We start from the raw sequence: 57,269 nt of genomic DNA on the forward strand, positions 1-57,269 counted from the left end.
CGATGTGTGCCTGCGGAAGCAGCTTCTGCACCGTCTGAAGGCCGCTTCGGTTGAACACGCGGTCGCTGTCGCCCCACAGGAACAGGGTGGGGTGCTGCTGCAGGCGGGCCAGGTGTTGTTCCAGCAGATAGCGGTCTTTCAGTTGCGCGTCCCACAGGCGGGTGTTGGATGCAGCGTTGCGCAGCGCGTCCTGCTCGGAGGCATGCAGGATGGGGTAGGGCAGGAAGGGGCGCTTTTCAAACACCAACTCCATCATCGCTTTGAAGGCGGTGGCATCGTGGGCCACCAGCGGGCGTTGCCCGGCGTCGATGAGGCGGTCCATGGTGCTGGGCTGGGGCGAGCGTATGCCGTGGGGCGCGCCGATGAAGGCCACGCTGGCTACGCGCTCGGGGTACCGCAGGGCAAAGAGCGCTGCGATCGTGCCACCCATCGAGTTGCCAGCCAGATGCACTTGCGCCAAGCCGAGTACATCCAGAAACGCGGCGAGGCGCGTCACGTGGGCGGCATAGTCGTAGGCTTGGTCATCGCGCCGCGTGCTTTCGCCAAAGCCCGCGATATCTGGGGCAATCACCCGGTACTGGCCGGTGAGGGGGCGCGCAAAATCGACCCAATGGTCCTTCTCCGCAAAAATGCCGTGCAGCAGAACAATGGGCGTTCCAGCATCTGCTCCACTGCCGACGGCCAGCGCGGGGTTTGGGGGCGTGCCGTTGTCTAGGTAGTGGATGGTGTGCATCGCCGCGTTGGTGGTTTTTTCTTCCAGGCCAGACAGATGGCGATTGGCCCTGAGCAGGGGCTCTTTGAACAGTGAAGGGGCCCCGTAGTAGAGGCCGGCTGTGCCCAGTACCAGTGCCGTTGCAACAGAAATAGCGATGCGTTTCAAGAAGCGTTCTCCAGGGATATGGCTGCGTACACGTCAGGGGCTCTGCTTGCACACCGGCAGGCCCCCCGGCGGGAGAGGCAAGGCTACGGAGATCTCGGTAAAAAAACTTGTAGGTTTGGGCTATGCCGGCACGCAACACACTGACCCTGGGCACTGACCGCGCGCTCTACGTCGGAGAGATCCCGGCCACGGGCTGGCACTGCCATGCATCGCCGGTGCTGCTGATGGGGCTCTCGGGCCGGTTTGCGGTGCACTGGGGGGCAGGGCGTGTGGAGACCTGCCACAGCGCGTTGGTCGATGCCGGGGTGGAGCACCTGTTCGACCCCTGTGGTGAAGTGGTGGCGCTGGTGTATCTGGAGCCGGATTCGGCGCAGGCGCGCGGCCTGCGGGGGCTGTTCGGGCAAGAGGGGGGTGTGGTGGTGGACGTTGCAGTCCCTGTGGGTGCGCGCAGTGCCATGGAGGGTTATCTGCATCACTTCGACCTGCCCGCCTTGCTGCGGTGCCCGCTCGATAGCGAGGTGGCGCCGCTCGACCCACGTGTCGTCCGCAGCCTGCATGTGCTGCGCCATCCGCAGGCGGGGCGGGTGGCACGGGGTGACTTGGCCTCGGGCGTACAGCTTTCGGCATCGCGTTTCAACCACCTGTTTCGCGCCGAGATGGGCGTGAGCTTGCGCAGCTACCGCGTCTGGTCCCAGGTGCGGTTGGCGATGGCGGGGCTGGCGGTCAGCCCGCGCCTGACCGACGCGGCGCTACATGGCGAGTTTTCTGATTCGGCCCACTTCAGCCGCATGTTCCGGCAGACCTTTGGCATGACACCGTCGAGCGTGCTCAAGCCGCTCAAGAAGGTGACCTTGCTGGCCTGAGGCTCAGCTTCCGCCCACGCGCCGCGCCAGCGCGCTGGCCGTCAGCGCCTGGCGCGCCGGCCAATCATCAGCCGCCTGGCCATGCTGGTACACCGCTTCACTCGCAGCGCGCAAGGCGCTGGCACCGGCGGCCAGGTGGGCGCCCACCATGCCTGCCAGCACATCGCCCGTACCCGCCGTGGCCAGCCGCGCATTGCCCGTGGGGTTGATGGCCGGGACGCGGTCGGGTGCAGCGATCACGGTGCCCGAGCCCTTGAGCACGGCCACGCAGTTGAACTGGTTGGCCAGTTGCTGCGCGGCATCCAGCCGGTGGGCCTGGACCTCGGCCGTGGTCAGGCCCAGCAGGCGAGCAGCCTCCAGCGGGTGCGGTGTGAGCACCGTGGGTTGCCCGTGCTGTCCGCGTGCCACCACCAGCGCGTGCAGTGCGGCCTGGGTGGCGATGGTGTTGAGCGCGTCGGCATCCAGCACCAGCCGGGCCGCGCGGGTGATGACTTCGGGCAGCACGCGTGTGATGGCCTGCCCGCCACCACAGCCGCATACCACGGTGAGCTGTTCGAGCGCGAGGGCGTCAAAGCGGCGGAACATCAACTCGGGCTGCTGCAGGTCCAGTTGCAGATGCCCATCGTCCAGCAGGGCCACCAGCACCCGGCCCGCGCCGCTGTGCAGGGCCGCCGAGGCCGCGAGCAGGGCGGCGCCCGCCATGCCCATGCCCCGCGCTGCCAGTCCTTCGCCACCCACCACGGCCACGTCGCCATAGCTGCCCTTGTGGCTGGCATGGGTGCGGAGGGCGGGCAGGGCGGGGCCGGAGAGCCAGGCGTTGGGCGGCTCATGCTCGGGTTCTACGCCCAGATCATCCAGCCAGACCTGGCCTGCTGCGTCCCGCCCGGCAGCGGTGAACAGGCCGGGCTTGAGGGTGAGCAGACTCAGCGTGTGGCGTGGCGGGGGCGCTTGGTGGTGCGGGTGGGGTGGGGTGTCGGGCGCCAGGCCCGCGGCAAACTGGCCGGTGTCCGCGTCCAGCCCGCTGGGCAGGTCCACGGCCAGCACGGGGGCCGGGCTGCGGTGCAGGGTTTGCAGGCAGGCCTGGAGCCTTGCGTCGGGCGCGCGTGCGGGGCTGTGGGGTGACGAAGAGACGCCAATGCCCAGCAGCGCATCAATGCACAGATCGTTGGCCCCCAGATCGTCGGGGGCAGTGTCTGCCCAGGATACGCCCGCATCCCGTGCGCGCTGCCAGGAGGCCCTGGCATCCGCCGGGGCCGTATCGGGCTGGCCCAGCCAGGTCACGACCACTCTGCGGCCATTGCGCTGCAGGTGCATGGCAGCCTCCAACCCGTCACCCCCGTTGTTACCGGGGCCGCAGGCAATCCACACGGTGCCTGCGTGGGGTGCCAGCGCCTGGGCCAGTTGCGCGACGGCCAGGCCGGCGCGCTGCATGAGCGTGTGCGGGGGCAGGGCGGCTGCCGCCGCTTTTTCCAGGCGGCGAGTGGCGGCCGTGTTGAACAGGGGATAAGGCTGGTGGGCGGTGATGCGGTGCATGGGCTGCAGGGGGCAAGGGCTGCTGCCAGCGGCAGCGCGCCTGCCATTGTGCGCCGACGCCCCGTGCGGGCAAAGCGCAGGCGGGCCTGTGAACAGGCTCTTAGAACCGCCGCATGCCCAGCCCGTCCAGCGACACCTCGGGTTCCCGCTGCGCGATCAGGTCGGCCAGTGCCCGCGCGCTGCCGCAGGCCAGGGCCCAGCCGCCAGCGCCATGGCCAGTGTTGAGCCACAGGCCCGGCACGCCGCTGGCGCCCACCACCGGGGCACCGTCGGGCAGCATGGTGCGGGCACCGCGCCAGATCTGCAGGTTGGATGAAAGCTGCGCGCCCCCGGGGAACCAGTCGTTCAGCGTGCGGTACAGGCGCTGCAGTGTGGGGGTGTGGTGCTCGGCATCGGCCCCGGCCAGTTCAGCGCCACCGGCAATGCGCACGCGCTGGCCCAGGCGGGTGATGGAGATTTGCTGGCCCGCATCCACCACGCTGGCGCGGGGGGCGTGGGTGGATTCGCGCAGTGGGGCGCTCACGGAGTAGCCGTACACCGCCGCCATGGACAGCCCCAGGCCCAGTGCGGGCAGCAGCGTGGCCGATGCCATGCCGGCGCACAGCACCACGGCATCAAAGCGGCGCAGGTCCGTTTCGCCCTGCAGCACCACGCCCGTGGGGCTGGTGCCGACGCGGTCTACGCGGGTGTTGAACACAAACTGCACCCCCGCACCCTGGATGCCCTGGCGCAGCAACTGTGCAAACAGACGGCAGTTGCCGGCGCGTGCATCGGGCAGGTGGATCGCGCCGGCCAGCGGGGCTTCGGGCGAGAGGCCAGGCTCGATCTGGCGCGCCACATCGGCGTCGATCTCACGCAGGGCCACGCCGCTGTCGCGCAGCACTTGCAGCGCGGGCTGCAGGCGGGCGCGGTCTTCTTCAGTGCGCAGCAGCACCAGGCGGCCGTCGCTGGCTTCAAAGTCCAGCTCATGCTGGTTCGCAATAGCCTGTAGTCGAGCTTGGCTGTATTGCGCCAGGCGTTCGACCGCGGCGGCCGGGGCGCTGTGGCTGCGCGCCATGCTGCGCCAGCGCCGCAGCCAGGCCCAGTTGGCGCGGGTCAGGCCGCCAGCCAGCCGCAGGGTGGCCTGTGTCCCCATCAGTCGCAGCGGCTGGCCGAATCCCGGCAGCGCCCAGGGGCTGAGCAGGTGGGGCGCCAGCAGCCCGGCGGTGGCAAAGCTGGCCTCTTCGGCGGCCGCACTGCGTTGTTCAAACACCGTGACTTCGTGGCCGTCGCTGGCCAGTTCGTACGCGGTGGTGACGCCGACAATGCCGGCGCCCACGATGGCAATCTTCATGAATTTGGGTGTTTTTGGCTTGTAGCGCTAGTGAATAATGCGCTGGTAGCTATTATTTTTGTAGTGTTTGCTCGATCTGCAGGCTGATGTTGAGCACCGTGTCATCCCTGAGCGCCCCGTGCCAGACCATCAGCCCGACCGGGAGTTCCCCTTGCACGTGGCAGGGGAGCGACAGCGCACAGCCGTCCAGCAGATTGACCACACTGGTGTTGCGCAGCAGCAGGTTGTTGACGCGGAAGAACTCGGCATCGCGGGCGGAGTCCCGGGCCTTGTCCGCACCATCTGCAGGAGCGACATCGGACAGCAGTGGCGCCAGGATGGGCACGGTGGGGGACAGCAGGGCGTCGTACGGCTCCATGTCGGCGATCATGCGTGCAATCCATTGCTGGCGCGCCTGCAGCAGGTCGATGTATTCCCAGGCCATCAGCGTGGCCCCTTTTTCGATGCGCATGCGCACTCGGGGGTCGTAGCGGTCGCCTGCGCGCTGCAGCAGCTCGCGGTGCCAGGCGTAGGCTTCGGGGGCGGCAAAGCCGTAGGCGGGCTGCTCCAGCACGGCGGGCAATGCGATGGTGTAGATCTGTGCGCCCGCCTGGCGCAAAGCTTCCACACTACGCTCAAAGGCGCGCGCCACGGGGGCGTCGAGCCCTTCCAGGAAGAGGGTGGTCGGCACCGCCAGCCGGTACTGGGACAGCGGCGCCAGGCTGCGCGTCACGCGCCGGGCGGCCAGCACCTCGTGCGCCACGATGGCGTCGCGCACGGTGCGCGTCATGGCGCAGGCGGTGTCCAGGGTGGTGGACAGCGGCACGGCGCCGGCGGTAGGCACCAGCCGGGCGGTGTTCTTGAAGCCCACGATGCCGTTGAGCGCTGCGGGAATGCGGATAGACCCACCGGTGTCCGATCCCAGCCCGATGAACGCCGCGCCAGTGGCCACCGATACCCCGGCGCCGGACGAAGACCCGCCGGGCACGCGGGGCGCGCTGGGCAGGGCGCCAAAGCGGGCATCCCAGGCAGCAGGCGTGCCGTAGTGGGGGTTGACGCCCACGCCAGAGAACGCGAACTCCACCATGTTGGTGCGGCCGATCAGGCTGGCGCCCGCTGCGCGCAGGCGGGCCACGGCCGGGCAGTCCTCGGCTACTGCGGGAGCGTCTGCGAGCGCGGTAGAGCCCGCCGGGGTGGGTTGGCCGGCCACGTCAAACAAGTCCTTCACCGACACCGCCAGCCCGGCCAGGGGCAGCTGGGCCACACCCGGCTGCACCGCCGTGGTGCGTGCCTCGTCAAACAGCGTGCGCACAAAGCTGTGGGTGTTGGGTGTGGCCTGGGCGGCGTCGATGCAGCGCTCGAGCTCGGCGGGCGCGGTGTTGGCGCCGTCCCGCAGTTGCTCACGGGTGGCGATCAGGTCAGGGAGCATGGGTGTGCTAGAATCTTTGGGTTTTGCTGGGAGCAGTAGCGCAGTGGTGCAAGGTTTGCACAACCGGCGTGGCCGCTGCGGCAAGACCAATCGCAAAGCAGCCCTGTCAAGGTGTTGCAGTGTTCGTGAGGATCACGGCACTGCAAATATTGGGGCTGATTTTAGACCTAACCTTTGGAGTATTTTTATGTCCGTTACCATGCGCGAAATGCTGGAAGCCGGTGTCCACTTCGGTCACCAAACCCGCTTCTGGAACCCCAAGATGGCCCCCTACATCTTCGGCCATCGCAACAAGATTCACATCATCAACCTGGAAAAGTCGCTGCCACTGTTCCAGGAAGCCCAAAAGTTCGCCAAGCAACTGGCTGCCAACCGCGGCACGATCCTGATGGTCGGCACGAAGCGCCAAGCCCGTGAAATCCTGGCCACCGAAGCGCAACGCGCTGGTGTGCCTTTCGTGGACCAGCGCTGGCTGGGCGGCATGCTGACGAACTTCAAGACCGTGAAGACCTCGATCAAGCGCCTCAAGGACATGAAGGCTCAGCAAGAAGCTGGCCTCGAGAACCTGAGCAAGAAGGAGCAACTGACGTTCTCCCGCGAAATCGAAAAGCTCGAAAAGGACATCGGCGGCATCCAGGACATGGCTGCTCTGCCCGACGCCATCTTCATCATCGACGTGGGTTTCCACAAGATCGCCGTGGCCGAAGCCAAGAAGCTGGGCATCCCGCTGATCGGTGTGGTTGATACCAACCACTCGCCCGAAGGCATTGACTACGTGATCCCTGGTAACGACGACTCGGCCAAGGCTGTGACGCTGTACGCCCGTGGCATCGCTGACGCGATCATCGAAGGCCGTGCCAACGCCGTGAATGAAGTCGTGAAGGCTGCAACCGCCGAGAGCACCGACGAATTCGTGGAAGTGCAAGAAGCCGCTGCCTGATAGCCCGGCTGCGCGATCCGTCGCGAACAAAAGCGGGGCCCCTGGTGAGCCCCCTTTTTTTTAGCCCGAATCTGAACTGACTGAACTGAATACTGAAGGAATAAAGATGGCTGCAATTACCGCAAGCATGGTGGCTGAACTGCGTGGCAAGACCGACGCCCCCATGATGGAATGCAAGAAGGCGCTGACCGAAGCCGACGGCGACATGGCCAAGGCGGAAGAGCTGCTGCGCGTCAAGCTGGGCACCAAGGCAGGCAAGGCCGCATCGCGCGTGACTGCTGAAGGCGTGGTCGCCAACTACATCGACGGCACCACGGGTGCTCTGGTCGAAGTCAACAGCGAAACCGACTTCGTTTCCAAGAACGACAGCTTCATTGCCATGGCCAACGCCGCTGCCAAGCTGGTGGCACTGCACAACCCCGCCACGGTGGAAGCCCTGGGTGCCCTGCCCTACGAGCAAGACAGCTTCGGCCCCACGCTGGAAGATGTGCGCAAGGGTCTGATCGGCAAGATCGGCGAAAACATGTCGTTCCGCCGCTTCAAGCGCTTCAGCGGCTCCAACCTGGCAGCCTACCTGCACGGCTCGCGCATCGGCGTGGTCGTCGAGTTCGACGGTGACGCCACCGCCGCCAAGGACGTTGCCATGCACGTGGCCGCCATGAAGCCCGTGGCCCTGACCAGCGCCGACGTGCCTGCCGACCTGATCGCCAAGGAGCGCTCGGTCGCCGAAGGCAAGGCTGACGAAGCCAACAAGGAGCTTGTGGCTGCCGGCAAGCCTGCACAAAGCGCTGAAATCACGGCCAAGCGCATCGACGGCGCGGTGCAGAAGTACCTCAAGGAAGTCTCTCTGGCCGACCAGGTCTTCGTGAAGGCTGCCGACGGCAAGCAAACCGTGGCCCAGATGCTCAAGGCTGCCAACACCAACGTGAAGGGCTTCACCCTGTACGTGGTGGGCGAAGGCATCGAGAAGAAGGTGGACGACTTTGCTGCCGAAGTGGCTGCCCAGGTGGCTGCTGCCAAGGCTGCTGCCTGATCGTTCCCTGTAACCACCCCACCAAAGCCTCGTACCACTTACTGGAGAAATTTCCCATGTCCAACGCTGCACCAGCCCACAAGCGCATTTTGCTCAAGCTGTCTGGTGAGGCGTTGATGGGGGATGACGCCTTCGGTATCAACCGCGCCACCATCGTGCGCATGGTCGAGGAGATCGCCGAAGTGACCCGCCTGGGTGTCCAGGTGGCCGTGGTGATCGGTGGGGGCAATATTTTCCGTGGTGTCGCCGGGGGCTCGGTCGGGATGGACCGTGCCACCGCCGACTACATGGGCATGCTGGCCACCGTGATGAACGCCCTGGCCCTGGCCGACGCCATGGACAAGCAGGGCCTGGTGGCCCGTGTGATGTCCGCCATTGCCATTGAGCAGGTGGTCGAGCCCTATGTGCGCCCCAAGGCGCTGCAGTATCTTGAAGAGGGCAAGGTCGTGGTCTTCGCGGCCGGTACGGGCAACCCGTTTTTCACCACCGACACAGCAGCTGCCCTGCGTGGCGCGGAAATTGGCGCCGAACTGGTGCTCAAGGCTACCAAAGTGGACGGCGTTTATACTGCCGACCCCCAGAAGGATCCCACGGCGACGCGCTACACCAAGCTCAGCTTTGACGAGGCCATGTCCCGCAATCTGGGCATCATGGACGCGACTGCCTTCGCCCTGTGCCGTGACCAGAAGCTGCCCGTGAAGGTGTTCTCCATCATCAAACACGGCGCCTTGAAGCGCGTGGTGATGGGCGAAGACGAAGGTACGCTGGTTTACGCTTGATCACGATGGAAAGGCCTGCATTGCATGCAGGTCGGCCCGAGGAGAAAACATGACGATTGCCGACATCAAGAAGACTGCTGAAACCAAGATGGACCAGTCCATCACCGCGTTCAAGAACAACCTGCAGAAGATTCGCACCGGTCGTGCCAATCCGGCCCTGCTCGATACGGTGCAGGTCGAGTATTACGGCTCCCTGGTTCCACTGAGCCAGGTGGCCAACGTGGCGCTGATCGATTCGCGCACCATCAGCGTGCAGCCCTGGGAAAAGGGCATGGGCGCCAAGATTGAAAAGGCTATTCGCGAAAGCGACCTGGGCTTGAACCCGGCTTCCATGGGCGACCTGATCCGCGTGCCCATGCCCCCCATGAGCGAAGAGCGCCGCAAGGAAATGACGAAGCTCGCGCGCAACGAGGGCGAGAGCGCCAAGATCGCCGTGCGCAACCTGCGCCGCGATGCCAACGAATCCGTCAAAAAACTGGTCAAGGACAAGCTGGCGTCCGAAGACGACCAGAAGCGCGCCGAAACGGAAGTGCAAAAATTCACCGACAAGCACATCGCCGAGATCGACGCGCTGGTGGCCGCCAAAGAGCAGGAAATCATGGCGGTTTGAGCCCCCAGGGCTTGAACATTCCCATGTCTGTATCTCCGGTGGTGCCACACCACATTGCCATCGTCATGGATGGCAACGGCCGCTGGGCTACGCGTCGCTTTCTGCCGCGTCTGGCCGGCCACAAGCAAGGGGTTGACTCACTTCGCCGCTGCGCACGCGCTTGCGTGCAGCGCGGCGTTGGTGTGCTCACGGTGTTTGCGTTCTCTTCCGAAAACTGGAACCGCCCCGCCGACGAGGTCTCCGGCCTCATGGAGCTGCTGGCGATGGCCCTGGCGCGCGAGGTGCCCCAGCTCAAGAAAGACGGCGTGCGTCTTCATTTTGTGGGCGAACGTGGCAGCCTTTCGCCCAAGGTGCGAGACGGCCTGGGTCAGGCAGAAGCCGCCACGGCGGACAACACCCGCCTGGTGCTCAACGTCTGCTTCAACTACGGAGGCCGCTGGGACATCGCGCAGGCGGCTGCATCGCTGGCTGCCCGTGGCGAGCCCATCACCGAGGCCAGTCTGCACAATGCGATGGGATTGGCCCACGTGCCCGACCCCGACCTCGTGATCCGCACCGGGGGAGAAATGCGGATCAGCAACTTTTTGCTCTGGCAATCGGCATACTCCGAGTTCTTCTTCAGCGACCGACTGTGGCCCGATTTCGATGAGTCCGCCCTGGACGAGGCCATCGACGCCTTCAGCCGCCGCGAGCGCCGTTTTGGCAAAACCTCTGAACAGATTCTGTCCGCGCATCCTGATCCGATGCCGGGTTGAGAACCTGAACAGGTTCTGAAAGCCCCCATGCTTCAACAGCGCGTCATCACAGCCCTTGTTCTGCTGGCCATCTTGTTGCCCGCGCTTTTCTACGCCAACACCATACCGTTCACGCTGGTCGTGTTGGTTCTGATGGCTGCCGGGGCTTGGGAATGGGGTCGTCTGAGCGGCTTTGGCCAAGCAGGTTCCGTGGCGGTGGGTGTGGCCTGTGTGGCCTTGTGCGCCGGGTCGTGGGCGCTGGGCTGGGTCGATCGCCCGTTGACTGCCCTATGGGTGGTGGGCGGCGGGCTGTGGGTCCTGGCGGCTGCCTGGCTGCTCAAGGCCGGAGTGCCCGGCTGGCCCCGCATACCAGCCGGTGTGCGTCTCGTGGCTGGCGTGCTTGCCTTGTGGCTCGCATGGCTGGCCGTGGTGCAGGCCCGCAATGTGGGCATCAATTTTTTGCTGTCGGTGCTGCTGCTGGTGTGGGTGGCCGACATCTTTGCCTACTTTGCGGGGCGCGCATTCGGATTGCGGTTTACCAAGGGCAAGCTGGCGCCCTCGATCAGTCCCGGCAAGAGCTGGGAAGGTGTGTGGGGCGGCCTGGCAGGGGTGATGGTGATGGCTTTTGTTTGGGCGGCAGCGGATGCCCACTGGCAGGCGTCGGTGCCCAGTTTTTACAGCCGCATGGCGCAGCAGGGCTGGTGGTTGCTGGTGATTGCGGCGTTGTTCATGGTGGCCATGAGCGTGTCGGGTGACCTGGTGGAGTCGCTCATCAAGCGCAGCGCCGGAGTCAAGGACAGCAGTGGCCTTTTGCCCGGACACGGCGGCGTGCTTGACCGCGTGGATGCCTTGCTGCCCACACTGCCCCTGGCCATGATGCTCACGAGCCTGACGACCCCATGATGAAACAACGACTCACCGTTCTCGGCTCCACCGGCTCCATTGGGACCAGCACGCTGGATGTGGTGGCACGCCACCCGGAGCGCTTCGAGGTGTTTGCCCTCAGCGCTGCGACGCAAGTGGATCTGCTGCTGCAACAATGCGCGCAGTTTCGCCCTCGCTACGCGGTGATGGCCAGCGCATCCCATGCGGCGGAGCTGGCAGAAAAATTGCAGGCCAATAGCCTCCCGACAGAAGTGATACAAGCGCAAGATGCTCTTGAAATCATAGCGTCCCATGATGAGGTCGACGCCGTAATGGCGGCTATCGTGGGGGCTGCCGGTCTGGCTCCGTGTCTGGCTGCGGCGCGCGCGGGCAAACGATTGCTGTTGGCCAACAAGGAGGCCCTGGTGGTGGGTGGCGGGCTGTTCATGCAGACCGTGCGCGACGGCGGTGCCACACTGCTGCCTATCGACAGCGAACACTCTGCGATCTTCCAGTGCCTGCCAGAAGACCCTGCCACTTGGTCTGACCGGGTGGACAGCATCCTGCTCACAGCCTCGGGCGGTCCCTTCCGCCAGCGGGATCCGGCCACGTTGGCGCAGATCACCCCTGACCAGGCCTGTGCGCATCCCAACTTCTCGATGGGACGCAAGATTTCCGTGGATTCGGCCACGATGATGAACAAGGCCTTGGAGGTCATTGAGGCGCGTTGGCTGTTTGATCTGCACCCAGACCAGATCAAGGTGGTCATCCACCCGCAGCAGATCATCCATTCGATGGTTCAGTTCAAGGACGCCTCCATCCTTGCACAGCTGGGTACGCCCGACATGCGAGTGCCCATTGCCTGCGGCCTGTCCTGGCCCGAGCGCATTACCAGCGGGGCCAGCAAGCTGGATTTCTCGACCCTGAGCGCCCTCGCGTTTGAAGACGCGGACGCCATTCGCTTCCCGGGCCTGCACCTGTCCTGGCAGGCGCTGAAGGCGGCCGAGGGGACCACTGCCGTGCTGAATGCGGCCAACGAGGTGGCGGTGGGCGCCTTTTTGTCGGGTCGGCTGCGTTTTGACCATATTCATGCGGTCAACCTTGCAACTTTGGATGCAGTTTCGCCCTCCAAGCCCGATTCGCTCGCCGCGTTGCTGGATCTGGACACCCAGGCCCGCCATGCGGCTGAACATGTGGCGGGCCGTCTGGCTGCCTGACTGCCGGCCCACTCAGGAACCATCCATCCATGCTGCTTACTATCGCTGCCTTCATCGTTGCCCTCGGTCTTTTGATCGCAGTGCACGAATACGGGCACTACCGCGTGGCGGTGGCCTGTGGGGTCAAGGTATTGCGGTTCTCTGTGGGTTTCGGCAAGCCGCTATTGCGCTGGCAGCCCCAGGGGTCTCCCACGGAGTTTGTGTTGGGAGCCTTCCCATTGGGGGGCTATGTGCGCATGCTGGACGAGCGCGAGGCACCCGTTGCCGCAGAGGAGCGGCATCTGGCCTTCAACACCCAGCCCCTGCGCTCGCGAGCAGCCATCGTTGCGGCTGGGCCCATCGCCAATTTGTTGTTGGCAGTGCTGCTGTATTCGGTGGTGAACTGGAACGGTGTCGAGGAGCCCCGGGCCATTCTGGCAAGCCCGGTCGCAGGCTCTGTCGCACACAGTGCCGGGTTGCGGGGCGGTGAACTGGTAGAGCGCGCCGCATTGGGTGCAGAAGATCTGGAGCCAGTTCGTTCGTTTGAAGACCTGCGGTGGCTGCTGACCCGTGGTGCGCTTGAGGGGCTGAACGTGCGTCTTGACGTCCAGTCCGCCCATGGTGCGGGCCATCGTGAGGTCGTGCTCGACATGTCCCGGATCGACAGCCGTGAGGCTGATGCCCAGCTGTTTCGCAAGGTCGGCATCCTGGGACCTTGGACCCGCCCTGTGTTGGGCGAGGTCATGGCGCAAAGCGCGGCTGAGCGCTCTGGCCTGCGCCAAGGTGATGTGGTGCTCAAGGTGGGGCAGACCGATGTGGTGGATGGGCAGCAACTGCGCGAGTTGATCCGGCAGTCTGTGCGGGGGAACGAGCCATTGGCGCAGCCTTGGCGCGTTGAGCGCGGTGGTCAGGTGATGACACTGGACGTGTTGCCCGAGGCTGTAACCGAACCGGCTAATACGGTGGGGCGCATTGGCGCCTACGTGGGAGCTGCACCAGAATTTGTCACGGTGGACTACGGGCTGGTCGATGGTCTGTGGGGTGGTGTGGTGAAGACCTGGGATGTGTCGCTGCTGACCCTGCGCATGATGGGTCGCATGGTGATCGGCGAGGCGTCGCTCAAGAACCTCAGTGGCCCCTTGACCATTGCCGACTACGCAGGCCGCTCAGCCAGCATGGGGCTGACGCAGTACCTCATCTTTCTTGCTCTGATCAGTGTGAGCCTGGGGGTGCTGAACCTGCTTCCGCTGCCAGTCTTGGACGGTGGGCACCTGATGTATTATCTTTGGGAGGGTGTCACGGGCAGGGGTGTGTCGGACGCATGGATGGAGCGATTGCAGCGTGGAGGCGTTGCTGTCCTGCTTGTCATGATGTCCATAGCTCTGTTCAACGATATCACCCGGCTCTTTGGCTAACACTTTTGCCGCGCTTGCCCTGCAATTGCGGCTCCCGCTTCATTCATGAAAAAACACATCAATCGCCTGGGCGTGCGTACCGCATCGGCCGTTGCAGCCATGATTTTTGCCGCCAATGCGGCATGGGCTCTGGAGCCATTCAAGGTGCAGGACATTCGCGTGGAGGGCTTGCAGCGTGTGGAGCCGGGTACCGTGTTTGCATCCATGCCCCTGCGGGTGGGTGACGACTACAACGACGAAAAAGGCGCCGCAGCAATTCGTGCGCTGTTCGGTCTGGGACTCTTCAAGGATGTGCGCCTGGAGGCCAGCGGCAACGTTCTGGTGGTGGTGGTCGAAGAGCGCCCCACTGTCGCCGACGTGGACTTTGCCGGTGCCCGTGAATTCGACAAAGATGCGCTCAAAAAAGCCATGCGCGAAGTGGGCCTGACGGAAGGGCGTCCTTATGACAAGGCGCTCACCGACCGTGCCGAACAAGAGCTCAAGCGCCAGTACATCAACAAGAGCCTGTACGGCGCGGAGGTGGTGACCACGGTCACACCCATCGAGCGCAACCGCGTGAACCTGACCTTCACGATCACGGAAGGTGAGCCCGCACGCATCAAGGAAGTGCGCATCGTGGGCAACAAGGCGTTCAGTGAATCGACGCTCAAGGGCCTGTTCGACCAGGACACGGGGGGCTGGCTGAGCTGGTACACCAAGTCCGATCGCTACTCGCGCACCAAGCTCAACGCCGACCTTGAAACCCTGCGCTCGTATTACCTGCAGCGCGGCTACCTGGAGTTCCGTGTGGACTCGACGCAGGTCGCCATCTCGCCGGACAAGCAGGACATCTCCATCACTGTCAATGTGACGGAAGGCGAACGGTATGTGGTGTCGGGCGTGAAACTCGAAGGCAACTATCTGGACCGCGAGGACGAGTTCAAGTCGCTGGTGACCATCCGCCCCGGTGAGCCCTACAACGCGGACCAGGTGACCGAAACCACCAAGGCGTTTTCCGAGTACTTTGCCCGCTTTGGTTTTGCGTTTGCCCGCGTGGAGGCTGTGCCCGAAATTGATCGTGAGAACAATCGCGTCAATTTTGTGCTGCAAGCCGAACCAGCACGCCGCGCCTACGTGCGCCGTATCAACGTCAGTGGCAACAACCGCACGCGTGACGAAGTCATTCGCCGTGAGTTCCGCCAGTACGAAGCCTCCTGGTACGACGGCGACAAGATCCGCCTGTCCCGCGACCGCGTGGACCGTCTGGGCTTCTTCACGGAAGTGAACGTGGAAACCCAGGAAGTGCCCGGCTCGCCCGACCAGGTCGATCTGGTGATCAACGTGGCAGAAAAGCCAACCGGCTCGTTGCAACTGGGTGTGGGTTTTTCCAGCGCCGAAAAAGCGTCTCTCTCGTTCGGTATCAAGCAGGAAAACATCTTTGGCTCGGGCAACTACCTGGGCATCGACGTCAACACGAGCAAGTACCGGCGCACACTGGTGTTCAGCACCACCAACCCGTACTTCACGCCCGAAGGCATCTCGCGCACGCTCGATGTGTACTACCGCACCGACAAGCCCTATGAAGACCAGGGGGGCAATTACCAGCTGGTAACCACCGGGACCTCCGTGCGTTTTGGCGTGCCTTTCAGTGAGACCGACACGGTGTTCTTTGGCGGTGGGCTGGAGCAGACCCGCATCAAGCCCGGCACGAACATCCCGGCCACCTACCTGTTTTACGCAGACAAGTTCGGCTACAGCAGCACCTCGATTCCATTGACCGTGGGCTGGTCCCGTGACGACCGGGACAGCGCCTTGGCGCCCAACTCCGGCCGGTACCAGCGCCTCAATTCCGAATGGTCTGTGGCAGGCGATGCACGCTACGTGCGGGCCAACTATCAGTACCAGCAGTACATCCCGCTCAACAAGCGCTTCACCATTGCCTTCAATGGCGAGGCCGGTTACGGCAAGGGCTTGAACGGCCGCCCATTCCCTGTCTTCAAGAACTTCTACTCGGGCGGTCTGGGCTCTGTGCGTGGTTTCGACCAGGGTACCCTCGGCCCGCGTGATGTGACCGGTGCTTCTTTGGGAGGCCCCAAGAAGATCACGCTCAATACCGAGCTGATTGCTCCGTTCCCGGGCGCTGGCAATGACCGGACCCTGCGTGTGTTCACGTTCCTGGACGTGGGCAATGTGTACGGCGAGAACGACAAAGTTACCTTCAGTGACATGCGTGCCTCCGTGGGCCTGGGGCTGAGCTGGATTTCGCCGCTCGGTCCCTTGCGTTTGGCGTTTGCGCAGCCAGTGCGCAAGTTCGCCGGCGATAGAATCCAGAAACTGCAATTCCAGATTGGAACGTCTTTCTAATGAAATCCTTTTCTCGCCATCTCTCCGTGGCCTTGCTGCTCGGCACCGTTGCCATCGCAGCCCCTGCACAAGCGCAAGAGTTCAAAGCCGGTTTCGTCAACACTGATCGCATCTTCCGAGAAGCCACCACAGCCAAGGCTGCGCAGGCCAAGCTGGAGCAGGAGTTCTCCCGTCGCGAGAAAGAACTGGTGGATCTGGGCAACACCCTGAAGACTGCCAGCGACAAGTTTGAGCGTGAAGCACCCACCATGGCGGAGAGCCAACGCACCGCGCGCCAGCGCCAGCTGGTGGACCAGGACCGCGACTTCCAGCGCAAGCGCCGTGAATTCCAGGAAGACCTGAGCGCCCGCAAGAACGAAGAGCTGTCGCAAGTGCTGGAACGCGCCAACAAGGTGGTCAAGCAGGTGGCCGAGGCCGAAAAATATGACGTGATCCTGCAAGAGGCCGTCTACATCAACCCCAAGCACGACATCACCGACAAGGTGATCAAGGCCCTGAATGCCGCTGCTGCTGCCAAGTAAGCCGCTGCGCAAGACAGGTGGCGCGTGAGCAGCTTGCTTCTCGGGCACATTGTTGATGCGCTCGGTGGTTCGCTGGAAGGGGGCGCGCGGGAAACCGTCATCGCCCGCATTGCGCCACTGGAGGTTGCGGGCCCGGGAGACCTCAGTTTCCTGAGCAATCCCCGCTACCAACAGCAACTGGCCGCCTCCCGGGCGGCCTGTGTCATTGTGGCGCCTGCCATGCGCGACGCCGCATTGGCACGGGGCGCCTGCATCGTGGCCGACAACCCCTACGTGTACTTCGCCCGAGCTACCCAGTTGTGGCGGCAGCGCAATACGCCCGCGCGGTCGTCCGGTGTGCACCCCAGCGCAGTGGTTGATCCCTCGGCGCAGGTCCACCCCTCGGCCACCATCGGTCCGCTGTGCGTGATTGAGCGGGGCGCCTCGGTGGGCGCAGATACCGTGCTCAAGTCGCGCGTCACCGTGGGCGAGGGCTGCAGCATCGGCGCGCGTTGCATCGTCCATGCGGGCGTGGTCATTGGCGCTGATGGTTTCGGTTTTGCGCCGGAGAACGGGCAGTGGGTCAAGATCGAGCAACTGGGTGCCGTGCGCATTGGAGATGGCGTCGAGATTGGCGCCAACACCTGCATCGACCGGGGTGCGCTGCAGGACACGGTGATCGAAGACGGCGTTAAGCTCGACAACCTGATCCAGATCGGGCACAACGTGCGCATCGGCAAGCACTCGGCCATGGCTGGGTGTGTAGGCGTGGCGGGCAGTGCCACCATCGGGGCGCATTGCACGGTAGGCGGTGGTGCCATCGTGTTGGGGCACCTGGAGCTGGCTGACAACGTACACATCTCGGCCGCGACGGTGGTCACCCGCTCTCTCACCCGGCCTGGTCAGTACACCGGCATGTTCCCCATCGACGACAATGCGCGCTGGGAAAAAAACGCTGCCACACTCAAACAATTGCACAGCCTGCGCGAGCGCATCAAGGCGCTGGAGCTGGCCCTCAAGGCAGTATGAACGGAAGAACAACTCGATGATGGATATTCACGCAATTCTCAAACAACTGCCCCACCGCTACCCGTTTTTGCTGGTGGACAAGGTGATCGAGTTAGAGAGCAACACCCGCATCAAGGCCATCAAGAACGTCACGTTCAACGAGCCCTATTTCATGGGGCATTTCCCTGGCCGTCCGGTGATGCCGGGTGTGTTGATCCTGGAAGCACTGGCCCAAGCTGCGGGCTTGCTGGCGTTCGATGCCATGGGCAAGGTGCCCGATGAGAACAACATTTACTACTTTGTCGGTATCGATGGCGCGCGGTTCAAGCGCCCTGTGGAGCCCGGCGACCAGTTGATCCTGACCATCACCATCGACCGCGTGCGCGGTGGCATCTGGAAGTTCAAGGGCGTGGCGAGCGTGGGCGAAGAGGTGGCCTGCGAGGCCGAACTCATGTGCACCATGCGCAACGTCGGTTGACCGGTTCAGGCCTGTTGGATCGTGAGCAATATCCACCCCACAGCCATTGTTGCGGACGGCGCCCGCCTGGACCCTACGGTCACGGTGGGGCCCTACGCGGTCATTGGCGAGCATGTGTCCATCGGCGCGGGCACCACAGTTGGCGCGCACTGCGTGATCGATGGGCGCACCACGATTGGTGCTGACAACCGCATTTTCCAGTTCAACTCCATCGGCGCCATCCCGCAGGACAAGAAGTACGCAGGCGAGCCGACCGAGCTGGTCATTGGTGACCGCAACACCATCCGCGAGTTCTGCACGCTGAACCTGGGCGTGCCCCAGGCCGGCGGCATCACCACTGTGGGCCATGACAACTGGATCATGGCGTATACCCACATCGCGCACGATTGCCATGTGGGCAACCACACCACGCTGGCGAACAACACCACGCTGGCAGGGCATGTGCACCTGGGCGACTGGGTGACGGTGGGCGGACTCACGGGCATCCACCAGTTCGTCAAGATTGGTGCGCACGCGATGGTGGGCTTTGCCAGCGCGGTGTCGCAGGACGTGCCGCCTTTCATGCTGGTGGATGGCAATCCCCTGGCGGTGCGCGGCTACAACGTGGTGGGGCTGCGCCGCCGTGGCTTTTCGGCCGAGCGCATTGCGGCGGTCAAGCAGATGCACAAGCTGATTTATCGGCAGGGCCTGACGCTGGAGGCTGCGCGTGCCGCTATTGCAGAGTTGGCGCAGTCCGCACCGCAGGCCGGTGACGATGCGGCGATGATGGAGCGGTTCCTGGCCGACGCCACGCGCGGCATTGCGCGCTGAGGGCTGGGCGATGGCAGATTCCCCCCGCGTCGCCATGGTGGCGGGCGAGACGTCGGGCGACTTGCTGGCGGGCTTGCTGATCGATGGCATGCAGGCGCATTGGTCCGGGCTGCAATCCTGCGGCATTGGCGGGCCGCAGATGGCGCGCCGCGGTTTTACTGCCTGGTGGCCCAGCGACAAGCTGGCAGTGCACGGCTACAGCATGGAGGTGCTGCGCCGGCTGCGCGAGCTGCTGGGCATTCGCAAACAACTGCGCGAGCGCCTGCTCAAGGACCGCCCCGACGTGTTCATCGGTGTGGATGCGCCCGATTTCAACCTGGGCCTGGAGGCCGATTTACGCGCGGCCGGCATCAAGACCGTGCATTTTGTGTGCCCGTCCATCTGGGCCTGGCGTGCGGATCGCGTCGACAAGATTCGCCGCAGCGCGGACCATGTGCTGTGCATCTTCCCGTTTGAGCCAGAGCTGCTCGCGCAGCACGGCATTGCCGCCACCTACGTAGGTCACCCGCTGGCGGGCGTGATTCCCATGGTGCCGGACCGTGCAGCCGCGCGTGCGCAATTGGGTCTGAAGGATGAGGACGAAGTCCTGGCCATCCTTCCTGGGAGCCGCTCCTCCGAGATCCAGTACATTGCCCAGCCATTCTTTGAGGCTGCAGCGCTAGTGTTTAAAGCACGACCAGCTATTAAATTGATAGTGCCTGCAGTGCCCGCACTGCGTGATCGCATCGAGCAGTTGGCGCGCGCGTGCGGTCTGGGCAATGCCTTGCAAATCACCACGGGCCAGTCGCACACGGTGCTCGCAGCGTGTGATGCCACGTTGATTGCCAGCGGCACCGCGACGCTGGAGGCCGCGCTCTTCAAGCGGCCCATGGTCATCGGCTACCACATGCACCCGCTCAGCTGGTGGCTCATGCGCCGCAAGCAGTTGCAACCCTGGGTGGGCCTGCCCAACATCCTGTGCCGCGAGTTTGTGGTGCCCGAGCTGATCCAGGACGCCGCTACGCCCCAGGCGCTTTGCGCAGCCACGCTGGACTGGCTGGACGCAAAGCGCCAAGATCCCCGAAAAATTGCAGCCCTGGAGCAGCGCTTTACGGCGCTGCACGAGAGCCTGCTGCGCAACACCCCCCAACTGGCTGCCGATGCGATCCAGAAAATCCTCGCTCCCGCAGCCTGAGCAGGCCTGCCTGCCCTGGCACCCGCCCGGCCTCGTGGCTGGCGTGGATGAGGCTGGCCGTGGCCCCCTGGCCGGGCCCGTGGTGGCAGCGGCTGTGATCCTGGACGACCTGCACCCGATTGCAGGCTTGGCCGACTCCAAGAAACTCACGGCCGCGCGGCGTGAAAAGCTTTACGACGAGATCCGCGCCAAGGCCCTGTGCTGCAGCATCGCCGAGGCCAGCGTCGAAGAGATCGACCAGCTCAACATCCTGCAGGCCACGCTGCTGGCCATGCGCCGTGCCGTCATGGGGCTGCGGCTCAAACCGGCGATGGTGCTGGTGGATGGCAACCGGCTGCCCGTGCTGGATGTTCCGGCGGAAGCCATCGTCAAGGGCGATGCGCTGGTGCCTGCCATCTCGGCGGCCTCCATCCTTGCCAAGGTGCACCGCGACCGCTGGTGCGCGCAGGTGCATGACGAGTTTCCGCAGTACGGCTTTGCCGGCCACAAGGGGTACGGCACGGCCGTGCACATGGCCGCCTTGCGCGAGCACGGTGCCTGCATTTACCACCGGCGCTCGTTTGCGCCGGTGGCCCAGAACCTGCGCGCCGGATCCTGACCGCGCGCTGAAAATTTGCCATGACCTCCTCGTCCGTGACCGCCATCCATTCCCGCGATAACACCTTCGTCAAGGACTTGCGCCGTTTGGCTCAGGATACGACGGCGTACCGCAAGCAGGGCCGTGTCTGGCTCGAAGGAGACCATCTGTGCCGCGCCGCGCTCGCACGGGGGCTGCGGGCATCGGTGGCGGTGTTTTCGGAGTCTTTTTGGCCGCAAGCGCAGGTGCAATATGCTGGTGCAGCTACAAAATTCATAGTCCTTGCCGATGCACTGTTTGCGGACGTGAGCGGGCTGGAGTCGCCCGCCTCGATGGGCTTTGTCCTGGACTTGCCCGCACCGGCTTCACTCCAGCCCAATGCGCCCACCGTGGTGCTGGACAGGGTGCAGGACGCGGGCAATGTGGGTTCCATCCTGCGCAGCGCCTCGGCGTTCGGATTCCGCCAGGTGGCCGCCATCAAGGGAAGTGCCGCGCTGTGGTCGCCCAAGGTCTTGCGGGCTGGCATGGGGGCGCATTTCGCGCTGGACCTGATCGAGGGGCTGGCGCTGGACGACCTCGTTGCCCTGCAGGTGCCGCTGCTGGTCACCAGCTCGCATGCGGGTGACTTCCTGCACCGCGCCGCCTTGCCCTGGCCCTGCGCCTGGGTGATGGGCCACGAAGGGCAGGGCGTCAGCCCGGCTCTGGAAGATAGGGCTTCGTTGCGCATCCGCATCGCCCAGCCCGGCGGCGAGGAGTCGCTGAACGTGGCGGCGGCTGCGGCCATCTGCCTGCACGCGAGCGGAGCAGGGCGCTGATCCTGTCCGCGCCCGCCGCGGTGCCATGGGCGCTCGGGGTGAGCCTTGGCCCTGCAGCTCATAGACGTTGGTACCAGGGTTATGCAAGGCGTGCATTGCGGAGGTGTCAGCGACGGAGGGTATAATCGGGAGCTTTTCTCGCAACAGCGTCGCCCGACCGCACCCAAAGCAACAACCCATCTGAGAGCAGCCATTGGCACCATCGCGCTTCGAGTGTGCGAGTGGTCTGCAGGCGCCGGGCGACCGTAACCATCCGGAGAACCCAGTGCTTTTGTCTCTCAAGGGAAACTTCCCGCCCGCCATCCTGGCGCTCGCAGACGGCACGGTCTTTATCGGTAACTCGATCGGTGCCACCGGCACCACGGTCGGTGAAGTGGTGTTCAACACCGCCATCACCGGCTACCAGGAAATCCTCACCGACCCCAGCTACTGCCAGCAGATCGTCACCCTGACGTATCCGCACATCGGCAATTACGGCGTCAATGCGGAAGACATCGAAGCCGACAAGGTCCATGCTGCAGGCCTGATCATCAAAGACCTGCCCCTTCTGGCCAGCAACTTCCGATCCACCGAAACGCTTTCGCAGTACCTCGTGCGCGAAAAGACGGTGGCCATTGCCAATATCGACACCCGCAAACTCACCCGCCTGCTACGCGACAAGGGTGCGCAGAACGGCGCCATCCTGGGCCTGGCGGCTGGTGAGGCTGTGACGCAGGCGCGCATCGACGAAGCCCTGGCGGCTGCCAAGGCCGCGCCCAGCATGAAGGGCCTGGACCTCGCCCAGGTGGTGACCACCCCGTCGACCTACACCTGGGACCAGACCGAGTGGAAGCTGGGCGAAGGCTATGGCACACAGGCTGCCCCGCGCTTCCACGTGGTGGCATACGACTTCGGCGTCAAGAAGAACATCCTGCGCATGCTGGCCGAACGTGGCTGCAAGCTCACCGTGGTGCCCGCCAAGACGCCCGCGGCCGACGTGCTGGCCATGAAGCCGGACGGTGTGTTCCTGTCCAACGGCCCTGGTGACCCAGAGCCCTGCGACTACGCCATCGAAGCCACCCGCCAGATCGTTGACGCAGGTGTGCCCACCTTCGGCATCTGTCTGGGCCACCAGATCATGGCACTGGCCAGCGGCGCCAAGACCTTCAAGATGGACAACAGCCACCATGGTGCCAACCACCCAGTGAAGGACCTGGACAACGGCCGCGTGAGCATCACCAGCCAGAACCACGGCTTTGCCGTGGACATGGCCTCGCTGCCCGCCACGCTGCGCCCCACGCACATCAGCCTGTTCGACGGCACGCTGCAAGGGCTGGAGCGCACCGACAAGCCTGCGTTCTGCTTCCAGGGCCACCCCGAGGCATCGCCCGGCCCGCACGACATCGCCTACCTGTTTGACCGCTTCACCGCGCTGATGGAGAAGAAATAATGCCAAAGCGCACAGACCTCAAATCGATCCTCATCATTGGCGCCGGCCCGATCATCATCGGCCAGGCCTGCGAGTTCGACTACTCCGGCGTGCAGGCCTGCAAGGCCCTGCGTGAAGAAGGCTACAAGGTCATCCTGATCAACAGCAACCCTGCGACGATCATGACCGACCCGGCCACCGCCGACGTCACCTACATCGAGCCCATCACCTGGCAGACGGTCGAGAAGATCATTGCCAAGGAACGCCCCGACGCCATCCTGCCCACCATGGGCGGCCAGACTGCGCTGAACTGCGCGCTGGACCTGTGGCGCAACGGCGTGCTCGACAAGTACCAGGTCGAGTTGATCGGTGCTACACCCGAAGCCATCGACAAGGCCGAAGACCGCCTGAAGTTCAAGGACGCCATGACCAAGATCGGTCTGGGCTCCGCTCGCTCCGGCATCGCCCACAGCATGGACGAAGCCTGGGCCGTGCAAAAGACCGTGGGTTTCCCCACCGTGATCCGCCCCAGTTTCACGCTGGGCGGTACCGGCGGCGGCATTGCCTACAACCCCGAAGAGTTCGAGACCATCTGCAAGCGCGGCCTGGAAGCCTCGCCCACCAACGAGTTGCTAATTGAAGAGTCGCTGCTCGGCTGGAAGGAGTACGAGATGGAAGTGGTCCGCGACAAGGCGGACAACTGCATCATCATCTGCTCCATCGAGAACCTGGACCCGATGGGCGTGCACACGGGCGACTCGATCACGGTGGCCCCCGCGCAGACGCTGACCGACAAGGAATACCAGATCATGCGCAACGCGTCGCTCGCGGTGCTGCGCGAGATCGGCGTGGACACGGGCGGCTCCAACGTGCAGTTCTCGGTCAACCCGAAGGACGGCCGCATGATCGTCATCGAGATGAACCCGCGCGTGTCGCGTTCGTCGGCGCTGGCCTCCAAGGCCACGGGCTTCCCGATTGCCAAGGTCGCGGCCAAGCTGGCCGTGGGCTATACGCTCGATGAGCTCAAGAACGAAATCACGGGCGGCGCCACGCCCGCTTCGTTCGAGCCTTCGATCGACTACGTGGTCACCAAGATCCCACGTTTTGCGTTCGAGAAATTCCCGACGGCCGACAGCCGCCTGACCACCCAGATGAAGTCTGTGGGCGAGGTCATGGCCATGGGCCGCACCTTCCAGGAGTCCTTCCAGAAAGCCTTGCGTGGCCTGGAAGTGGGCGTGGACGGCATGAACGAAAAGACCCAGGACCGCGAAGTGCTTGAAAAGGAACTGGGCGAGCCCGGTCCCGAGCGCATCTGGTACGTGGGCGACGCGTTTGCCATGGGCCTGTCGGTGGACGAGGTGTACGACCTCACCAAGATCGACAAGTGGTTCCTGGTGCAGATCGAAGAGATCGTGAAAATCGAACTCGAACTCGACCAGCTCGCCGCCGACAAGGGTGATGCGGCATTGGCTACGCTGGATGCCGACACGCTGCGCACGCTCAAGAAGAAGGGCTTCTCCGACCGCCGCCTGGCCAAGCTGCTCAAGACCACCGAGAAATCGGTGCGCGAAGCACGCCGCGCGCTGAACGTTCGCCCCGTGTACAAGCGCGTGGACACCTGCGCTGCCGAGTTCGCCACCAACACGGCCTACATGTATTCGACCTACGAGGAAGAGTGCGAAGCTGCGCCGACGGACAAGAAAAAGATCATGGTGCTGGGCGGTGGCCCGAACCGCATCGGCCAGGGCATCGAGTTCGACTACTGCTGCGTGCATGCCGCACTGGCCATGCGCGAGGATGGCTACGAAACCATCATGGTCAACTGCAACCCTGAAACGGTTTCGACCGACTACGACACCTCCGACCGCCTGTACTTCGAGCCGCTGACGCTGGAAGACGTGCTCGAGATCGTGGACAAGGAAAAGCCACACGGTGTGATCGTGCAGTACGGCGGCCAGACGCCGCTCAAGCTGGCATTGGGCCTGGAAGCCGAAGGCGTACCCATCATCGGCACCAGCCCCGACATGATCGACGCGGCCGAAGACCGCGAGCGTTTCCAGAAGCTGCTGGGGGACCTGGGCCTGCGCCAGCCGCCCAATGCCACGGCGCGTACCGAAGCCGAGGCGTTGGAAAAGGCCGCCACGCTGGGTTACCCCCTGGTGGTGCGCCCCAGCTACGTGCTGGGCGGCCGCGCGATGGAAATCGTGCACGAGCAGCGCGACCTGGAGCGCTACATGCGCGAGGCCGTCAAGGTGAGCAACGACTCGCCCGTGCTGCTGGACCGCTTCCTGAACGACGCCATCGAGTGCGATGTGGATTGCCTGCGCGACCCCGAAGGCAAGACCTTCATCGGTGGCGTGATGGAGCACATCGAACAAGCCGGCGTGCACTCGGGTGACTCGGCCTGCTCGCTGCCGCCGTACTACCTCAAGCAAGCCACCGTGGACGAGCTCAAGCGCCAGTCGGCTGCCATGGCCGAAGGCCTGAATGTGGTGGGCCTGATGAACGTGCAGTTCGCCATTCAGGAAGTGGATGGCAAGGACGTGATCTACGTGCTGGAAGTGAACCCCCGCGCCTCGCGCACGGTGCCGTTTGTCTCCAAGGCCACCGGCATCCAGCTGGCCAAGGTCGCAGCGCGCTGCATGGCGGGCCAGTCGCTGGCTTCGCAGGGCATCACCAAGGAAGTGACACCGCCTTACTTCAGCGTGAAGGAAGCCGTGTTCCCCTTCGTCAAATTCCCGGGCGTGGACACCATCCTCGGCCCCGAGATGAAGTCCACAGGCGAGGTGATGGGCGTGGGCAAGACCTTTGGGGAAGCGTTCGTGAAGAGCCAGCTGGGCGCGGGCACCAAGCTGCCGACGTCGGGCAAAGTGTTCCTCACCGTGAAGAACAACGACAAGCCCCGTGCGGTGGACATTGCCCGCCAGCTGGTGGCGCTCGGCTTCGACCTGGTGGCGACCAAGGGCACCGCTGCGGCCATCGCCGAGGCGGGCGTCCCGGTGGTGGTGGTCAACAAGGTCACGGAAGGCCGTCCGCACATCGTGGACATGATCAAGAACAATGAGATTGTCATGGTCATCAACACGGTGGAAGAGCGCCGCAATGCGATTGCAGACTCGCGCGCGATCCGCACCTCGTCGCTGCTGGCCCGCGTGACCACCTTCACCACCATCTTTGGTGCCGAGGCGGCCGTCGAGGGCATGAAGTACCTGGACAAACTCGACGTGTATTCCGTGCAGGAACTGCACGCTCAACTGGCGGCCTGACCGGGTTTTTGCGGTGGCTTTTGCCGCCGCAAACACGGCATAATTGCAGCCGAACTAACACCGCCGCGCGGCAACGTGCGGCGGTTTCCTTTTGTAGATGTGCCATGTGCACCCGCCAGTGTTTTGCGGGGCGCAGCGTGGCGACAGATCGGTGGAAGTGCATTGCACTTTCACCGTTTTGACTTGTGGAGACTCAATCTCATGGCCACCATTCCAATTACCAAACGCGGCGCCGAAATGCTCAAGGAAGAGCTGCACCGACTCAAGACCGTGGAGCGTCCCGCTGTGATCTCGGCCATTGCCGAAGCGCGTGCGCAGGGCGACCTGAGTGAAAACGCCGATTACGACGCCGCCAAGGACCGCCAGGGCTTTATCGAAGGCCGCATTCAGGAGATCGAGGGCAAGCTCTCGGTGGCCCAGGTCATCGACCCCAGTGCGGTCGATGGCGGCGGCAAGGTGGTGTTTGGTGCCACGGTCGAGCTGGAGGACGAAGAGTCGGGCGACACGGTGAAATACCAGATCGTCGGGGAAGACGAGGCGGACCTCAAGCGAGGCCTGATCAATATTTCCAGCCCCATCGCGCGTGCCCTCATTGGCAAGGAGGAAGGCGACACCGCTGAGGTGCAGGCCCCCGGTGGCATCCGCCGCTATGAAGTGGTGGCGGTCAGCTACCAGTGATGGTGTGATGGCTGCCATGTGGCTGGGCATGCGCCCGCGACTTCCCGCTCTGGTGGCGGCCTTGTGGTGGGGCAGTCTCACCACCATCGGCTTTCTGGTGGTGCCGCTGTTGTTCGCCTCTCTGCCATCCCCTTCCCTGGCGGGACAGATGGCGGCCCGGCTGTTTGCGGCGCAAACCTGGGTGGCTGTGGTGTGCTGTGTGGTGCTGCTGCTGCTGTCCAGACCTCGGCATGGGGTGACCCAATATCCGTGGGCACGCGCTGCCATGCTGTTCGTTCTGGGCGGCCTGCTGCTGGCGTTGCTCAACCAGTTTGGTGTGGCGCCCCGCATTGTGGCCCGGCAGGACTTGCGTCTGTGGCACAGCGTGGGGACAGTGATGTACGCGGTGCAATGGGGCTGCGCCTTGGCAGTGTTCTGGCAAACGCTTCGGCCAGGAGCGCACACGGCAGTGGAAGAGCGGTCCGCCAGCGATTGACGGTCAGGCAAGCGACTCGCTGACAGACCTACTGCGGCGTGGACTTTTCTTTTGAGGACAAGCCTGCCCGCCGCCGCGCCTATTCGTGCCAGTGTTCCGCCACCCAGGTAGCTGGACGGATGTAGCGGAAGCGGCGGTTGCGCCTCCCCGCCAGCGCATCCGGGGGATTGCATTCCCCGTGAAAAATCACGATGCGTGCGCCTTCGGGCACAAACGGAGCGCGCCAGTAATTGGTGGGCCACGGCGGTATCCCGTGGTACTTGAAACTGGGGCACCATGCAGCGGGCCAGTATTGCAGCTTGCCCTGCTTGTGCAAGAAGTCGGACAGGTAGGCCTGTTCGTTGCGAAACTGTGCGCGTATCTCCGCGAAGTGTTCGCGAAAATACGCCAGCACATCAGGATGGGCGCCAAGCTCGAAGCGATAGACCGACGAGTTTCCCGTGATGCGCCATGGGCGTTTGTAGTCGTGAATGATCAGGAATTCGCCGGGCTGGGTGAAAAAATCATCCAGGCTGCCGGTGACGACCACATCCACGTCCAGAAACAGGGCGGTGCCCCGCAGGCCATGCAAGTCTGCGCTGAAGGTGGCCAGCTTGGTCCAGCCCCGCTCGGGAATGCCGGGCGGTAGATCCAGTGCAGGAATGGGCAGGCATTGCACTTCGCTACGGATTCCGGTGCTGTCATCGGTGAGGCAGACAAAACGGAAGTCTCCGCTCAGATGCCGGCGCACCATGGCGTACAGCCGGTTGACGTATTCGGGGCCGTATTTCGTGCCCCATTTCATGCAGAGGATGTGGCGCGTCGGCGCCATGCCGGCAGGTGCTGCAATGGTTGCAGATGCTGCTTCAGCGGTCATCAGTCAGCCTGGCGCTTCTTGATGGATTTTTGCTTGGGCTTGGCGCGCTTGATTTGGCCGCCTGACGTGAGGCGCTGGTTGCCGAGCACACGCAACTGCTTGATCTCGGGGCGCTGACCACCCCGTTTGCTGTACTTCAGCACCTTGACATCGCGTGGGCCGGGCATCCGGTCTTCGTCGATGGTTCGCTCTTTGACAGGCTGGGGCCGCCACAGCACCAGCAGTTTGCCGATGTGCTGAATGGGTGCAGCGTTGAGTTCGGCGGTCAGCTCCTGGTACATCAGCTCGCGCGCCACGCGGTCGTCGTTGAAAACACGCACCTTGATCAGGCCATGGGCGTTGAGGGCGGCGTCGATTTCCTTCTTCACGGCAGGGGTGAGGCCATCGCCGCCGATCAGGACCACGGGGTCCAGGTGGTGGGCATTGGCGCGTTGTTCCCGGCGCTCGGCAGGAGTCAGTTGAATTTGGGGCATACCCGTATTATGTCTGCGGCCCGTGGTGGGGTGACTCCACCTCCCAAGTGCGGCAAGGCTTTCAAGTCACCAGCTACAGCGATTGTCGAGAGACAATACCGCCATATGAAAGTCAAAACCCAGAGCAAGAAGGTGAACAAGGCGTGGCTCAACGACCACGTGAACGACACCTATGTCAAATTGGCACAGAAGGAGGGTTACCGCGCCCGTGCCGCCTACAAGCTCAAGGAGATTGACGAGCAACTGGGCCTCATCAAGCCTGGTTATACGGTGGTCGACCTAGGCTCCACACCGGGGGCGTGGAGCCAGTATCTGCGCAGGCGCATGTCGCCCGCGGGCGCCGCAGCGGGGCAGCTCAACGGGGTGATCATTGCGCTGGACATTCTGCCCATGGACCCCATTGAAGGCGTCACCTACTTGAACGGAGACTTTCGCGAGCCCGAGGTGCTGGAGCGCCTGGAGCGGGCGCTCGACGGCCGGGTGGTGGACGTGGTGGTGTCTGACATGGCGCCCAACCTGTCGGGCATCGAGTCGGCCGATGCAGCACGGATTGCGCATTTGGTGGAGTTGGCTGTGGATTTTGCGTGCAACCATTTGAAACCGGAAGGCGCCCTGGTGGTCAAGCTGTTCCATGGCAGCGGATACAGCGATCTGGCCACCCTGTTCAAGCAGACCTTCAAGGTCGTCAAACCCTTGAAACCCAAGGCGTCGCGCGACAAGTCGTCAGAAACCTTCCTGGTGGGCATGGGGCTGAAAAAGCAGCCTGTCTAGGCTTGCCTCAGGTCAAGAATCCGTGAACTTTGGCTGCAAAGCCCGTGCTGATTCCATGGGCGTGAGGGGGAATAGAGCTGGTCCCGTGGCTTGAAAGACCTAAAATGGGCCGCACATGCGTGCCATGACGGCAGTGTGTCCGTTTTCTGTTCCCTGCAACTGGAGCCCCGCTTGAACAATCAGTGGTTTTCAAAAATTGCCGTATGGCTGGTCATTGCCATGGTGCTGTTCACGGTGTTCAAGCAGTTTGACACTCGCAGCGGCGCCAGTGCAGGCCACGTCGGGTATTCCGAGTTTCTGGACGAAGTCCGCAACAACCGCATTAAAAGCGCCACCATTCCCGAAGGGCTGAGCGGTGGCGAGATTGTTGCGGTCACCACCGATGATCGCAAGATCCGCACAAACGCTTCGGTGCTGGACCGTGGTCTGGTGGGTGACCTGCTGAATCACAACGTCAAGTTCGACGTGAAGCCTCGTGAGGAAGGCTCCTTGCTCATGACCCTCCTGGTCAGCTGGGGGCCCATGTTGCTGTTGATTGGCGTGTGGGTGTACTTCATGCGCCAGATGCAAGGTGGTGGCAAGGGCGGCGCCTTCAGCTTTGGTAAGAGCAAGGCGCGCATGCTGGACGAGAACAACAACCAAGTGACGTTCGCTGACGTGGCCGGTTGCGACGAGGCCAAGGAAGAAGTCAAGGAAGTGGTGGACTTCCTCAAAGACCCACAAAAGTTCCAGAAGCTCGGCGGTCGTATTCCCCGTGGCCTGCTGCTGGTGGGGCCTCCCGGTACTGGCAAGACCCTGCTGGCCAAGTCCATCGCTGGCGAAGCCAAGGTGCCGTTCTTCAGCATCTCCGGCTCCGACTTCGTGGAAATGTTCGTTGGCGTGGGCGCGGCGCGCGTGCGCGACATGTTCGACAACGCCAAGAAGAATGCCCCCTGCATCATCTTCATCGATGAAATCGACGCGGTGGGCCGCCAGCGTGGCGCGGGCCTGGGCGGGGGTAACGACGAGCGCGAGCAGACCCTGAACCAGATGCTGGTCGAGATGGACGGCTTTGAAACCAACCTGGGCGTCATCGTGGTGGCTGCCACCAACCGCCCTGACATTCTGGACGCCGCCCTGCTGCGTCCAGGCCGGTTTGACCGCCAGGTGTATGTGACGCTGCCCGACATCCGTGGCCGCGAGCAGATCCTGAACGTGCACATGCGCAAGATCCCGATTGGTCAGGATGTGGCACCTGGCATCATCGCCCGTGGTACCCCCGGCATGAGCGGTGCCGACTTGGCCAACCTGTGTAATGAAGCCGCCCTGATGGCTGCCCGCCGCAATGCGCGCACCGTGGAGATGCAGGACTTCGAGAAGGCCAAGGACAAGATCCTCATGGGTCCCGAGCGCAAGAGCATGGTCATGCCCGAGGAAGAACGCCGCAACACGGCTTACCACGAGTCAGGCCATGCGCTGATCGGCAAGTTGCTGCCCAAGTGCGACCCCGTGCACAAGGTCACCATCATTCCCCGCGGCCGTGCTCTGGGCGTGACGATGAGTCTGCCCGCGCAGGACCGTTACAGCTATGACCGCGAATACATGCTCAACCAGATCAGCATGCTGTTCGGTGGCCGCATTGCCGAAGAAGTGTTCATGAACCAGATGACCACCGGCGCCAGCAACGACTTCGAGCGCGCGACCCACATCGCCCGCGACATGGTCACGCGCTACGGCATGACCGATGCCCTGGGGCCGATGGTTTACGCCGAGAACGAAGGCGAAGTGTTCCTGGGCCGCTCGGTCACCAAGACCACCACCATGAGCGAACAGACCATGGAAAAGGTGGACATGGAAGTGCGCCGCATCATCGACGAGCAGTACAACCTCGCCCGCCGCCTGATCGAAGAGAACAGTGACAAGATGCACGCCATGGCCAAGGCCTTGCTCGAATGGGAAACCATCGATACCGAACAGTTGGACGACATCATGGCGGGCAAGGAGCCTCGTCCTCCCAAGGACTGGACGCCACGCACCCCTCCCTCTGGTGGTGATAACTCCAGTGGCGGCACTCCAGCTGTAGCCACGGATACTGCACCGACGGCAGCCTGACCGGGCTCGCGGTCCAGCCGTTTGAACGGGGCCTTGTGCCCCGTTTTTCATGGGGACCATCGTTTTTTCTTGCGGAATGCTTTGTCGAGCCGCTATTTCGAAATCTGCACGGGTGTGATCGGCATGATCTGGCAAACCTCTCGCTTCGCAATTGACTTGGTCCGTCCCCAGGTCATGGGCATCGTCAACGTCACTCCTGATTCTTTCTCCGATGGTGGGCGCCATGGCTCCACGGCTGCTGCGCTACGGCATTGCGAACAGCTGTTGAAAGAGGGCGCAGATATTTTGGATATCGGTGGTGAGTCCACCCGCCCGGGCAGCCCTGCTGTGCCGCTGGATGAGGAGCTGTCTCGTGTCGTTCCCTTGGTGCGTGAGGCTGTGGCGCTGGGTGTCCCGATTTCAGTGGACACCTACAAGCCGGAGGTCATGCGTGCTGTGCTGGATCTGGGGGCTGACATCGTCAACGACATCTGGGCCCTGCGGCAGCCAGGAGCTGCGGCAGCGGTGGCTGCGCACCCGCAGTGTGGTGTGTGCCTGATGCATATGCACCGCGACCCGCAGACCATGCAACAGGCGCCCATGGGGGGGGATGTGGTGCCTCAGGTGCTATCATTTTTGCAGCTGCAGGCGCATAATCTACTAGCGCTTGGCGTCGAAAAGGCTCGTATCCTGCTGGATGCGGGCATTGGTTTCGGCAAAACGGTGGAACAGAACTTTGCGTTGCTGGCACGACAGTCCGAGCTATTGGCTGCTGGCTACCCGCTGCTGGCGGGATGGTCGCGCAAGTCATCGCTGGGTACGATCACCGGGCTGGAGGTGAGCCAACGCATGGTACCCAGTGTGGCCGCCGCCTTGCTCGCGGTGGAGCGGGGCGCGTCGGTAGTGCGTGTGCACGATGTACGCGAGACGGTGGCGGCACTGGCAGTGTGGTCTGCGATGCAGCGATCTGGCTGAGGGGCCGGTGATTCGAGAGCAGGTAGTGGGGCGCCAGGTCCTCGCCTTTGACAACAACATACTGAGATCCGTACGAGGAGACGCCAGAACATGACACGCCAATACTTTGGAACCGACGGCATCCGCGGCACTGTGGGGCAGCCGCCCATCACACCGGATTTCGTGCTGCGCCTTGCCCATGCAGTGGGTCGCGTGTTACGCCGCACGGAAGAGCGGCCCACAGTGTTGATCGGCAAGGACACCCGCATCTCGGGCTACATGCTTGAAAGCGCGCTGGAGTCTGGCTTCAACTCGGCAGGGGTGGATGTGGTGCTGCTGGGGCCGTTGCCCACGCCAGGCGTGGCTTACCTGACTCGCGCCCAGCGCGCCAGTCTGGGCGTGGTCATCAGCGCCAGCCATAACGCCTACCCTGACAACGGTATCAAGTTCTTCAGCGCGCAAGGCACCAAGCTGTCGGACGCCTGGGAGCTGGCGGTGGAAGCCGCACTGGCCGAACCGCCCGTCTGGGTCGATTCGGCCAGCCTGGGCAAGGCCCGGCGCCTGGATGATGCGGCCGGGCGCTACATCGAGTTTTGCAAGAGCACGTTTCCCCAGGACCTGACGCTCAAGGGCCTGAAGATTGTGGTGGACGCTGCCCACGGAGCCGCGTACCAGGTGGCGCCCAAGGTATTCCACGAGCTGGGTGCGGAGGTGCTGTCGATTGGCTGCGCACCCGACGGCCTCAACATCAACCACGAGGTCGGTGCGACACACCCCGACGCGTTGGTGCGCGCTGTGCGCGCGAACCATGCCGACTATGGCATTGCCCTGGATGGGGATGCAGACCGGCTGCAGATTGTGGACGCCACTGGGCGGCTGTACAACGGTGACGAGCTGCTGTACCTGATGGCGGCAGACCGCATGGGCCGTGACGAGCACGTGCCTGGCGTGGTGGGCACGCTGATGACCAACATGGCGGTAGAGGTGGCGCTACTGGCCAAGGGAGTGAAGTTTGTACGCGCCAAGGTCGGTGACCGGTACGTACTGGAAGAACTGGCGCGCCACCACTGGGTGTTGGGCGGGGAGGGGTCCGGGCATCTGCTGGCTCTGGACCGACACACCACCGGCGACGGTTTGGTCAGTGCCCTGCAGGTGCTGCAGGCTTGTGTGCGCAGTGGCCGCACGCTGGCGCAGCTGCTGGCAGGCATCACGCTCTACCCACAGGTCTTGCTCAACGTCCGATTGGCGCCAGGGCAGGACTGGAAGGCCAACCGTTTACTGGCAGAGGCCACGCAGGCGGTGGAGCAGCAGTTGGGCCCCTCGGGTCGCGTACTGATCCGCGCCAGTGGCACCGAGCCTCTGCTGCGTGTGATGGTGGAGGCGCGCGACGCGCAGTTGGCCAGCTCTTGCGCTCAGCGCCTGGCCGACGCAGCCCGCGCGGGTTGAGGTCTTGGTCTATCGGCAGAGTGCAGCAGCGTCCGCCGCGCTGGAAAGGGTCTTGAGGCTGGTCAGTGTGCGGCCGTGTGTTGCCGCATGAAGCGTTCCAGTTGCTCCGCGGGCAGTGGCGTGCTGAAGTGGTAGCCCTGCGCTTCGTCGCAACCTTGTTCGTGCAAAAAGGCCAGTTGCCCCTCGGTTTCCACACCTTCGGCGGTAGTACGCATGCCCAGCGCCTGCGCCATGCGGATGATGGCGCTGACGATGGCGCGGTCGTTGCTGTCGTTGCCCAGGTCGCGCACAAAGGATTGATCGATCTTGAGCTTGAATATCTGGAACCGCTTGAGCTGGCTGAGTGACGAATAGCCCGTGCCGAAGTCGTCCATCGACATCCGCACTCCACGTGCATGCAACTGGTCCATGGTGGCCACCGCCGCATGGGGGTCGTCCACTGCCACCCCCTCCGTCAGCTCCAGTTCCAGCGAGTCGGGGGGCAGGTCAAACTCCGCGAGCACCCGGCTCACCAGCTCTGGCAGCTGTGGCTGGCGAAATTGAATGGCTGACAGGTTCACTGCCATTGTGAGTTCGGGAAACCCGCAGCTGCGCCATGCCTTGAGCTGGGCCAGTGCTGTGCGCAGCACCCACTCGCCGATCTGCAGAATCTGGCCGCTGTCTTCGGCGATGGGGATGAACTCTCCCGGAGAAATCGCACCCAGCTGGGGGTGTTGCCAGCGCAGCAGGGCTTCTACACTGCGCACAGTACCCGTGGCCAGGTTCATCTGTGGCTGGTAGTGCAGATGGAACTGTTCGCGCTCCAGCGCACGGCGCAATGCGTTTTCGAGCTGCAGGGCCCGTACCGACTGGGCCTGCATCTCGGGGGTAAAGAAGCGAAAGGTGTTGCGTCCGTCCAGCTTGGCGCGGTACATGGCCACGTCTGCCGACTGGGTCAAAGTATCGAAATCGTGTCCGTCCTGGGGGAACAGCGCAATGCCCATCGACGGGGCCATGGTCAGCTCGTGGTGATCGATCTGGTACGGCTGACGGGATGCCTCCTGCAACTTGCTGGCAACCCGGGCTGCACCCCGTGCATCGGCGCCTGGCAAAAGCAGGATGAACTCATCCCCTCCCAGGCGCGACACCGTGTCCTTGTCGCGTACCACCGCACGCAGGCGCTTGGCAATTTCGACCAGCAGCACATCGCCCACCCGGTGGCCCAGAGAGTCGTTCACATGCTTGAAGTGATCCAGGTCCAGGAAGATGACGGCCAGCGGCGTCTGGTTCTCCTGCGCCACCCGAATGGCCTGCTGCGCACGTTCTGCCAGCAGCGCCCGGTTGGGCAGACCGGTCAACGCATCGTAGTGGGCCAACCAATAAATGCGCTCCTGGTCGGCCTTGCGGTCATTGATTTCACGGTGCAGGTTTTCCACTGTCTCGCGCAGCTCGCGCGTGCGGTCTTGCACCTGCCGCTCCAGCTCCTCATGGGCCTGGGCCAGCACCGCCTGCGCGCGTTTGCGGTCGGTGATGTCCATGGTGATCCAGATGGTCCCCTGGGCAGGGTCGGCGGGATCGATGCATTTGCTGCGCACTTCGCAAATCACAGGGGTGCCGTCCTTACGGCATAGCTCCACCTCGCCCTCGTACGACTGTCCGGCCACCAGCGAGGGGTAGCAGCGGTCGCCCACTTCTTGCCAGGCAGCATCGCTGGCGTACCAGCGACGCGACGAGCTGCCCATGAGTTCGCCCGGCTCAAAGCCCAGCATCTGTTCAAAATGGTGGTTGCAGCGGGTCAGATGCCGGTCTCGCAGAAAGACGATGCCGACCATCGCGCTGTCAAACAGCAATTGCTTTTCCCGCACAGCGGCATTCAGCGCGGCGTGGGCACGCTTTTGCTCATCGATGTCGTCCACGATCCAGATCGAGCCTTCTCCGGTGTCGTGCGGATTGATCAGGCGCCCCGTGAGGCTGCCCCAGAACAGTGTGCCGTCCTGGCGACGCAACTGGCGTTCAATCCGGAATGACTGCCCTTGGGCAAGCGCGGGATAAGCCGTGCGCCCGAGGTCGCGGAATGCATCCCGGTCTGGATAGAAGGCTTCGGTGTTGAGCCCTACCAAGTGGGCGGGGCTGGCATAGCCGAAAATTTCGGCATACCGCTGGTTGCAGCGCACCACGCTGCGCTGGCGCAGGAACACGATACCCACTCCCGCGCTGTCCAGGAGGGTTTGTTGTTCACGCAAGGTGCGTTGCAGGGGGGTGTCAGGGGACACTCCGGCGCGCTGCGAGGGCGGAGTGCTGAACAGCGAATACATAAGACCAGAACAGGCGGCTGGGCCAGACGGCCTCAGAAAAGTGTGCCAAAGTGTAGCAGCGGCAGCTTACAAGCCGTTTGAGGGTATGCCTCAGGTACAGCGCTGCAGGTTCTGCCGTACGGCTGATGCAAGTGCAGTCGCCAGGAGCTCTGGCGCGAGAGGGTGCAGAGACGCGTTGCCCGGCGTTTTTAGCGTCCCAAGTGTTCCCGCAGATAGGCCTCAAAGGCATCGGCTGCCAGGGGGCGACTGAACAGGTAACCCTGGCCTTCGTCGCAGCCCTGCGCGCGCAGAAATTCCAGCTGGCCATCGGTCTCCACCCCCTCGGCGGTCGTTTGCATGCCCAAGGCCTGCGCCATGCGGATGATGGCGCTGACAATGGCCCGGTCATTGGCGTCGTCGTCCAGGTCGCGCACAAACGACTGGTCGATCTTGAGCTTGTAGATCTGGAAGCGCTTGAGGTAGCTCAACGACGAATATCCCGTGCCAAAGTCATCCATCGACAGCCGGACGCCCCGGTCATGCAATTGGTCCATCATGGCCAGTGCAGCAGCTGGGTCGTCTACCGCAGCCCCCTCGGTCAGCTCCAGCTCCAACCGACGCGCAGGCAGTCCGGCTTGTTGCAGGCAGCGTGTCACCATCTCGGGCAACTGGGGGTGACGGAACTGCACCGCCGACAGATTGACTGACACAGCCCGCAGTGGCAATTGAAGGTCCAGCCAGCGCTTGGCGTCATGCACGGCAGTGTTCAGCACCCACTCGCCAATTGCGACGATCATGCCGCTGCTTTCTGCCACAGGGATGAACTCCGCCGGGGACACCATGCCCAGCTCGGGGTGGCTCCAGCGCAGCAGCGCCTCGGCACCGACCACTTGGCGCGTGGTGAGTGACACCTGAGGTTGGTAGTGCAGCTCGAACTGGTTGCGTTCCAGTGCCCGGCGCAGTGCGTTTTCGATCTGCAAGGCTCGGGCGGTCCGTGCCTCCAGGTCGGCGGTGAAAAAGCCAAAGCGGTTGCGCCCGCTTTGCTTGGCACGGTACATGGCGGCATCAGCGCGCTGGTACAGGGTGTCGAACGAGTCTCCGTCCGCCGGATACATGGCAATGCCTACGGACAGGGTGGTGGTGAGTTCGTAAGGCTCCACCTGAAACGGCTGCGCCACGGCCATCAGCAAACGGTTGGCTACGTCGGCCGCCTGCAGGGCCGAGGCAGCGGGTAGCAGCAGCAAAAATTCATCCCCTCCCAGGCGCGATACGGTGTCCTGTGTGCCCAGCAGGGACTCCAGCCGTCGCGCTACTGCCACCAGCAGGATGTCGCCAATGCGGTGCCCCAGCGAGTCGTTGACGTTCTTGAAGTGGTCCAGGTCCAGGAACAGCAAGGCCAGCGTTCCGCCCCGCGCTTGCTCTTGTTCGATGTGGCGTTGGGCGCGCTCTGCCAGGAGCGCACGGTTGGGCAGATCAGTGAGGGGGTCGAAATGCGCGAGGCGCTGGATGCGGTCCTGAGCCTCGCGTTGCTGGGTGATGTCGCGGAACAGCGTGATGGAGTGGGTGGTGCTGCCATTGCCATCGCGCACGCGGCTGACGGACAGCCACTGGGGGTAGGTCGATCCGTCCTTGCGGCGGCCCCAGGCTTCGCCTTCCCAGTGCCCTTCTTTGGTGAGATGGGTGTACACCAGGTCGGCATCGAAGTCTCGGGTGGACTCTGCCACCGTGAGCAGGCGCATCGACTGACCTACGGCCTCCGCTTCGGAGTAGCCGGTGATGCGGCTGAATGCCCGGTTGATGCGCACGATGGTTTGGGCCGCGTCGGCAATCACGATGGCCTCGCCGCTCTGGTCAAACACCTGGGCCGTCAGCTGCAGTTGTTCTTGCGACCGCTTGCGTTCAGAAATGTCGCGGGACAGCACGATGAACCGGGGTTTTCCTCCCGCTGATCCTGCCTTGCGGGCCGCAGAAAGCTCGAACCAGGTGGGCCCCAGGCCAGGCAGGTCCAGCATGATCTGGCGTCCAGTGGACCATCCTTGGGATTGCGCTTCATTGAGCACATCCATCACCGTCAGTGCAGCCAGGGCGGGTAACACCTCGGTGACATTGCGGCCGATCAATTGCTCAGCAGGGCCCATGAGCAACTCGGCACGAGGACTGTGCACGCTGCAATAGCGGCCATCTTGGTCGATTTCAAACAACGGATCGGGAATTGCATCGATGGTGGCGCGCAGCTGCTGCTGTGTGGCCTGGATCTCGGAGGTCCGCTGGGCCACCTGTGTCGCCAGACCGCGCTCGTGCGCCTTCAATTCGACGAGCAAGCGCGCCAGGTAGCCCATCAGCAACGCAAACAGCAAGCCCAAGGCGCAGCGCAGAGCCAGCACATCTGGCGCGCCCCATCCCTTGACGGGTGTCAGGCTGAGCGTCCACTGGCCATTGGGCAGGGTCAGGGACCGGCCAACAGCGTCACCGGTGGGCGGAGGGTCAGACGTCGCGATGGTCTGCTCCTGGTTGTTATCCGGGCGGACACGCCACAATCGATAGTGAAAACCCCGTTCCTTGAGCTGGGGCAGCCGGGCGGTGGCCAGCACTTCGGGCAGACGGATGGTGACGTAAGTAAAACCCCAGAAGCTCCGGCGCCCCAGGTCATCTTCCAGGTACACCGGTTGGCGCCCCACGACGCCCAGGCCGCCCTGGACCAGCTCCATGGGCCCCGCCAGCGTCAACACGCCGGACTCGCGGGCGCGGGCTGACTCCGCCCCTTGGCGGGGGTCGTTGAGCTGGTCAAAACCAATCGAATTTTCGTTGCCTGCACGGGGAACAACCTGCTGCACTACCCCTCCCGGGGACAGGCCCATGGCCGCGATACCCGGGTAGAAAGGCAGCATCTGCACGCCGATTTCTTCGAACTGGGGAACGTTCCCGTGGCCCTGGCGCACCAGCGCCACCAGAGTGTTGTTGGCCGAGAGTGCCAACTCGATGGCGCGCTGCAGGGCCTGGACATGATCGCCCGCCACATCGGCGGCTTGGGTGCGCTGCTGCGCACGTTCCTGGCGTTCCAGCGTCCAGATCAAAGCACCAGCGCAAGCTGCTGCCAGCACAAACACAGCCACAAAGGCTGCGATGGGGCTGCGTGTGGGGGGCAGGGCGGGGGACGGCACGGCGGAGTTCCTCAGTCAATTATGCAGGCCATCGGTGAGGGCCCGTGCCAATGGAAAGCGCGCATTGTCATGGCGTTGACACGCCGAAGACATGGGCATGTCATGCGCGGCTTTCACACTCCCGGCCAGGAAAGCGGATTCCCGCTCTGTTTGGAAATTCCAGCTGTGCCCGTTCTTACCGAAGGAGACGTTGTCCATGAACGACCTGCCCACTTTGATGCAGTTGTCCACATCGCCGGAGGCTACAGGTACCGGTATTGTTCAGCCTTCTGGTGTTGTGCCGGGCGCTGTGCATGCTATCCCGGCGCGTGGTGCTATCGAGGTGACTTGGGCCAGGCATCTGGATGAGGTCCGTGAGGCACAGCGCTTGCGGTTTGAGGTGTTCGCGGCAGAGATGGGCGCTCGATTGACGACCCCCATTCCTGGCCACGACGTGGACCTGTTTGACGACTATTGCGAGCATCTTCTGGTGCGCGACGCTCCGAGCCAGCAAGTCATTGGGACTTACCGGGTGCTGACGCCCGCGCAGGCCAAGCGGGTGGGCGGAACTTACAGCGATACCGAATTCGACTTGACGCGCTTGCGCACGCTGCGCCCGCGCATGGTGGAGCTGGGCCGCAGCTGTGTGCATCCAGACCACCGCCACGGCGGCGTGATCATGGCGCTGTGGAGCGCGCTGGCGGACTTCATGGTGCGCAACGAACTCGACACGATGATCGGCTGCGCCAGCATTCCCATGCTTCACAATGGCGTGGTCAGTGGCGATGCGGCGGCCAGCATCTGGCAGCAAGTGCGAAAGACCCATCTGGCACCCATCGAATACCACGTGCTGCCGCGCCTGCCGTTGCCCGTGGAGCATCTGGACGGATCCATTGCCGTGGACCCACCGGCCCTGATCAAAGGCTATCTGCGACTGGGCGCCCGTGTACTGGGTGCACCGGCGTGGGATCCGGACTTCAATACCGCCGACCTGCCCATGCTGATGCGGCTGGCCGACCTGCATCCCCGCTACCGCAAGCATTTTCTGGGGGCCTGACCGGTGCGTGCCGCGTTCGAAGCCCTGGGCCCTTGGTTGAACGAGTCCCAGGTGCCGCAGGATGCAGAGCCCGAGGCCCTTGCGGCGTTCGCCGGTCAACGCCGGTTCCGTGCGGTGTTCATTTCGGATTTGCACCTCGGCACGCCTGGGTGTCAGGCTGAAGCGCTTCTGGATTTTCTGAAGCACCATCCCAGCGACCATCTGTACCTGGTGGGAGACATCGTGGATGGGTGGCAGTTGCGCCGCCGGTGGTTCTGGCCACAGGCGCACAACGATGTGGTGCAAAAGCTGTTGCGCCGCGCGCGCAAGGGGTGCCGCGTGGTGTTTGTTCCTGGTAACCACGACGAATTTGCCCGAGCCTTTGTGGGGCATTCTTTTGGCGGTATCGAAGTGGTGTCCGATGCTGTGCACATCACTGCAGATGGGCGCAGCCTGTGGGTCACGCATGGTGACCACTTTGATGGTGTGATCCAGTGTGCCAAATGGCTCGCCTACGTGGGTGACAACCTCTATGAATTCACGCTCAAGCTGAACCGCCATCTCAACATCCTTAGGGCGCGGATGGGGCTTCCGTATTGGTCTTTGTCAGCTTACCTGAAAGGCAAGGTAAAAAAGGCGCTGAACTACGTCACCGATTTTGAAGTGGCGGTGGCCGCAGAGGCCCGTCGCCGCGGGCACGATGGAGTGGTCTGCGGACATATCCACCGCGCGGAGATGCGCGAGATTGGTGGCACCTTGTATTGCAACGATGGCGACTGGGTGGAGAGCCACACAGCACTCGTCGAGCACCTTGATGGTCGGCTGGAGCTGTTGCAATGGCCCGCTGTGCCCGCAGCCAATCTGTCCAGCCAGGCCACACGGGTGTCCGCATGAAGATTGCGCTGCTGACTGATGCATGGCTGCCGCAGGTCAATGGCGTGGTGACCACTTTGGTCGAGTTGGTGCGAGAGCTGGAAGATGCCGGGCACGACGTGCAGGTGCTGCATCCTGGTCAGTTTTCTACCCGTCCTTGTCCCGGTTACGCTGGCATTGATCTGGCGGTGCGACCCTACAAGTTACTCACCCAGAAGTTGGACGCCCTGCAGCCCGATGCCATTCATCTGGCGACCGAGGGGCCTTTGGGCTGGGCGGGGCGTCGTTACTGTCTCAAGCGTGGCCTGGCATTCACCACAGCCTTTCACACAAGGTTTCCCGAGATTCTTCAGGCAGCCTTGCGCATACCACTGGGTTGGGGTTATGCGCTTTTCAGGCATTTTCATCGCCCTTCGTCGGGGGTAATGGTTCCTACGCAGGGTGTCTTGCAAATGCTGCAGCAGCGGGGCTTTCGCCAACTGCGTTTATGGACGCACGGTGTGGACACCCAGGCGTTTCGCTTTCATGGTGAGGTCTGTCAGAGTCCGCTCACTGGCGTTCTGGCGCATCCTGTGGCGCTGTATGTGGGGCGCATTTCATATGAAAAGAACATCGATGCCTTTTTGCAGATGGACATGCCGGGCACGAAGGTGGTGTGTGGTGTAGGCCCGCTCGAGGCACGGCTGAAAGCCAAGTACCCGCACGTACGCTGGCTTGGCATTCTGGACCGGGAGGCGCTGGCACAGGTCTACGCCTCGGCCGATGTCTTTGTGTTTCCGAGCCGCTCCGAAACCTTTGGGCTGGTCATGCTGGAGGCAATGGCTTGCGGCACGCCGATCGCTGCCTTTCCTGAAGACGGTCCGCGGGAGGTCCTGGGTGCAGGGGACGGCAGGGTGCCGATGGGCGGCGTGTTGCACGCGAGCCTTCTGGCGGCCACGCAGCAGGCCTTGTCCATACCCAGGTCCGAAGCACGAAGCCGGGCGCTGGAGTTCACCTGGGCACATGCGGCCAGGCTGTTTCAACAGTACCTGGTACCAGCCCGCTCCAGCTCGCAGGGAGTTTTCGTGTCTGTCACAAATTCTGTCACGCAGTTGTCATCTGGGCGTTAAATACTGCAGCGATCCCGCAATTGCTGTACGCGCGTATCCATGCTGCCCCTGCCTCCTGTTGATTCCATCCCTTTGCAGCGCGAGCACCCCGATGCTGTCGGGGACTCCTCGCACGCCGTGTCACATGACAACGATTTTGCGGCTGTGGGGGCTGTCACGGGCGTTGCCCCCCACATGTTTCTGGACCGCGACCACAGCATCCTGGCATTTAACGAACGCGTGTTCGACTGGGCGGTTCGCACAGATGTCCCGCTGCTGGAGCGGCTGCGCTACCTGTGCATCGTGTCATCCAACCTCGACGAGTTTTTTGAAGTACGTGCTGCAGCGCACATCACGGCGGCCAAGAAGGGCGAGACCAAGGGGCTCTACACCGCAGCGTCGTTCGAGGCCCTGTCCGCCCAGGTCCACGACCTGGTAGAGCGGCAATACGCGCTGTACAACGAAGCACTGGTTCCCGCATTTGCAAAGCATGGGATACGTATCGTGGCGCATGGTGACCGCTCCGCAGAGCAAAGGCGGTGGGTGCACGAGTATTTTGCGCGCGAGGTCCGTCCCTTGTTGATTCCGGTGGGGCTCGACCCGGCCCACCCGTTTCCGCAGGTGGCTAATAAGTCGTTGAACTTCATAGTGCGTCTCAAGGGGCATGATGCCTTCGGCCGCGAGAACGAAATCGCCATCGTCAAGGTGCCGCGCGCACTGCCCCGCCTGATCCGCATGCCAAAGAAGGTCGCGTCCGACGGGGCGTTGTTCGTCAGCTTGTCCAGCATCGTGCGTGCCCATTTGGAAGACCTCTTTCCTGGCCGCGAAGTGACGGAGTTTTCCCAGTTTCGTGTCACACGCCACTCCGATCTGGCACTGGACGAAGAGGATGTTCGTAACCTGCGCACCGCCTTGCGGCAGGGCCTGCAGCACCGTCATTACGGGCAGGCTGTGCGCCTGGAAGTCTCTGCGGGTTGCTCTCGCTTCCTGTCCGACTTCTTGTTGCAGCAATTTGATCTGCCCAACGCGGCCTTGTACCGTGTACATGGTCCTGTGAACTTGGTGCGCCTGAATCAGCTGGTGGACTTGGTGAACGATCCCGCGTTGCTGTTCCCGCCATGGAGTTCCGCTTGGCCACGTCAGCTCCAGCCAGGGGTGTCCATCATGGGCCAGCTGCGCGAGCGCGACGTGTTGATCCACCAGCCGTTTGAGAGCTTTGATGGTTTGCTTGCGTTCCTGCGGGAGGCTGTGAACGACCCGGACGTGCTGGTCATCAAACAGACCATTTACCGCACGGGCGCCGACTCCGAACTCATGGACCTGCTCAGCGAGGCGGTACGCCGAGGCAAGGAGGTGATGGCGGTGGTGGAGCTGAAAGCACGCTTTGACGAGGAGGCCAACATCAATTGGGCAGAGGCGCTGGAGTCGATTGGGGCGCAGGTGGTCTATGGCGTCGTGGGCCTCAAGACCCACGCGAAGATGCTGCTCGTCACACGCCGTGAAGGGCGGCAGTTACGCCGTTACGGCCATCTCTCCACTGGCAACTACAACGTGCGCACGGCCAAGCTGTACACCGACCTGAGTTACCTCACGGCAGATGAAGAAACCACTGCCGATATGGACGGTGTTTTCAATCACCTGGCCAGCCAGAACCGGCCTCCCAAGCTGCGCAAGCTCATGCTGGCACCGTTCCATTTGCATCGCCGCATGATCGAAAAAATCGAGCGCGTGGGACTGGCTGCCAGCCGCGGGGAAGACGCACGGATCGTGGCCAAGATGAATGCCCTGACCGACGAGGGATTGATGCGGGCGTTGATCCTCGCTGGGCAGCGCGGCGCGCGCATCGATCTGATTGTGCGCGGGGCCTGCATGCTGGCCCCGCAGGTGCCGGGAGTGACTGACAACATCCGGGTGCGCTCGGTGATTGGTCGGTTCCTGGAGCACACGCGTGTTTTCTATTTCCGCGCGGGGGGCGAAGAAGACCTCTATCTGTCGAGTGCCGATTGGATGAACCGCAACATGATGCGCCGTGTCGAGCTGGCGTGGCCAGTGACTGACCCCAAGCTGCGCCAGCAGATCATTGATGAATGTTTGGTGGCCTACCTGTGTGATGACCGCGATGCCTGGACGTTGAATGCCGCCGGCGTCTACGACCGCGCTGTGCACCCGGTGGACGGTAGTGGTGCCCAAAACGCGTTGATGGTGCGCTATGGGCCGCGGCCTGCTTTGGGTCGCGAGGAGCCAGGGGTCGCATGATGGATTTGATCCTTTGGCGTCATGCCGAGGCGGAAGAGGCAGAAGACGGTAGCGATGATCTTGCACGCCCGCTCACGGCCCGGGGCGAGAAGCAGGCGGCGCGCATGGCGGCCTGGCTTGATCGTCAACTGCCGGAAGGCCTGAGGGTGGTGGCAAGTCCAGCGCGGCGGACTGAGCAAACTGCCCACGCTTTGGGCCGCAAATTCAAGATGCGCGCCGAGTTGTTGCCTGGCGGTACACCACAGGATTTGCTAGAGCTCGTGCAATGGCCGCGTGCCAAGGGCGCTGTTCTGGTGGTGGGGCACCAGCCCATGCTGGGCCAGACCGTTGCCCAGTTGTTGCAACTACAGGCCCCCGAGTGCCCTGTGCGCAAGGGCTCCGTGTGGTGGTTGCGCCAGCGCCAGCGCTGGGACCACAGCCAGACCGTGCTCATGGCCGTGCAGTCACCGGAGTTTCTTTAGCTTGCCCGGCGATGTCCGAGGGCCCGAAGCCGTGCCCCTGGACACGCCGTGTCTCGGGACAGGGTTACTTGCGTCCTGCTTTGCCGCTGGCCTTGGTCGTTGCCTTGGCTGGGACAGTTGGCGCGGCTTCAGCTGTGTCGGCCTTTGGGCGACCGGTCTTGATGGAAGGCACCGCTTGCAAAGCGCTGCGCAACGCGCTGTCTGACAGACCTGCCAGCACCTTGAGCCCTGCGCGCAACAGCTCGCTTTTCTTGACGGGGTGGGCCAGTGCTGTGGCGCGGTCTTTCAGGGTGTCGAGCACCGCGTACTCGTCTTTGGGGATGGTGAAGCTGTCACGGACCAGCTTGGGCTTTTTGCCCTTGGTCTCGGTGGCCTTGCCGGTTTTCACTGCAGCTGCTGCCTTGGCAGGCTTGGTCGCAGCTGCTGGTTTGGAAGTCGGCGCCTTTTCTGCCACGGCCTTTTTGGTGGGCTTGATAGCGTTGGATGCCTTTGGAGCCTTGGGTGCTGTTGCCGGCCTGGTTGACTTGACGGCCTTGGCGGGCTGGGCTGCTGCGGGCGCGGCGGGTGCGACGGAGGGGTTGGGGGTTGTAGTGGCAGCGGTCATGGCAGAGGATTGATAAACGGTGTAAACAGTTTATATCGTTTATTGTTTCCCCTCAAGGCATGCCCACAGCCAGCTCCCAGGGGGTTTTTTGCCAGGCTTGGATTTCTTCGCGCAGAAGGTGGGCCGACTGTGGGTAGGCCATGGCCCAGCCCGGGCGAGCGCTGACCTCAAATCGCTGCCTGTCCAGCTGCAAAGACAGTCCTTTGGTATCGGGCTCCCGGCGTGCATGGCAGAGCGCCACGGCCAAGCGCAAGCACAAGAGCTGCAGCACAAAAATCGGATCGTCGAGTTCCACCCCCAGCTTTCGTACCTTGCCCCGCTGCCCCTGCACCAGCACTCCCAGGCGGTGCAGTTCTGGCACCGCAAAACCAGCGGCGTCAGTGTTGTCGAGAATGTAAGCGCCGTGTCGGTGGTAGTCGCTGTGGGAAATGCGGCAGCCAATCTCATGCAGGCGGGCTGCCCAGTCCAGCTTGCGGCTGGCACGTTCGCTCCCGGGTGGAGCAGCCTGGTCAAACAGTGCGCAGGCGGTGCGCGCCACGCGGTCTGCATGCTCCATGTCCACGCCAAACCGCTGCATCAGCCCTTGGACGGTGGTGGTGCGAAGGTCGGTGCCGGGTTGCTCCCGATCCAGAAGGTCATACAAGGCGCCCTGGCGTAGTGCTCCTTGCGCCACCTGCATCTCGTGGATGTCCAGCAGGTCAAACACGGCGCGCAGCACGCTGATGCCCCCCCCGATGACTGCACGGCGCTCTTCCTTGAGTCCGTCCATGCGCAGCCGGTCGGCACTTTGGGCGCGGAGCAAACGCTCCCGCAGCCAGTTCAGCCCATCGCGGGTGATCAGACCCTGCGAACCTCCTGCAGCGGACAGAATGTCCCCCACGGCGCCCGCCGTGCCAGACGACCCATAGGCAACATCCCATGCATCGGGGCGAAAAGTCTCCAGCGCCTCATCGAGTACCGCCTTGGCAGCAATCTCCGCCGCCAGGAAGGCCTGGGCAGAGAACTCTCCCTTGGCAAAGTACCGTTGTGACCAAGCGACGCTGCCAACCCGGAAAGAGGCCACCGCGTGGGGCGTGAACTGCTCGCCGAGGATCAATTCGGTGGACCGACCTCCGATATCCACCACCAGGCGGCGCTCGTCCGACTGAGGCAGCAATCGGGCTACGCCCTGGTAAATCAACCGAGCTTCTTCCGGGCCAGACACCACGTCGATAGGGTATCCCAGCACCTCACTGCCGCGTGACAGGAATTCTTCGCGATTGCGCGCTTCACGCAGTGTTTGAGTGGCCACTGCACGCACCTGCGCGCGGGGAAAGCCCGCCAGGCGCTCGCCAAAGCGCGCCAGACAAGCCCAGCCGCGCTCCATGGCGTCGCGAGTCAGGTTGCGGTCTTCATCCAGCCCGTTGCCTTGGCGCACGGTTTCCTTGAGGTATTCCACCCGCTGGACGTGTCCGAACTCATAGCGCCCGATTTCCAGGCGAAAACTGTTGGAGCCGAGATCGACTGCGGCGAGGCGTGTGCCGTTCTGCATGTGTGTTTGGTGGGAGCTGCGTCCGGCATCGTACCGCGATGCGCGTGGCCTGATCCGAAGCGCGGGCCGCCATCCGCTGGGCGGGCAAGTGACCGGGAGATGGCGGGAGTGTGACGAGGTTGTGTGACGCATTCATGACGCCAGCGATGCCGCGTCATGAGGGGTGTTGCAATGGTCTGAGGTTGGTTATTTATGTCACTGAATTGTCACGATAGGCCTCTAGAGTTCGCTCTGTTCCTGTTAACCCCTGCCGAAAGGTACCTCATGAAACGCGTATTTCTCAAAACCGTCGCAGTAACTCTGGCCGCCCTGGCAGTGGGCAATGCCTTTGCGGCAGACATCACCGGCGCCGGCGCTACGTTCCCCTTCCCGATGTATGCCAAGTGGGCTGAAGCTTACAAGAAGGAAACCGGCGTGGGTCTGAACTACCAGTCCATCGGTTCCTCGGGTGGTATTCGCCAGATCCGCGCCAAGACCGTGGCTTTTGGCGCTACCGATGCCCCTCTGTCGGGCGCTGAACTGGAAAAAGACGGCATGGTGCAGTTTCCTGCCATCATCGGTGGCACCGTGCCTGTGGTGAACCTGGACGGTTTCAAGCCAGGCGAACTGCGCGTGACCGGCGCCGTCCTGGCCGAAATGTATCTGGGCAAGATCACCAAGTGGAACGATGCCAAGCTGGCAGCCCTGAACCCCGGCAAGACGCTGCCCGACCAGAACATCACCATCGTGCACCGCGCCGATGGCTCTGGCACCACATTCAACTGGACCGACTACCTGAGCTCTGTCAGCAAGGAATGGGCGGACACGGTGGGCAAGGGTGCTGCAGTGAAGTGGCCTGCTCAGTCTTCCGTGGGTGGCAAGGGCAATGAAGGTGTTGCAGCCAACGTGACCCGTGTGAAGGGGGCCCTGGGCTACGTGGAGTACGCCTACGTCAAGAAGAACAACATGACGTTCCTGCAACTGCAGAACGCTGATGGCAAGTATGTGGCGCCCGACGATGCCACCTTTGCAGCGGCGGCTGCGAGCGCTGACTGGTTCAGCGTGCCTGGCATGGGTATTTCGATGGTGAACGCCAAGGGTGCCAACAGCTGGCCCGTGAGCACGGCATCCTTCATCCTCATGTACGCCGACCCCGCAGACAAGGCCCAGTCAGCCGAAGTTCTGAAATTCTTTGACTGGGCCTTCAAGAACGGCAAGACCATGGCTGCTGACCTGGACTACGTGCCGCTGCCTGACGCTCTGACGGCGCAGATCCGTTCCAAGGTCTGGTCGCAAATCAAGAAGTAAGCGGTTTGCCCCAGAATAGTGCCCATCGGCCGGCTGGTCTGACCGATGGGCGCTGGTTTGTGGGGTCTCCAGAAGCCAGATGGGAGTCAACATGAGCGTGGGAACCACCATGAGTTCGCAACCCGTGTCCGTCAAGATGACGGACGCCCCCACACCGTCCATGGTGTCGATTGCCAAGCGGCAGCGCCTGCAGGACATCGTTTTCCATCGGCTGACCCAGAGCCTGTCGCTGCTGGTGCTGGTGGCGCTGCTGGGCATCATCGTTTCGCTGTTCATCTACGCGTGGCCAGCTTTTCACAAGTTCGGCATCCAGTTCATCTGGCGCGCTGAGTGGGACATCATCAATGAAGAATTTGGTGCGGCGATTGCCATCGTCGGCACCCTGGCTAGCGCAGGCATTGCACTGCTGATCGCCGTTCCGCTGGCGTTCGGCATTGCGCTGTTCCTGACCGAAACCTGCCCTGTTTGGCTGCGCCGCCCGCTCGGCACGGCGGTGGAATTGCTGGCGGCCGTCCCGTCCATCATCTACGGCATGTTCGGCCTGTTCGTGTTTGCGCCATTGTTTGCAGACCATTTCCAGGTACCCGTGCAAAAGCTGCTCGGCTCCATGCCGCTGGTCGGCTTCCTGTTTGGCGGCAGTACCAACGGCTTTGGCATCCTGGCCGCTGGCATCGTGCTGGCCTTCATGGTGTTGCCTTTTGTGGCTGCCGTGATGCGCGATGTGTTCGAGATTGTTCCCCCCATCCTGCGCGAGTCCGCCTATGGCCTGGGCTGCACGACCTGGGAGGTGGTGCGTCGCGTGGTGCTGCCCTACACGCAGAAGGGCGTGATTGGCGGCGTGATGCTGGGCCTGGGTCGGGCATTGGGCGAGACCATGGCGGTCACTTTCGTGATCGGCAACGCCAACCGCATGCCCACCTCGCTGTTCTCGCCCGGGACGTCCATCGCATCCACGTTGGCCAATGAGTTTGGCGAGGCGGCGGACTTTCATTTGTCCACGCTGTTTGCCCTGGGCTTCCTGCTGTTTGTGATCACGTTTGTGGTGCTGTCGGCCGCCAAGATCATGCTGCTGCGCGCCGAGAAGGCCAAGGGCCTGTAAGCCCTGCAGCCCGCTCCCGACCCTCTTCAGAGACGAGCTCCATGGAATTCAATCAACAACTCTACAAAAAGCGCCAGCGCTCCAACGCCATTGGCCTGACCCTGTCACTGGGCGCCATGGCACTGGGCCTGTTCGTGCTGCTCTGGATCCTGAGCGTGCTCCTGTCCAACGGTTTTGCCGCTTTGGACTGGAACATGTTCACTCAGTCCACCCCAGCGCCCGGCTCCGACGGCGGTGGCCTGGCCAACGCCATCGTGGGCAGCCTGCTGATGGTGGGCTTCACCGTGCTGGTGTCCACGCCCATCGGCGTGCTGGCGGGGGTGTACCTGGCCGAATACGGGGACCAGAGCAAGACCGCCGAACTGACCCGCTTTGTGACGGACATCATGCTGTCGGCCCCTTCCATCGTGCTGGGCCTGTTCGTATATGCCATTGCGGTCGCTACCGTGGGCAACTTCTCGGGCTGGGCGGGCAGCCTGGCGCTCTCGCTCATCGCCGTGCCGGTGGTGGTGCGCACCACCGAGAACATGCTGCGCCTGGTGCCCGGCAGCCTGCGCGAAGCGGCCTTTGCCCTGGGTGCGCCGCGCTGGAAGGTCTCGACCATGGTCACCCTGCGCGCTGCTCGCAGCGGCGTGATGACCGGCTTGCTGCTGGCTGTGGCCCGCATCAGTGGCGAGACCGCGCCCTTGCTGTTCACTGCGCTCAACAACCAGTTCTTCAGCACCAACATGAATGCGCCCATGGCCAACCTGCCGGTCGTGATCTTCCAGTTTGCGCTGAGCCCGTACGAGAACTGGGTTCGCCTGGCCTGGGGCGGTGCGCTGCTCATCACGCTGTCGGTGCTGATCCTAAACGTCGTGGCGCGGGTGTTCCTGCGCGAAAAGAATCGCGTGTGATTCCCTTTGCTGATCCGGCCAACGCCAACGCCAACGCCATCGACAAGACTGCCTCCATTTTCAGGAATTGACAATGAACGCCACTGCTACCGCCACTGCCAGCAAGAACGCGCTGGAGCTGCGTAACCTGAGTTTTTTCTACGGCAAGTTCCAGGGCCTGCGCAACGTGAGCCTGGACATCGCCGAGCACAAGGTCACTGCCTTCATCGGCCCCTCGGGCTGTGGCAAGTCCACGCTGCTGCGCACGCTCAACCGCATGTACAGCCTGTATCCCGGCCAGCGCGCCGAGGGCTCCATCAGCTTCTACGGCCAGGACATCCTGGACCCCAAGCAAGACATCAACCTGCTGCGCGCCCGCATCGGCATGGTGTTCCAGAAGCCCACGCCGTTCCCCATGTCCATCTACGACAACATCGCGTTTGGCGTGAAGCTTTACGAGACGCTGAGCAAGAGCGAGATGGACGACCGCGTGGAGTGGGCACTGTCCAAAGCCGCTCTTTGGACTGAGGTGAAGGACAAGCTGCACCAGAGCGGCCTGTCGCTCTCCGGCGGCCAGCAGCAGCGCCTGTGCATTGCGCGCAGCGTGGCGGTGAAGCCTTCGGTGCTGTTGCTCGACGAGCCCACCTCGGCGCTGGACCCTTTGTCCACCGCCAAGATCGAAGAGTTGATCGACGAGCTCAAGCACGACTACACCATTGCGATCGTGACCCACAACATGCAGCAGGCCGCCCGCTGCAGCGACTTCACCGCCTACATGTACCTGGGCGAGATGATCGAGTTCGGTGCGACCGAGCAGATCTTCTTCAAGCCCGAGCGCAAAGAAACCGAAGACTACATCACCGGCCGTTTCGGCTAAGGAGACAGCAGATGCCCGATAAACATCTTTCGTCCCAGTTCGACAGCGAACTCAACAGCGTCTCTGCCCGCGTCATGGAAATGGGCGGCTTGGTGGAGTCGCAGATTCGCCAGGCGGTGTACGCGCTGTCGCAATTCAGCCTGGAGGCCGTGGAAACGGTGGCTTCGATGGAGACCCGCATCAATGCGATGGAGGTCGAGATCGACCAGGAGCTGTCCTCCATCATCGCCCGCCGCCAGCCCACCGCGCGCGACCTGCGCCTGCTGCTGGCCTTCTCCAAGGCCACGGCCAATCTGGAGCGCATGGGCGACGAAGCCAACAAGATGGCGCGCATGGTGCGCTCCATCATCGAAGGCGGCGCCCCGCGCTCGTTGCCATCGAGCGACCTGCGGGTGGCGGCCGAGCTGGCCTCGGGCCAGCTGCGCAAGACGCTGGATGCGTTTGCACGGCTGGACGTGAAGGCGGCGGTCGCCATCCTCAAGGAGGACGACCTCATCGACAAGGAGTTCGACGGCTTCGTGCGCAAGCTCATCACCTACATGATGGAAGACCCCCGCACCATCTCGCCCAGCCTGGACTTGCTGTTCCTCGCCAAGGCCATCGAGCGCATTGGCGACCATTCCAAGAACGTGGCCGAGCTCATCATCTATCTGGTCAAGGGCAAGGACGTGCGCCACACAGCCCTCGACGAGATCGAGTCGGCAGTGCTCTAAGTACGGGGCGCCGAAATCACCATGAGAAAGCTTCCCCGTGTCCTCATCGTGGAGGACGAACCCGCGATTGCCGAACTGATTGCAGTCAACCTGCGCCACAACGGTTTCCAGCCCTTCTGGGCGGAAGACGGCGACAGCGCGCAGCGCGAGCTGGATGCCGTGCTGCCCGATGTGATCCTGCTGGACTGGATGCTGCCAGGGCAGAGCGGTCTGTCGCTGGCACGCAAGTGGCGTGCAGACAGCCGCACCAAGCCCATCCCCATCCTCATGCTCACCGCGCGTGGGGATGAGCCGGACAAGGTGGCCGGGCTGGACGCCGGTGCCGACGACTACATCACCAAGCCCTTTTCCACGCAGGAGCTGCTGGCCCGCATCCGTGCGGTGCTGCGCCGCCGCGCACCCGAGCAGGTGAGCGACAGCGTGAGCATTGGCGAGCTGGTGCTGGATGCTGCGACCTACCGGGTCACCTTCCAGGGTCAGCCCCTGAAGGTCGGGCCCACGGAGTTCAAGTTGCTGCATTTTTTGATGAAGCACGCCGAGCGTGTGCACAGCCGCTCACAGCTGCTCGACAAGGTGTGGGGCGACCATGTCTTCATCGAGGAGCGCACGGTGGACGTGCATGTCAAGCGCCTGCGCGAGGCCCTGGGTGCAGCGTCCGTGATGGTGGAAACGGTGCGCGGCGCGGGCTACCGGCTCACTGCACAACCCCAGGTGCCGCTGTCGGCCTGATGGGGCAGGCGGGCTGCCGCCTGTGAGTGATGCGACGCGCTCGATGGCTGGTGTGCAGCGGGCCACTGCGGTCGGCGTGCATCGGTGGTGGCGATGGATGGATGTGATGGATCAATGGGCGCGCGTGTCGCGCCCCTGGTGTTTCTGAGAAGGCTTAGCAATCCGCATGCTGTGGCGTATTTCGTTTTTCCTGCTGTGGCAGTTGGCGGGTGGTGGCCTGGGGTGGTGGCAAGGCGGGCCCTGGGGCGCCGCACTGGGGGCCGCCATTGCTGCCTGGGCGTGGTTCGTGTGGGACCTGCTGCGGGGCGTGCGGGTGTTGCGCTGGCTGCGCACTGGCGATCTGGCATCGGTGCCCTCCATGCGTGGCATCTGGGGCGAGGCGGCGGACCGTGCGCGGCGTCTGCTGCGCAAGCAGGAGGCGCAGATACGCGACAGCCAGGACCGTTTGCAGGAGATACTGGCCGCCCTGCAGGCCTCCCCCAACGGCGTGGTGCTTCTGGATGCGCAGGGCCGCATCGAATGGTGCAACCAGATGGCAGCCAACCAGTTTGGCTTTGACGCGCAGCGCGACGTCATGCAGTCCATTGGCAATCTGCTGCGCAACCCTGAATTCACGGCTTACTTTGCTGCCAAGGACTTCACCAGCGATGTGGTCCTGGAGGGGCGCCTGAGCACGCCGTCGCGGCCCGTACGCATCTCGGTGCACCTGCACCCCTATGGTGATGGCCGCACGCTGCTGCTGTCACGCGACGTGACGGCGCTGGAGCAGGCCGACGCGATGCGGAGAGACTTTGTGGCCAATGTGTCGCACGAGATCCGCACACCCCTCACGGTGCTCACCGGTTTTGTCGAAACCTTGCAGACCTTGCCGCTGAGCGCCGACGAGCGCTCGCGCTACCTGGGCATGATGGCGCAGCAGGCGCAGCGCATGCAAAGTGTGGTGCAGGACCTGCTCACGCTGTCGCGGCTGGAGGGCAGCCCGCTGCCCGGCATGGCCGAATGGACACCTGTTCAGTCACTGATGCAGCGCTGCGAGGAAGAGGGCCGCGCCCTGTCGGCGCTGCTCACACAGAACCAGCAGCGTCCCCATACGATGCGCTTTCCGGCGGCCGATCTGCTGCGGGCCGAAGGCGAGATTGCGGGTGTGCCTGCCGAACTCCAAAGCGCCTTGTCCAACCTCGTCAACAACGCGGTGCGCTACACACCCGGCGGTGGTTCCATCGAGGTGCAGTGGCTGCGCAAGGAGGATGGCAGTGCCGTGTTCTCCGTGCATGACACCGGTCCCGGCATTGCGCCCGAGCACATCCCGCGCCTGACAGAGCGCTTTTACCGGGTGGACCGCAGCCGTTCGCGCGAGACCGGGGGCACCGGCCTGGGCCTGGCCATCGTCAAGCATGTGCTGCAGCGCCATGGCGCCACGCTGGACATCGCGAGCACGCTGGGCAAGGGCTCGGTGTTTTCGGTCACTTTCCCGGCCAACCGTTTGCGGGGTTTTTCCTTGCCGGGTTGATGGCTCGCCAGAGCATGGCGACGAACAGCAGTGCGGTGACTGCGAGCGCCGCCGCGCTGGCCGCCCAGAAGGGAGTGGGCGAAGCAACACCCGACCAAGGCCCGCTGCCCCCATAAGCCAGCCAGTAGCCGCCCGCCAGGCCAGCCCCCCACAGCAGCGCGCAGTACACCACCAGTGGCGCCAGCGTGATGCGGTAGCAGCGCAGCACAAACACGCACAGCGTCTGCACCGCATCGGCAGCGTGGTACGCCGCCACCCAGACCAGCACCGTGCCGGCCACGGCTGCCACGCTGGCGTTGTCGGTGTAGATCTGGCTGATCGAGTGTCTTGCTATCAATAATATAGCTGCCAAGGCAATACCCACTAGCGCAGCGAGCGAAAAACCCATCAAAACCACCTGACGGGCTCGCTGGGGCTGCTGCGCGCCCAGCCAGTAGCTCACCCGTGCGCTGGTGGCGATGGACAGCGACAGCGGCACCATGTAGAGCACGGCAGCCATGTTGGCGGCGATCTGGTGGGCGGCGGCCGAGGTGGTGCCCTGGCGCGCGATGAACAAGGCCATCAGGGTGAAGGAGGTCACCTCCACCATCACGGCCAAGCCTGCCGGAATCCCGAGTCTGGCAAAGCCTGCAATGGTGGGCCAGTGCGGGGGCTCCATGCGGCGCCACAGCCCCAGGGGGGCATAGATGTCCTGCGTGCGCAGCAGCCACACAGCCAGCGCCAGCATGCTGCAGTTGACGACCAGCGTTGCCCAGGCGCAGCCCACCACCCCCTGTGCAGGCAGGCCCCCGCCGCCAAAGGTGAACCACACCGACAGCGGCAGCTTGATCAACAGCGAGCCCACCTGTAGCCAGGTGACCAGACGCGGATGGCCCAGGGCCTGGTTGAGGGTGCTGTAGATGCGAAACAGCAGGGCGGGCGGGAGTGCCAGTGCCAGCACAGCCAGGTAGTTTTCTACCTGCGGGCGAAGCGCAGGGGGGACCTCCGTCCAGCGCAGCAGCGCGCCTGGCGATAGCAGCACCGCCATGCCCACCACTGAAGCAGCAGCGCACAGGTACAAGGCCTGTCGCAGTGATCGGCCTACGGCCTCAGGCTGTTGCGCGCCGCGCTGTTCGGCCCACACGGGGAGGAGTGCCTGCAGCACGCCGATCAGTGCGACGTACACACTGATGAAGATGGCCGACCCCACGGACAGCGCGGCCAGCGACGATTCGCTGTAGCGCCCCGCCACGATGGTGTCCGTCACCCCGAAGGCCATGACCGCCAATTGCCCCGCCAGCACGGTCACGGCGTGCCGGGTGATGGTGGACAGCTCCGACATCAGCGGGCCGGGGCCGCACGGCGGAACAGCAGCAGGTTCTCGTTCTTGTCGGTGGGGCGGGGCAGGGTGGCCCGGGCTTCCCACAGCTCAGCGCGGACCATGCGCTCGGACGCGGGCCAGGAGGCGCTGTCCACCAGCAGCCACTGGCATTCATCCTGCAGGCCCGCGCGCTGCAGCGACAGCTGTCCATGGAACTGCAGAGCCGCCACCTGAGCGCGGTTCAGCCCGACGGTCTGAATGCACCCGGGCTCCGGCCCCAGGGCTGCCACCACACTGCGCACCTGCGGACCATAGCTGCGTGCGTAGTCCAGCAGGGGCAGCCAGAGGGTCATCAGCAAAAGCCAGCCCAGGGCAGCACCACCTGCGGGCAGCACCAGGCTCTTCCAGATGGGGGCCCGGTTGCGGGATGCGCGCCACCACGCCAGACCACACCAACCCACGGTGGCCGCCACGGCCACCAGCAAAGCCAGTGCAGAAAACTGCGGCACGAACCCGGGCGCCAGCTTGGCCACGTTGGCGGCAGGTTTGGCAGGCACCCCGGTCTGCATGGCAATCCAGATCACCCAGATCGCGAGGGCCGATGCGGTGAAGAACAGCAGCGTGAACCAGTCGATCAAGGCCCCCACGCTGCGGCGCAGCGTAGGCAGGGCAAAGGCTGCCAGCGCAGCCAGGGCGGGCAGGCCCAGCAGCAATGCCCGGTCGGCCGGCTGGGTGGTGATGGTGGCGCCAATCGACACCAGAGTGAACCACAGGGGCAGCAGCAGGTGCCGTTGGCCAGGGCGGCTGAAGATCTGCTGGCGCCAGCGCCACAAGGTCCACAGTGCCAGTGGCCAGGCCGGCCAGCCAAACCACAGCAGCAGGCGCGCCAGACTCAGCCAGTCCTTGCCACCACCATCGAACCCCACAACACGCCAGCGCCAAAGGTCCAGACCCTGGGCCAGGGCAGCAGCCGCCAGTGTGGCTGCCGCCAGCACGGCGGCCCAGCGCCAGCGGCGGTCGGTGTTGCCAGCGGGCGCAAACAGTGCCAGCAACGCGCCACCCATGCCCAATAAGGCCGTAAGGGCGGGGGCTCCGGACAGCGTGAGCCCGGCCATGCCCAGTACCAGGGCCACGGCGGGCGCCACGGTACGGTGGGGCATGGCGGCCACCGCAAAAAACAGCAAAGCGGTGCAGCCAAGCTGAGCCAGATAGCTCGTGACCTCATGCGAGAGCTGCGCCAGGCCCAGGCAGGCGATCAGCGCCAGCAAGGCGCCATCGGCAATCGCGCGCGCATAGTCGAGGGGAGAGGCCTCACCCCCAAAGGCAAATGCGACCGGTTGGGCGCCTGGGCTGCGGGCCAGGTAGTACACGCCATACCAAGTGGCCATCAGGGTGATGACCAGGAGCGCGATGAACGGTATGCGGGCCGCCATCTCCGGCGACAGCCAGGCCGGTGCCATCTGCACAGCCCAGGCCCCCAGCCAGTAGGGCAGCAGCCCTTCGGTTTCGGGGGGCATGCCACCGAGCAGCGGACTGAGCCAGGGAGTGCGTCCCTGGGCGAGCTCCAGCATGTAGCCAAAAGCGGTGACGTCTGCGTTCTTCCACGGATCCCGGCCCACAAAGCCGGGCACTACGTAGGCAATGCACAGCAGCAGCAGCGCCCAGCGGGGCAGTGGGCTGACGGCGTTCTGGGTAACGATGGCGGGGGTGGGTGGAGTCACGCGGCAGTGGGCGGCTGGGCAAAGGAGCCACCGAGAATAAAGGCAAAACCCATGAAAAAAGGCAGCCCGGTTGCCCGGGCTGCCTTTTTGGCGGGATCGCAGGGGCGAATTACTTCGCTGCGGTCTTGCCGAAACGGTTGCGGAAGCGCTCCACGCGGCCACCCATGTTGTCCACGGACTTTTGCGTGCCGGTGTAGAAGGGGTGC

51 protein-coding genes (2 of these 51 running past the window's edge) are annotated in these 57,269 nt (G+C 63.6%); 37 read left to right on the forward strand and 14 right to left on the reverse strand.

Annotated elements, in window-relative coordinates:
- Nucleotides 1-880, reverse strand: partial view of an alpha/beta fold hydrolase gene (locus CLU87_RS06195; RefSeq protein ID WP_099729879.1) — the 5' portion only. Its footprint begins 131 nt before the window's first position; 880 of the gene's 1,011 nt are visible here — the first part of the coding sequence; its start codon is at nt 878-880; its stop codon lies beyond the left edge, outside the window.
- 122 nt (nt 881-1,002) lie between these two features.
- Between CLU87_RS06195 and CLU87_RS06200 the strand changes: the two genes are divergently transcribed.
- On the forward strand, nt 1,003-1,743 hold the full coding sequence (locus CLU87_RS06200) for an AraC family transcriptional regulator (protein ID WP_099729880.1): 741 nt from the start codon (nt 1,003-1,005) through the stop codon (nt 1,741-1,743).
- Between the two features lie 3 nt (nt 1,744-1,746).
- Here CLU87_RS06200 and CLU87_RS06205 read toward each other — a convergent pair whose 3' ends face one another.
- The 3 genes from CLU87_RS06205 to CLU87_RS06215 all read right to left on the reverse strand — a co-directional run bounded on the left by CLU87_RS06205 (nt 1,747) and on the right by CLU87_RS06215 (nt 6,017).
- Nucleotides 1,747-3,276, reverse strand: a complete 1,530-nt coding sequence (locus CLU87_RS06205) for an NAD(P)H-hydrate dehydratase (RefSeq protein ID WP_099729881.1) — start codon at nt 3,274-3,276, stop codon at nt 1,747-1,749.
- 100 nt (nt 3,277-3,376) lie between these two features.
- Nucleotides 3,377-4,609, reverse strand: a complete 1,233-nt coding sequence (locus CLU87_RS06210) for an FAD-dependent oxidoreductase (protein ID WP_099729882.1) — start codon at nt 4,607-4,609, stop codon at nt 3,377-3,379.
- Between the two features lie 52 nt (nt 4,610-4,661).
- Complete coding sequence (locus tag CLU87_RS06215; RefSeq protein ID WP_099729883.1) at nt 4,662-6,017, reverse strand: amidase; 1,356 nt, start codon at nt 6,015-6,017, stop codon at nt 4,662-4,664.
- A 187-nt stretch (nt 6,018-6,204) separates the two neighbouring features.
- Here CLU87_RS06215 and rpsB point away from each other — a divergent pair, with 187 nt between their 5' ends.
- The 20 genes from rpsB (at nt 6,205) to CLU87_RS06315 (ending at nt 27,120) form a co-directional block, all read left to right on the forward strand.
- Nucleotides 6,205-6,957 carry a 30S ribosomal protein S2 gene (gene rpsB, locus CLU87_RS06220; protein ID WP_056067188.1) on the forward strand — a complete coding sequence of 251 codons (753 nt, stop codon included), beginning with the start codon at nt 6,205-6,207 and terminating at the stop codon, nt 6,955-6,957.
- Nucleotides 6,958-7,063: 106 nt separating this feature from the next.
- Nucleotides 7,064-7,990, forward strand: coding sequence for a translation elongation factor Ts (tsf, locus tag CLU87_RS06225; protein WP_099729884.1), 927 nt, complete (start codon nt 7,064-7,066; stop codon nt 7,988-7,990).
- A gap of 56 nt (nt 7,991-8,046) precedes the next feature.
- Nucleotides 8,047-8,769, forward strand: a complete 723-nt coding sequence (gene pyrH / locus CLU87_RS06230; protein ID WP_008906712.1) for a UMP kinase — start codon at nt 8,047-8,049, stop codon at nt 8,767-8,769.
- Nucleotides 8,770-8,818: 49 nt separating this feature from the next.
- Nucleotides 8,819-9,379: a ribosome recycling factor gene (frr, locus tag CLU87_RS06235; RefSeq protein ID WP_056067192.1), complete on the forward strand. Its 561-nt coding sequence runs from the start codon at nt 8,819-8,821 to the stop codon at nt 9,377-9,379.
- Between the two features lie 23 nt (nt 9,380-9,402).
- Entirely contained in the window at nt 9,403-10,134 is a 732-nt protein-coding gene (uppS, locus tag CLU87_RS06240; RefSeq protein WP_056067194.1) for a polyprenyl diphosphate synthase, read from the forward strand.
- A gap of 27 nt (nt 10,135-10,161) precedes the next feature.
- Nucleotides 10,162-11,016 carry a phosphatidate cytidylyltransferase gene (locus CLU87_RS06245; RefSeq protein WP_056067196.1) on the forward strand — a complete coding sequence of 285 codons (855 nt, stop codon included), beginning with the start codon at nt 10,162-10,164 and terminating at the stop codon, nt 11,014-11,016.
- Nucleotides 11,016-12,194, forward strand: coding sequence for a 1-deoxy-D-xylulose-5-phosphate reductoisomerase (gene ispC, locus CLU87_RS06250; protein WP_099729885.1), 1,179 nt, complete (start codon nt 11,016-11,018; stop codon nt 12,192-12,194). Before CLU87_RS06245 ends, ispC begins: the two co-directional genes overlap by 1 nt.
- Nucleotides 12,195-12,223: 29 nt before the next feature.
- Nucleotides 12,224-13,588 (forward strand): RIP metalloprotease RseP, encoded by a 1,365-nt coding sequence (gene rseP, locus CLU87_RS06255; RefSeq protein ID WP_056743620.1) that lies wholly within the window; start codon nt 12,224-12,226, stop codon nt 13,586-13,588.
- 45 nt (nt 13,589-13,633) lie between these two features.
- Nucleotides 13,634-15,931: an outer membrane protein assembly factor BamA gene (gene bamA, locus CLU87_RS06260; protein ID WP_056067201.1), complete on the forward strand. Its 2,298-nt coding sequence runs from the start codon at nt 13,634-13,636 to the stop codon at nt 15,929-15,931.
- Complete coding sequence (locus CLU87_RS06265) at nt 15,931-16,452, forward strand: OmpH family outer membrane protein (RefSeq protein WP_056067203.1); 522 nt, start codon at nt 15,931-15,933, stop codon at nt 16,450-16,452. The genes bamA and CLU87_RS06265 overlap by 1 nt, the downstream gene beginning before the upstream one ends.
- A 24-nt stretch (nt 16,453-16,476) precedes the next feature.
- Nucleotides 16,477-17,460, forward strand: coding sequence for a UDP-3-O-(3-hydroxymyristoyl)glucosamine N-acyltransferase (gene lpxD / locus CLU87_RS06270; protein ID WP_056067206.1), 984 nt, complete (start codon nt 16,477-16,479; stop codon nt 17,458-17,460).
- Nucleotides 17,461-17,476: 16 nt separating this feature from the next.
- Nucleotides 17,477-17,917: a 3-hydroxyacyl-ACP dehydratase FabZ gene (fabZ, locus tag CLU87_RS06275; protein ID WP_056067207.1), complete on the forward strand. Its 441-nt coding sequence runs from the start codon at nt 17,477-17,479 to the stop codon at nt 17,915-17,917.
- Nucleotides 17,918-17,938: 21 nt separating this feature from the next.
- Nucleotides 17,939-18,727, forward strand: coding sequence for an acyl-ACP--UDP-N-acetylglucosamine O-acyltransferase (gene lpxA, locus CLU87_RS06280; protein ID WP_056067209.1), 789 nt, complete (start codon nt 17,939-17,941; stop codon nt 18,725-18,727).
- A gap of 10 nt (nt 18,728-18,737) precedes the next feature.
- Nucleotides 18,738-19,901 carry a lipid-A-disaccharide synthase gene (gene lpxB / locus CLU87_RS06285; RefSeq protein WP_099732063.1) on the forward strand — a complete coding sequence of 388 codons (1,164 nt, stop codon included), beginning with the start codon at nt 18,738-18,740 and terminating at the stop codon, nt 19,899-19,901.
- Nucleotides 19,867-20,499: a ribonuclease HII gene (gene rnhB, locus CLU87_RS06290; protein ID WP_099729886.1), complete on the forward strand. Its 633-nt coding sequence runs from the start codon at nt 19,867-19,869 to the stop codon at nt 20,497-20,499. The genes lpxB and rnhB overlap by 35 nt, the downstream gene beginning before the upstream one ends.
- Before the next feature lie 20 nt (nt 20,500-20,519).
- A complete protein-coding gene (locus CLU87_RS06295) occupies nt 20,520-21,293 on the forward strand; it encodes an RNA methyltransferase (protein WP_099729887.1) in 774 nt (257 codons plus the stop codon).
- A gap of 265 nt (nt 21,294-21,558) precedes the next feature.
- Complete coding sequence (carA, locus tag CLU87_RS06300) at nt 21,559-22,722, forward strand: glutamine-hydrolyzing carbamoyl-phosphate synthase small subunit (RefSeq protein ID WP_099729888.1); 1,164 nt, start codon at nt 21,559-21,561, stop codon at nt 22,720-22,722.
- Entirely contained in the window at nt 22,722-25,967 is a 3,246-nt protein-coding gene (gene carB / locus CLU87_RS06305; RefSeq protein WP_099729889.1) for a carbamoyl-phosphate synthase large subunit, read from the forward strand. The genes carA and carB overlap by 1 nt, the downstream gene beginning before the upstream one ends.
- A gap of 201 nt (nt 25,968-26,168) precedes the next feature.
- Nucleotides 26,169-26,645, forward strand: a complete 477-nt coding sequence (gene greA, locus CLU87_RS06310; RefSeq protein ID WP_056067220.1) for a transcription elongation factor GreA — start codon at nt 26,169-26,171, stop codon at nt 26,643-26,645.
- A 28-nt stretch (nt 26,646-26,673) separates the two neighbouring features.
- Entirely contained in the window at nt 26,674-27,120 is a 447-nt protein-coding gene (locus CLU87_RS06315; RefSeq protein WP_099732064.1) for a DUF4149 domain-containing protein, read from the forward strand.
- Nucleotides 27,121-27,199: 79 nt separating this feature from the next.
- Here CLU87_RS06315 and CLU87_RS06320 read toward each other — a convergent pair whose 3' ends face one another.
- Together CLU87_RS06320 and CLU87_RS06325 are read right to left on the reverse strand one after the other, a co-directional pair.
- A complete protein-coding gene (locus CLU87_RS06320) occupies nt 27,200-27,931 on the reverse strand; it encodes a glycosyltransferase (protein ID WP_369804336.1) in 732 nt (243 codons plus the stop codon).
- Nucleotides 27,932-27,975: 44 nt separating this feature from the next.
- Nucleotides 27,976-28,449, reverse strand: a complete 474-nt coding sequence (locus CLU87_RS06325; RefSeq protein WP_056067223.1) for a YhbY family RNA-binding protein — start codon at nt 28,447-28,449, stop codon at nt 27,976-27,978.
- A gap of 105 nt (nt 28,450-28,554) precedes the next feature.
- On the opposite strand from CLU87_RS06325, the gene CLU87_RS06330 reads away from it, so the two are divergent.
- From CLU87_RS06330 to glmM, 4 genes are all read left to right on the forward strand, one after another.
- Nucleotides 28,555-29,220: an RlmE family RNA methyltransferase gene (locus CLU87_RS06330; protein ID WP_099729891.1), complete on the forward strand. Its 666-nt coding sequence runs from the start codon at nt 28,555-28,557 to the stop codon at nt 29,218-29,220.
- A 171-nt stretch (nt 29,221-29,391) separates the two neighbouring features.
- Nucleotides 29,392-31,311 (forward strand): ATP-dependent zinc metalloprotease FtsH, encoded by a 1,920-nt coding sequence (gene ftsH / locus CLU87_RS06335; protein ID WP_056067227.1) that lies wholly within the window; start codon nt 29,392-29,394, stop codon nt 31,309-31,311.
- A 123-nt stretch (nt 31,312-31,434) separates the two neighbouring features.
- A complete protein-coding gene (gene folP / locus CLU87_RS06340) occupies nt 31,435-32,265 on the forward strand; it encodes a dihydropteroate synthase (protein WP_056743713.1) in 831 nt (276 codons plus the stop codon).
- Nucleotides 32,266-32,355: 90 nt separating this feature from the next.
- Entirely contained in the window at nt 32,356-33,690 is a 1,335-nt protein-coding gene (gene glmM / locus CLU87_RS06345) for a phosphoglucosamine mutase (RefSeq protein WP_056743600.1), read from the forward strand.
- A 62-nt stretch (nt 33,691-33,752) separates the two neighbouring features.
- On the opposite strand, the gene CLU87_RS06350 is transcribed toward glmM, so the two are convergent.
- The 3 genes from CLU87_RS06350 to CLU87_RS23130 form a co-directional block, all read right to left on the reverse strand.
- Nucleotides 33,753-35,984: an EAL domain-containing protein gene (locus tag CLU87_RS06350; protein ID WP_099729892.1), complete on the reverse strand. Its 2,232-nt coding sequence runs from the start codon at nt 35,982-35,984 to the stop codon at nt 33,753-33,755.
- 188 nt (nt 35,985-36,172) lie between these two features.
- Entirely contained in the window at nt 36,173-39,124 is a 2,952-nt protein-coding gene (locus tag CLU87_RS06355) for an EAL domain-containing protein (protein WP_099729893.1), read from the reverse strand.
- 15 nt (nt 39,125-39,139) lie between these two features.
- Nucleotides 39,140-39,322: a hypothetical protein gene (locus tag CLU87_RS23130; protein WP_143227256.1), complete on the reverse strand. Its 183-nt coding sequence runs from the start codon at nt 39,320-39,322 to the stop codon at nt 39,140-39,142.
- On the opposite strand from CLU87_RS23130, the gene CLU87_RS06360 reads away from it, so the two are divergent.
- The 5 genes from CLU87_RS06360 to sixA all read left to right on the forward strand — a co-directional run bounded on the left by CLU87_RS06360 (nt 39,321) and on the right by sixA (nt 44,817).
- Nucleotides 39,321-40,160, forward strand: coding sequence for a GNAT family N-acetyltransferase (locus CLU87_RS06360; protein WP_056067235.1), 840 nt, complete (start codon nt 39,321-39,323; stop codon nt 40,158-40,160). The genes CLU87_RS23130 and CLU87_RS06360 overlap by 2 nt on opposite strands.
- 3 nt (nt 40,161-40,163) lie before the next feature.
- Complete coding sequence (locus CLU87_RS06365; protein ID WP_099729894.1) at nt 40,164-41,033, forward strand: UDP-2,3-diacylglucosamine diphosphatase; 870 nt, start codon at nt 40,164-40,166, stop codon at nt 41,031-41,033.
- Nucleotides 41,030-42,121: a glycosyltransferase family 1 protein gene (locus tag CLU87_RS06370; protein ID WP_099729895.1), complete on the forward strand. Its 1,092-nt coding sequence runs from the start codon at nt 41,030-41,032 to the stop codon at nt 42,119-42,121. The genes CLU87_RS06365 and CLU87_RS06370 overlap by 4 nt, the downstream gene beginning before the upstream one ends.
- Nucleotides 42,122-42,295: 174 nt before the next feature.
- On the forward strand, nt 42,296-44,356 hold the full coding sequence (ppk1, locus tag CLU87_RS06375; protein ID WP_099732066.1) for a polyphosphate kinase 1: 2,061 nt from the start codon (nt 42,296-42,298) through the stop codon (nt 44,354-44,356).
- Entirely contained in the window at nt 44,353-44,817 is a 465-nt protein-coding gene (gene sixA / locus CLU87_RS06380; protein ID WP_056067241.1) for a phosphohistidine phosphatase SixA, read from the forward strand. The genes ppk1 and sixA overlap by 4 nt, the downstream gene beginning before the upstream one ends.
- A gap of 64 nt (nt 44,818-44,881) precedes the next feature.
- On the opposite strand, the gene CLU87_RS06385 is transcribed toward sixA, so the two are convergent.
- Nucleotides 44,882-45,421, reverse strand: a complete 540-nt coding sequence (locus tag CLU87_RS06385; RefSeq protein ID WP_099729896.1) for a hypothetical protein — start codon at nt 45,419-45,421, stop codon at nt 44,882-44,884.
- A 52-nt stretch (nt 45,422-45,473) separates the two neighbouring features.
- On the reverse strand, nt 45,474-46,952 hold the full coding sequence (locus CLU87_RS06390; protein WP_099729897.1) for a Ppx/GppA phosphatase family protein: 1,479 nt from the start codon (nt 46,950-46,952) through the stop codon (nt 45,474-45,476).
- Nucleotides 46,953-47,216: 264 nt separating this feature from the next.
- On the opposite strand from CLU87_RS06390, the gene pstS reads away from it, so the two are divergent.
- The 7 genes from pstS (at nt 47,217) to phoR (ending at nt 54,042) form a co-directional block, all read left to right on the forward strand.
- Nucleotides 47,217-48,239 carry a phosphate ABC transporter substrate-binding protein PstS gene (gene pstS, locus CLU87_RS06395; protein ID WP_099729898.1) on the forward strand — a complete coding sequence of 341 codons (1,023 nt, stop codon included), beginning with the start codon at nt 47,217-47,219 and terminating at the stop codon, nt 48,237-48,239.
- A gap of 109 nt (nt 48,240-48,348) precedes the next feature.
- Nucleotides 48,349-49,338 (forward strand): phosphate ABC transporter permease subunit PstC, encoded by a 990-nt coding sequence (pstC, locus tag CLU87_RS06400; RefSeq protein WP_369804293.1) that lies wholly within the window; start codon nt 48,349-48,351, stop codon nt 49,336-49,338.
- A gap of 41 nt (nt 49,339-49,379) precedes the next feature.
- Nucleotides 49,380-50,234 carry a phosphate ABC transporter permease PstA gene (pstA, locus tag CLU87_RS06405; RefSeq protein ID WP_056067253.1) on the forward strand — a complete coding sequence of 285 codons (855 nt, stop codon included), beginning with the start codon at nt 49,380-49,382 and terminating at the stop codon, nt 50,232-50,234.
- 73 nt (nt 50,235-50,307) lie between these two features.
- On the forward strand, nt 50,308-51,090 hold the full coding sequence (pstB, locus tag CLU87_RS06410) for a phosphate ABC transporter ATP-binding protein PstB (RefSeq protein WP_056067255.1): 783 nt from the start codon (nt 50,308-50,310) through the stop codon (nt 51,088-51,090).
- Nucleotides 51,091-51,101: 11 nt separating this feature from the next.
- On the forward strand, nt 51,102-51,803 hold the full coding sequence (gene phoU, locus CLU87_RS06415) for a phosphate signaling complex protein PhoU (protein ID WP_010457902.1): 702 nt from the start codon (nt 51,102-51,104) through the stop codon (nt 51,801-51,803).
- 21 nt (nt 51,804-51,824) lie between these two features.
- Nucleotides 51,825-52,532: a phosphate regulon transcriptional regulator PhoB gene (phoB, locus tag CLU87_RS06420; protein WP_015013590.1), complete on the forward strand. Its 708-nt coding sequence runs from the start codon at nt 51,825-51,827 to the stop codon at nt 52,530-52,532.
- Nucleotides 52,533-52,698: 166 nt separating this feature from the next.
- The gene (gene phoR / locus CLU87_RS06425) at nt 52,699-54,042 is read left to right on the forward strand and encodes a phosphate regulon sensor histidine kinase PhoR (protein ID WP_099729899.1); all 1,344 of its coding nucleotides are present in this window, start codon (nt 52,699-52,701) and stop codon (nt 54,040-54,042) included.
- Here phoR and CLU87_RS06430 read toward each other — a convergent pair.
- The 3 genes from CLU87_RS06430 to CLU87_RS06440 form a co-directional block, all read right to left on the reverse strand.
- Complete coding sequence (locus CLU87_RS06430) at nt 53,996-55,363, reverse strand: MATE family efflux transporter (RefSeq protein ID WP_099729900.1); 1,368 nt, start codon at nt 55,361-55,363, stop codon at nt 53,996-53,998. The genes phoR and CLU87_RS06430 overlap by 47 nt on opposite strands.
- Complete coding sequence (locus CLU87_RS06435) at nt 55,363-57,063, reverse strand: hypothetical protein (RefSeq protein WP_099729901.1); 1,701 nt, start codon at nt 57,061-57,063, stop codon at nt 55,363-55,365. Before CLU87_RS06435 ends, CLU87_RS06430 begins: the two co-directional genes overlap by 1 nt.
- Before the next feature lie 109 nt (nt 57,064-57,172).
- On the reverse strand, nt 57,173-57,269 hold the final stretch of the coding sequence (locus CLU87_RS06440; protein ID WP_015013594.1) for a type B 50S ribosomal protein L31. 158 nt of this gene lie beyond the right edge of the window; only the last 97 of its 255 coding nucleotides appear in the window; its start codon lies off the right edge, out of view — the gene reads right to left on this strand; its stop codon occupies nt 57,173-57,175.

Source organism: Acidovorax sp. 59 (assembly GCF_002754175.1).
GTDB classification, from domain to species: Bacteria; Pseudomonadota; Gammaproteobacteria; order Burkholderiales; family Burkholderiaceae_C; genus Acidovorax; species Acidovorax delafieldii.

Bases quoted from the DNA above. Each gene is read 5' to 3' on its own strand.
- CLU87_RS06200 (WP_099729880.1), top strand. From the start codon at position 1,003: ATGCCGGCACGCAACACACTGACCCTGGGCACTGACCGCGCGCTCTAC.
- CLU87_RS06205 (WP_099729881.1), bottom strand. From the start codon at position 3,276: ATGCACCGCATCACCGCCCACCAGCCTTATCCCCTGTTCAACACGGCC.
- CLU87_RS06210 (WP_099729882.1), bottom strand. From the start codon at position 4,609: ATGAAGATTGCCATCGTGGGCGCCGGCATTGTCGGCGTCACCACCGCG.
- CLU87_RS06215 (WP_099729883.1), bottom strand. From the start codon at position 6,017: ATGCTCCCTGACCTGATCGCCACCCGTGAGCAACTGCGGGACGGCGCC.
- rpsB (WP_056067188.1), top strand. From the start codon at position 6,205: ATGTCCGTTACCATGCGCGAAATGCTGGAAGCCGGTGTCCACTTCGGT.
- tsf (WP_099729884.1), top strand. From the start codon at position 7,064: ATGGCTGCAATTACCGCAAGCATGGTGGCTGAACTGCGTGGCAAGACC.
- pyrH (WP_008906712.1), top strand. From the start codon at position 8,047: ATGTCCAACGCTGCACCAGCCCACAAGCGCATTTTGCTCAAGCTGTCT.
- frr (WP_056067192.1), top strand. From the start codon at position 8,819: ATGACGATTGCCGACATCAAGAAGACTGCTGAAACCAAGATGGACCAG.
- uppS (WP_056067194.1), top strand. From the start codon at position 9,403: ATGTCTGTATCTCCGGTGGTGCCACACCACATTGCCATCGTCATGGAT.
- CLU87_RS06245 (WP_056067196.1), top strand. From the start codon at position 10,162: ATGCTTCAACAGCGCGTCATCACAGCCCTTGTTCTGCTGGCCATCTTG.
- ispC (WP_099729885.1), top strand. From the start codon at position 11,016: ATGAAACAACGACTCACCGTTCTCGGCTCCACCGGCTCCATTGGGACC.
- rseP (WP_056743620.1), top strand. From the start codon at position 12,224: ATGCTGCTTACTATCGCTGCCTTCATCGTTGCCCTCGGTCTTTTGATC.
- bamA (WP_056067201.1), top strand. From the start codon at position 13,634: ATGAAAAAACACATCAATCGCCTGGGCGTGCGTACCGCATCGGCCGTT.
- CLU87_RS06265 (WP_056067203.1), top strand. From the start codon at position 15,931: ATGAAATCCTTTTCTCGCCATCTCTCCGTGGCCTTGCTGCTCGGCACC.
- fabZ (WP_056067207.1), top strand. From the start codon at position 17,477: ATGATGGATATTCACGCAATTCTCAAACAACTGCCCCACCGCTACCCG.
- lpxB (WP_099732063.1), top strand. From the start codon at position 18,738: ATGGCAGATTCCCCCCGCGTCGCCATGGTGGCGGGCGAGACGTCGGGC.
- rnhB (WP_099729886.1), top strand. From the start codon at position 19,867: ATGCGATCCAGAAAATCCTCGCTCCCGCAGCCTGAGCAGGCCTGCCTG.
- CLU87_RS06295 (WP_099729887.1), top strand. From the start codon at position 20,520: ATGACCTCCTCGTCCGTGACCGCCATCCATTCCCGCGATAACACCTTC.
- carB (WP_099729889.1), top strand. From the start codon at position 22,722: ATGCCAAAGCGCACAGACCTCAAATCGATCCTCATCATTGGCGCCGGC.
- greA (WP_056067220.1), top strand. From the start codon at position 26,169: ATGGCCACCATTCCAATTACCAAACGCGGCGCCGAAATGCTCAAGGAA.
- CLU87_RS06315 (WP_099732064.1), top strand. From the start codon at position 26,674: ATGCGCCCGCGACTTCCCGCTCTGGTGGCGGCCTTGTGGTGGGGCAGT.
- CLU87_RS06320 (WP_369804336.1), bottom strand. From the start codon at position 27,931: ATGGCGCCGACGCGCCACATCCTCTGCATGAAATGGGGCACGAAATAC.
- CLU87_RS06325 (WP_056067223.1), bottom strand. From the start codon at position 28,449: ATGCCCCAAATTCAACTGACTCCTGCCGAGCGCCGGGAACAACGCGCC.
- CLU87_RS06330 (WP_099729891.1), top strand. From the start codon at position 28,555: ATGAAAGTCAAAACCCAGAGCAAGAAGGTGAACAAGGCGTGGCTCAAC.
- folP (WP_056743713.1), top strand. From the start codon at position 31,435: ATGATCTGGCAAACCTCTCGCTTCGCAATTGACTTGGTCCGTCCCCAG.
- glmM (WP_056743600.1), top strand. From the start codon at position 32,356: ATGACACGCCAATACTTTGGAACCGACGGCATCCGCGGCACTGTGGGG.
- CLU87_RS06350 (WP_099729892.1), bottom strand. From the start codon at position 35,984: ATGTATTCGCTGTTCAGCACTCCGCCCTCGCAGCGCGCCGGAGTGTCC.
- CLU87_RS06360 (WP_056067235.1), top strand. From the start codon at position 39,321: ATGAACGACCTGCCCACTTTGATGCAGTTGTCCACATCGCCGGAGGCT.
- CLU87_RS23130 (WP_143227256.1), bottom strand. From the start codon at position 39,322: ATGGACAACGTCTCCTTCGGTAAGAACGGGCACAGCTGGAATTTCCAA.
- CLU87_RS06370 (WP_099729895.1), top strand. From the start codon at position 41,030: ATGAAGATTGCGCTGCTGACTGATGCATGGCTGCCGCAGGTCAATGGC.
- ppk1 (WP_099732066.1), top strand. From the start codon at position 42,296: ATGTTTCTGGACCGCGACCACAGCATCCTGGCATTTAACGAACGCGTG.
- sixA (WP_056067241.1), top strand. From the start codon at position 44,353: ATGATGGATTTGATCCTTTGGCGTCATGCCGAGGCGGAAGAGGCAGAA.
- CLU87_RS06385 (WP_099729896.1), bottom strand. From the start codon at position 45,421: ATGACCGCTGCCACTACAACCCCCAACCCCTCCGTCGCACCCGCCGCG.
- CLU87_RS06390 (WP_099729897.1), bottom strand. From the start codon at position 46,952: ATGCAGAACGGCACACGCCTCGCCGCAGTCGATCTCGGCTCCAACAGT.
- pstS (WP_099729898.1), top strand. From the start codon at position 47,217: ATGAAACGCGTATTTCTCAAAACCGTCGCAGTAACTCTGGCCGCCCTG.
- pstC (WP_369804293.1), top strand. From the start codon at position 48,349: ATGAGTTCGCAACCCGTGTCCGTCAAGATGACGGACGCCCCCACACCG.
- pstA (WP_056067253.1), top strand. From the start codon at position 49,380: ATGGAATTCAATCAACAACTCTACAAAAAGCGCCAGCGCTCCAACGCC.
- pstB (WP_056067255.1), top strand. From the start codon at position 50,308: ATGAACGCCACTGCTACCGCCACTGCCAGCAAGAACGCGCTGGAGCTG.
- phoU (WP_010457902.1), top strand. From the start codon at position 51,102: ATGCCCGATAAACATCTTTCGTCCCAGTTCGACAGCGAACTCAACAGC.
- phoB (WP_015013590.1), top strand. From the start codon at position 51,825: ATGAGAAAGCTTCCCCGTGTCCTCATCGTGGAGGACGAACCCGCGATT.
- phoR (WP_099729899.1), top strand. From the start codon at position 52,699: ATGCTGTGGCGTATTTCGTTTTTCCTGCTGTGGCAGTTGGCGGGTGGT.
- CLU87_RS06430 (WP_099729900.1), bottom strand. From the start codon at position 55,363: ATGTCGGAGCTGTCCACCATCACCCGGCACGCCGTGACCGTGCTGGCG.